The 57671-nt window shown below is 56.4% G+C and carries 53 protein-coding genes, 1 tRNA gene, 1 pseudogene and 2 riboswitches (2 of these 57 running past the window's edge); of the genes and pseudogenes, 26 read left to right on the top strand and 29 right to left on the bottom strand.

Annotated features, from left to right (window positions below; translation table 11 throughout):
• Positions 1–390 carry the 3' portion of a PilZ domain-containing protein gene (locus RAN89_RS10775; RefSeq protein WP_313866311.1) on the top strand. Its footprint begins 300 nt before the window's first position, so 390 of the gene's 690 nt are visible here — the last part of the coding sequence; its start codon lies off the left edge, out of view; it ends in the stop codon at positions 388–390.
• Positions 391–483: 93 nt separating this feature from the next.
• Here RAN89_RS10775 and RAN89_RS10770 read toward each other — a convergent pair.
• From RAN89_RS10770 to uvrB, 10 genes and pseudogenes are all read right to left on the bottom strand, one after another.
• Positions 484–558, bottom strand: a tRNA-Val gene (locus RAN89_RS10770).
• A 50-nt stretch (positions 559–608) separates the two neighbouring features.
• Positions 609–1319 (bottom strand): DNA polymerase III subunit epsilon, encoded by a 711-nt coding sequence (gene dnaQ / locus RAN89_RS10765; RefSeq protein WP_313866310.1) that lies wholly within the window; start codon positions 1317–1319, stop codon positions 609–611.
• 8 nt (positions 1320–1327) lie between these two features.
• Entirely contained in the window at positions 1328–1666 is a 339-nt protein-coding gene (fdx, locus tag RAN89_RS10760) for an ISC system 2Fe-2S type ferredoxin (RefSeq protein ID WP_087493596.1), read from the bottom strand.
• Between the two features lie 14 nt (positions 1667–1680).
• Positions 1681–3535, bottom strand: a pseudogene (gene hscA / locus RAN89_RS10755) (Fe-S protein assembly chaperone HscA).
• 11 nt (positions 3536–3546) lie between these two features.
• The gene (hscB, locus tag RAN89_RS10750; RefSeq protein ID WP_313866309.1) at positions 3547–4062 is read right to left on the bottom strand and encodes a Fe-S protein assembly co-chaperone HscB; all 516 of its coding nucleotides are present in this window, start codon (positions 4060–4062) and stop codon (positions 3547–3549) included.
• Complete coding sequence (iscA, locus tag RAN89_RS10745) at positions 4059–4382, bottom strand: iron-sulfur cluster assembly protein IscA (protein ID WP_138515903.1); 324 nt, start codon at positions 4380–4382, stop codon at positions 4059–4061. Before iscA ends, hscB begins: the two co-directional genes overlap by 4 nt.
• Before the next feature lies 1 nt (position 4383).
• The gene (gene iscU, locus RAN89_RS10740; RefSeq protein ID WP_087493592.1) at positions 4384–4770 is read right to left on the bottom strand and encodes a Fe-S cluster assembly scaffold IscU; all 387 of its coding nucleotides are present in this window, start codon (positions 4768–4770) and stop codon (positions 4384–4386) included.
• A 22-nt stretch (positions 4771–4792) separates the two neighbouring features.
• A complete protein-coding gene (locus tag RAN89_RS10735; RefSeq protein WP_313866308.1) occupies positions 4793–6013 on the bottom strand; it encodes an IscS subfamily cysteine desulfurase in 1221 nt (406 codons plus the stop codon).
• 30 nt (positions 6014–6043) lie between these two features.
• On the bottom strand, positions 6044–6580 hold the full coding sequence (gene iscR / locus RAN89_RS10730; RefSeq protein WP_087493590.1) for a Fe-S cluster assembly transcriptional regulator IscR: 537 nt from the start codon (positions 6578–6580) through the stop codon (positions 6044–6046).
• A 117-nt stretch (positions 6581–6697) separates the two neighbouring features.
• A complete protein-coding gene (uvrB, locus tag RAN89_RS10725) occupies positions 6698–8809 on the bottom strand; it encodes an excinuclease ABC subunit UvrB (protein WP_313866307.1) in 2112 nt (703 codons plus the stop codon).
• 66 nt (positions 8810–8875) lie between these two features.
• Here uvrB and RAN89_RS10720 point away from each other — a divergent pair, with 66 nt between their 5' ends.
• The 5 genes from RAN89_RS10720 to rsxB all read left to right on the top strand — a co-directional run bounded on the left by RAN89_RS10720 (position 8876) and on the right by rsxB (position 14816).
• Positions 8876–9919, top strand: coding sequence for an NAD(P)H-dependent flavin oxidoreductase (locus RAN89_RS10720; protein ID WP_313866306.1), 1044 nt, complete (start codon positions 8876–8878; stop codon positions 9917–9919).
• Between the two features lie 107 nt (positions 9920–10026).
• On the top strand, positions 10027–11235 hold the full coding sequence (locus RAN89_RS10715; protein WP_313866305.1) for an amino acid aminotransferase: 1209 nt from the start codon (positions 10027–10029) through the stop codon (positions 11233–11235).
• Positions 11236–11325: 90 nt separating this feature from the next.
• Positions 11326–12669: a hypothetical protein gene (locus RAN89_RS10710; protein WP_313866304.1), complete on the top strand. Its 1344-nt coding sequence runs from the start codon at positions 11326–11328 to the stop codon at positions 12667–12669.
• Between the two features lie 54 nt (positions 12670–12723).
• On the top strand, positions 12724–14130 hold the full coding sequence (locus RAN89_RS10705) for a polyhydroxyalkanoate depolymerase (RefSeq protein WP_313866303.1): 1407 nt from the start codon (positions 12724–12726) through the stop codon (positions 14128–14130).
• Positions 14127–14816 (top strand): electron transport complex subunit RsxB, encoded by a 690-nt coding sequence (gene rsxB / locus RAN89_RS10700; protein ID WP_313866302.1) that lies wholly within the window; start codon positions 14127–14129, stop codon positions 14814–14816. The genes RAN89_RS10705 and rsxB overlap by 4 nt, the downstream gene beginning before the upstream one ends.
• Before the next feature lie 29 nt (positions 14817–14845).
• On the opposite strand, the gene RAN89_RS10695 is transcribed toward rsxB, so the two are convergent.
• From RAN89_RS10695 to scpA, 6 genes are all read right to left on the bottom strand, one after another.
• Positions 14846–17158: a methyl-accepting chemotaxis protein gene (locus RAN89_RS10695; protein ID WP_313866301.1), complete on the bottom strand. Its 2313-nt coding sequence runs from the start codon at positions 17156–17158 to the stop codon at positions 14846–14848.
• Positions 17159–17282: 124 nt separating this feature from the next.
• The gene (locus RAN89_RS10690) at positions 17283–17759 is read right to left on the bottom strand and encodes a VOC family protein (protein ID WP_313866300.1); all 477 of its coding nucleotides are present in this window, start codon (positions 17757–17759) and stop codon (positions 17283–17285) included.
• Positions 17756–19804, bottom strand: a complete 2049-nt coding sequence (locus RAN89_RS10685) for an acetyl-CoA carboxylase biotin carboxylase subunit (RefSeq protein ID WP_313866299.1) — start codon at positions 19802–19804, stop codon at positions 17756–17758. Before RAN89_RS10685 ends, RAN89_RS10690 begins: the two co-directional genes overlap by 4 nt.
• Positions 19805–19834: 30 nt before the next feature.
• Positions 19835–21367 (bottom strand): acyl-CoA carboxylase subunit beta, encoded by a 1533-nt coding sequence (locus RAN89_RS10680; protein ID WP_087493582.1) that lies wholly within the window; start codon positions 21365–21367, stop codon positions 19835–19837.
• Between the two features lie 43 nt (positions 21368–21410).
• Positions 21411–22436, bottom strand: a complete 1026-nt coding sequence (gene meaB, locus RAN89_RS10675; protein WP_313866298.1) for a methylmalonyl Co-A mutase-associated GTPase MeaB — start codon at positions 22434–22436, stop codon at positions 21411–21413.
• Positions 22433–24604 (bottom strand): methylmalonyl-CoA mutase, encoded by a 2172-nt coding sequence (gene scpA / locus RAN89_RS10670; RefSeq protein ID WP_313866297.1) that lies wholly within the window; start codon positions 24602–24604, stop codon positions 22433–22435. Before scpA ends, meaB begins: the two co-directional genes overlap by 4 nt.
• A 153-nt stretch (positions 24605–24757) precedes the next feature.
• Here scpA and RAN89_RS10665 point away from each other — a divergent pair, with 153 nt between their 5' ends.
• Positions 24758–25438: a GntR family transcriptional regulator gene (locus tag RAN89_RS10665; protein ID WP_313866296.1), complete on the top strand. Its 681-nt coding sequence runs from the start codon at positions 24758–24760 to the stop codon at positions 25436–25438.
• 684 nt (positions 25439–26122) lie between these two features.
• Here RAN89_RS10665 and RAN89_RS10660 read toward each other — a convergent pair.
• The 5 genes from RAN89_RS10660 to RAN89_RS10640 are packed head-to-tail and all read right to left on the bottom strand — an operon-like array spanning position 26123 to position 31473.
• Positions 26123–26803 (bottom strand): hypothetical protein, encoded by a 681-nt coding sequence (locus tag RAN89_RS10660; protein ID WP_313866295.1) that lies wholly within the window; start codon positions 26801–26803, stop codon positions 26123–26125.
• A gap of 35 nt (positions 26804–26838) precedes the next feature.
• Positions 26839–28857 carry a hypothetical protein gene (locus tag RAN89_RS10655; protein ID WP_313866294.1) on the bottom strand — a complete coding sequence of 673 codons (2019 nt, stop codon included), beginning with the start codon at positions 28855–28857 and terminating at the stop codon, positions 26839–26841.
• 4 nt (positions 28858–28861) lie between these two features.
• Positions 28862–30451, bottom strand: a complete 1590-nt coding sequence (locus RAN89_RS10650) for a hypothetical protein (protein ID WP_313866293.1) — start codon at positions 30449–30451, stop codon at positions 28862–28864.
• Between the two features lie 15 nt (positions 30452–30466).
• Positions 30467–30970, bottom strand: a complete 504-nt coding sequence (locus tag RAN89_RS10645; protein WP_313866292.1) for a hypothetical protein — start codon at positions 30968–30970, stop codon at positions 30467–30469.
• An 8-nt stretch (positions 30971–30978) separates the two neighbouring features.
• Positions 30979–31473 (bottom strand): hypothetical protein, encoded by a 495-nt coding sequence (locus RAN89_RS10640; protein ID WP_313866291.1) that lies wholly within the window; start codon positions 31471–31473, stop codon positions 30979–30981.
• A 791-nt stretch (positions 31474–32264) separates the two neighbouring features.
• Here RAN89_RS10640 and RAN89_RS10635 point away from each other — a divergent pair.
• Together RAN89_RS10635 and RAN89_RS10630 are read left to right on the top strand one after the other, a co-directional pair.
• On the top strand, positions 32265–32618 hold the full coding sequence (locus RAN89_RS10635; protein WP_313866290.1) for a winged helix-turn-helix domain-containing protein: 354 nt from the start codon (positions 32265–32267) through the stop codon (positions 32616–32618).
• A gap of 1 nt (position 32619) precedes the next feature.
• The gene (locus RAN89_RS10630) at positions 32620–33189 is read left to right on the top strand and encodes a hypothetical protein (RefSeq protein ID WP_313866289.1); all 570 of its coding nucleotides are present in this window, start codon (positions 32620–32622) and stop codon (positions 33187–33189) included.
• 491 nt (positions 33190–33680) lie between these two features.
• On the opposite strand, the gene RAN89_RS10625 is transcribed toward RAN89_RS10630, so the two are convergent.
• The 4 genes from RAN89_RS10625 to RAN89_RS10610 form a co-directional block, all read right to left on the bottom strand.
• On the bottom strand, positions 33681–34223 hold the full coding sequence (locus RAN89_RS10625; protein ID WP_313866288.1) for a hypothetical protein: 543 nt from the start codon (positions 34221–34223) through the stop codon (positions 33681–33683).
• Between the two features lie 81 nt (positions 34224–34304).
• Positions 34305–35132 carry a thioesterase family protein gene (locus RAN89_RS10620; protein ID WP_313866287.1) on the bottom strand — a complete coding sequence of 276 codons (828 nt, stop codon included), beginning with the start codon at positions 35130–35132 and terminating at the stop codon, positions 34305–34307.
• Between the two features lie 37 nt (positions 35133–35169).
• Positions 35170–36207, bottom strand: coding sequence for a tRNA dihydrouridine(20/20a) synthase DusA (gene dusA, locus RAN89_RS10615; RefSeq protein ID WP_428984441.1), 1038 nt, complete (start codon positions 36205–36207; stop codon positions 35170–35172).
• 247 nt (positions 36208–36454) lie between these two features.
• The gene (locus RAN89_RS10610; RefSeq protein ID WP_313866285.1) at positions 36455–37351 is read right to left on the bottom strand and encodes a LysR family transcriptional regulator; all 897 of its coding nucleotides are present in this window, start codon (positions 37349–37351) and stop codon (positions 36455–36457) included.
• Positions 37352–37476: 125 nt separating this feature from the next.
• Between RAN89_RS10610 and RAN89_RS10605 the strand changes: the two genes are divergently transcribed.
• The 3 genes from RAN89_RS10605 to RAN89_RS10595 all read left to right on the top strand — a co-directional run bounded on the left by RAN89_RS10605 (position 37477) and on the right by RAN89_RS10595 (position 41209).
• Positions 37477–38475 carry a tripartite tricarboxylate transporter substrate binding protein gene (locus RAN89_RS10605; RefSeq protein WP_313866284.1) on the top strand — a complete coding sequence of 333 codons (999 nt, stop codon included), beginning with the start codon at positions 37477–37479 and terminating at the stop codon, positions 38473–38475.
• Positions 38476–38479: 4 nt separating this feature from the next.
• Positions 38480–39658, top strand: a complete 1179-nt coding sequence (locus RAN89_RS10600; protein ID WP_313869380.1) for a M20 aminoacylase family protein — start codon at positions 38480–38482, stop codon at positions 39656–39658.
• Between the two features lie 9 nt (positions 39659–39667).
• Positions 39668–39767: riboswitch (glycine riboswitch) on the top strand.
• A riboswitch (glycine riboswitch) is annotated at positions 39768–39875 on the top strand.
• 65 nt (positions 39876–39940) lie between these two features.
• Positions 39941–41209 (top strand): D-amino acid dehydrogenase, encoded by a 1269-nt coding sequence (locus tag RAN89_RS10595; protein ID WP_313866283.1) that lies wholly within the window; start codon positions 39941–39943, stop codon positions 41207–41209.
• A gap of 57 nt (positions 41210–41266) precedes the next feature.
• Here RAN89_RS10595 and pcaF read toward each other — a convergent pair whose 3' ends face one another.
• From pcaF to RAN89_RS10580, 3 genes are read right to left on the bottom strand one after another with little or no spacing between them, the layout of a single operon-like run.
• Complete coding sequence (gene pcaF, locus RAN89_RS10590; RefSeq protein ID WP_313866282.1) at positions 41267–42469, bottom strand: 3-oxoadipyl-CoA thiolase; 1203 nt, start codon at positions 42467–42469, stop codon at positions 41267–41269.
• A gap of 25 nt (positions 42470–42494) precedes the next feature.
• The gene (locus RAN89_RS10585) at positions 42495–43136 is read right to left on the bottom strand and encodes a 3-oxoacid CoA-transferase subunit B (protein ID WP_313866281.1); all 642 of its coding nucleotides are present in this window, start codon (positions 43134–43136) and stop codon (positions 42495–42497) included.
• A 2-nt stretch (positions 43137–43138) separates the two neighbouring features.
• The gene (locus RAN89_RS10580; RefSeq protein ID WP_313866280.1) at positions 43139–43855 is read right to left on the bottom strand and encodes a 3-oxoacid CoA-transferase subunit A; all 717 of its coding nucleotides are present in this window, start codon (positions 43853–43855) and stop codon (positions 43139–43141) included.
• Positions 43856–43975: 120 nt separating this feature from the next.
• On the opposite strand from RAN89_RS10580, the gene RAN89_RS10575 reads away from it, so the two are divergent.
• On the top strand, positions 43976–44782 hold the full coding sequence (locus RAN89_RS10575; protein WP_313866279.1) for an IclR family transcriptional regulator: 807 nt from the start codon (positions 43976–43978) through the stop codon (positions 44780–44782).
• Positions 44783–44837: 55 nt separating this feature from the next.
• On the opposite strand, the gene RAN89_RS10570 is transcribed toward RAN89_RS10575, so the two are convergent.
• Positions 44838–45842 carry a LysR family transcriptional regulator gene (locus tag RAN89_RS10570; RefSeq protein ID WP_313866278.1) on the bottom strand — a complete coding sequence of 335 codons (1005 nt, stop codon included), beginning with the start codon at positions 45840–45842 and terminating at the stop codon, positions 44838–44840.
• A 185-nt stretch (positions 45843–46027) separates the two neighbouring features.
• On the opposite strand from RAN89_RS10570, the gene RAN89_RS10565 reads away from it, so the two are divergent.
• The 13 genes from RAN89_RS10565 to catC all read left to right on the top strand — a co-directional run.
• Positions 46028–47188, top strand: coding sequence for a muconate/chloromuconate family cycloisomerase (locus RAN89_RS10565; protein ID WP_313869379.1), 1161 nt, complete (start codon positions 46028–46030; stop codon positions 47186–47188).
• A gap of 76 nt (positions 47189–47264) precedes the next feature.
• On the top strand, positions 47265–48200 hold the full coding sequence (catA, locus tag RAN89_RS10560; protein WP_313866277.1) for a catechol 1,2-dioxygenase: 936 nt from the start codon (positions 47265–47267) through the stop codon (positions 48198–48200).
• 115 nt (positions 48201–48315) lie between these two features.
• Complete coding sequence (locus tag RAN89_RS10555) at positions 48316–49680, top strand: Rieske 2Fe-2S domain-containing protein (protein WP_313866276.1); 1365 nt, start codon at positions 48316–48318, stop codon at positions 49678–49680.
• On the top strand, positions 49677–50168 hold the full coding sequence (gene benB, locus RAN89_RS10550; RefSeq protein WP_313866275.1) for a benzoate 1,2-dioxygenase small subunit: 492 nt from the start codon (positions 49677–49679) through the stop codon (positions 50166–50168). The genes RAN89_RS10555 and benB overlap by 4 nt, the downstream gene beginning before the upstream one ends.
• Before the next feature lie 15 nt (positions 50169–50183).
• Positions 50184–51218 (top strand): benzoate 1,2-dioxygenase electron transfer component BenC, encoded by a 1035-nt coding sequence (benC, locus tag RAN89_RS10545; protein WP_313866274.1) that lies wholly within the window; start codon positions 50184–50186, stop codon positions 51216–51218.
• Positions 51215–51991, top strand: a complete 777-nt coding sequence (benD, locus tag RAN89_RS10540; RefSeq protein WP_313866273.1) for a benzoate diol dehydrogenase BenD — start codon at positions 51215–51217, stop codon at positions 51989–51991. Before benC ends, benD begins: the two co-directional genes overlap by 4 nt.
• Before the next feature lie 69 nt (positions 51992–52060).
• A complete protein-coding gene (locus tag RAN89_RS10535) occupies positions 52061–53233 on the top strand; it encodes an ABC transporter substrate-binding protein (RefSeq protein WP_313866272.1) in 1173 nt (390 codons plus the stop codon).
• A 63-nt stretch (positions 53234–53296) separates the two neighbouring features.
• Positions 53297–54178, top strand: coding sequence for a branched-chain amino acid ABC transporter permease (locus RAN89_RS10530; RefSeq protein WP_313866271.1), 882 nt, complete (start codon positions 53297–53299; stop codon positions 54176–54178).
• A gap of 4 nt (positions 54179–54182) precedes the next feature.
• Positions 54183–55196, top strand: a complete 1014-nt coding sequence (locus RAN89_RS10525) for a branched-chain amino acid ABC transporter permease (protein ID WP_313878297.1) — start codon at positions 54183–54185, stop codon at positions 55194–55196.
• 3 nt (positions 55197–55199) lie between these two features.
• Entirely contained in the window at positions 55200–55955 is a 756-nt protein-coding gene (locus RAN89_RS10520) for an ABC transporter ATP-binding protein (protein ID WP_313866270.1), read from the top strand.
• A gap of 1 nt (position 55956) precedes the next feature.
• A complete protein-coding gene (locus tag RAN89_RS10515) occupies positions 55957–56673 on the top strand; it encodes an ABC transporter ATP-binding protein (protein WP_313866269.1) in 717 nt (238 codons plus the stop codon).
• 68 nt (positions 56674–56741) lie between these two features.
• Positions 56742–57548, top strand: a complete 807-nt coding sequence (gene pcaD / locus RAN89_RS10510) for a 3-oxoadipate enol-lactonase (RefSeq protein WP_313866268.1) — start codon at positions 56742–56744, stop codon at positions 57546–57548.
• A gap of 16 nt (positions 57549–57564) precedes the next feature.
• Positions 57565–57671 carry the start of a muconolactone Delta-isomerase gene (gene catC, locus RAN89_RS10505; protein WP_313866267.1) on the top strand. It continues 172 nt past the right edge of the window, so only the first 107 of its 279 coding nucleotides appear in the window; its start codon is at positions 57565–57567; its stop codon lies off the right edge, out of view.

Raw genomic sequence — 57671 nt, 5'->3', positions numbered from 1 at the left:
TTCGCGTATGCCCTGCTGGCCTACCCGGCACTGGTCGATGCCAAACAGGTCCGCCAATCCATGCGCACCAAAGTGTCCTGGCCAGCCCGCGTGCAGTTGGAAGGATCGGATGACAAACGTGACGTAATCCTCGTGGACCTCAGCCCGCAAGGCGCCATGGTTCGATGTGCGACACCACTGGGCGCCGTAGGAGCAGCCCTCAGCCTCGGTTTGGAAGGTCGTATCGATGGCGCGCCCTTGTCACTCGAGATCAGCGCGACGGTATGCCACCACAGCCGCCCACCAGGGCTTGAAAGCTACATCGCGGGTATGGCCTTCAAAAACCTCAGCCGGGAGGACAAACTGGCATTGCACTACTTGACCCAGCCATCACCCACTGCGCCCGGCTGAAGTAATGTTCTGCCGGCGACCCGGCACAGCGTCAGGCAGAAGTGAAAGAGCAAAGAAAAAAGCCTTCTAAGCAGAACTTAGAAGGCTTTTTATTGGTGGGCGATACATGGATCGAACATGTGACCCCTGCAGTGTGAATGCAGTGCTCTACCCCTGAGCTAATCGCCCTTGAAACTTTGTTTCCGTATCAAGGAAGTCTCAAATTATATACCAAATTTTCAGGCCATCAGCTTCCAGACGGTTTTTCCTCCGCTGGACTTGTCGAGCTGACTGAGGACATCCTCGTGCGCAGCCATTTCCTGCGCATTGGCTTCGAGCACCGGGAGTTGGATGCTGCGCAAGTCGAGCTGCTCGACCACAATGCCGGCTTCCTGAGGCGCACTGCTCTCCATGAGCAGGGCATCCTGCCCGCGCGTCATGTTGATGTAAACATCTGCCAGCAACTCGGCATCCAGCAAAGCGCCGTGCAATGTGCGGCCGGAGTTGTCAACTTCCAGGCGGTCGCACAAGGCATCCAGACTGTTGCGTTTGCCGGGAAACATTTCCTTGGCCATAACCAAGGTGTCCAGCACCCCTGCTACGCAGGTCTTGAAGGGTTTACGGCCGGTACGCCCCAGTTCCATGTCAAGAAATGACAAGTCAAAAGGCGCGTTGTGAATGATGATTTCAGCGCCGGCAACGTAGTCCACCAGTTGCTGTGCAATCTCTTCAAAACGCGGCTTGTCGCTCAGGAACTGTGTGGTCAAACCGTGGACGCGCAGCGCTCCCTCGTCACTATCCCGCCCCGGGTTCAAGTAGAAATGGAGGTTGTTGCCAGTCAGCTTGCGGTTGACCAATTCCACGCAGCCAATTTCCACCATGCGATCCGGGTTGTCCGGATGGTTGGCATAGAAGCCGGTGGTTTCGGTGTCCAGAACAATTTGGCGCATGGCTGGCCTCAGTGGTTCTCTTTGGCGTGATTGATCGAGTACTTGGGAATTTGCACCACCAGATCCTGCTGCGCCAGATAAGCCTGGCAGCTCAGGCGGGATTGGGGCTCCAGGCCCCATGCCCGGTCCAGCAGATCTTCTTCTGTCTCTTCGGCTTCATTCAAAGAGCCCAAGCCCTCGCGCACGATGACATGGCAGGTCGTGCAGGCACAGCTCATGTCGCAGGCATGCTCGATAGCGATACCGTTTTCCAGCAGCGCTTCACAAATGGAAGTGCCTGGTGCGGCTTTCACTTCCGCGCCGTCCGGGCAGTACTCTGGATGTGGAAGGATCTTGATGATGGGCATAGGGGTCAATTCGTTCAGATGGATTCGATGTTTTTACCAGCCAACGCTTTGGTAATCCCGCGATTCATGCGCATGGCGGCAAAGGGTTCAGTCACATCGGCGAGGGCCTTCACAGCTGCCTCGATGACAGCAGGTTCTGTCGCTGCAATGGCTTGCGTCAAATGCAGCATGGCTTGGTCCACCGATGCGCGCTCAGTCTCGTCCAACAAGTCACCGTCAATGTCCAACGCACTGCGTGTGGCCAGCAACAAACGGTCGGCATCTACCCTCGCCTCCACCAGTGCGCGGGCACGCATGTCAGCCTCGGCAGTGCTGAAGCTGTCTTTGAGCATGGCAGCGATCTGGTCATCCGTCAGACCGTAAGAAGGCTTCACGTCAATGCGTGCCTCCACGCCACTGACCTGCTCTTTGGCAGACACGTTCAGCAACCCATCCGCATCCACCGTGAAGGTCACCCGGATACGGGCTGCGCCAGCCGCCATGGGGGGAATACCACGCAATTCAAAGCGGGCCAGGCTGCGGCAATCCGCGACCAAATCCCGCTCGCCCTGGACCACATGCAAAGCCAGCGCTGTTTGGCCATCCTTGTAGGTCGTGAAATCCTGGGCCATGGCCGTAGGGATGGTCTGGTTGCGGGGAACAATGCGCTCCACCAGACCGCCCATGGTCTCTACACCCAGCGATAGAGGAATCACATCAAGCAAAAGCAGTTCACCGGACGGGTTATTGCCCGCCAGTTGATTCGCCTGGATGGCGGCACCCAAAGCGACCACCTCGTCCGGATTCAAATTGGTCAGGGGCTCCTGGCCGAAAAACGCGCCTACTGCGTGCTTGATCTGCGGCATGCGGGTCGAGCCACCAACCAGAACGACGCCTTTGACTTCTTCTTTACCCAAACCTGCATCACGCAGCGCCTTGCGCACCGCTTGCAAGGTACGGGCGGTGAGTGACTGCGTAGCTGCTTCAAACTCTTCGCGATTCAATGACAAGTCGATCTCGCCGCCGGACAGCTCCACTTCCACAGTGGCAATGTCCTCGTCAGACAAGGCTTCCTTGCATGCCCGCGCCGCGGCCATCAGCTCTGCCTGGTCTTCCGCTGTATCAGCACTCAAGCCGCTACGAACGAGAATGGCTTCAGCCAGCGCTCGGTCATAGTCGTCCCCCCCAAGGCGGAGTCGCCTCCCGTGGAGAGCACTTCAAATACACCTTGGGACAAACGAAGAATGGAGATATCGAATGTGCCCCCCCCAGGTCATAGATGGCGTAAACACCTTCTGCTGCGTTGTCCAAACCGTAGGCAATGGCAGCCGCCGTGGGCTCATTGATAAGCCTCAGGACATTGAGGCCCGCCAGCTGGGCCGCGTCTTTGGTCGCTTGGCGCTGCGCATCATCAAAATACGCAGGTACGGTGATTACAGCGCCGAAAATGTCGTCGTTGAAGCTGTCTTCCGCCCGGAATCGCAACGTGGCCAGAATCTCCGCGCTGATTTCTACCGGGCTTTTGATGCCGGCAATGGTACGGATGCGGGCCATTCCCGGCTCATCAACCAGCGCATAGGGCAGCTTTTCGATGTGCGCCACATCGGCCACGCCGCGGCCCATCAAGCGTTTCACGGACGCAATGGTGTTGCCGGGGTCAGCGGTCTGGCTGGCAAGCGCCTCAAATCCGATTTGCCTGCGGTCTGCATCCAGGTAGCGGACCACGCTGGGCAATACGACACGACCTTCCGCATCGGGCAGGCACTCAGCCACGCCGTTACGTACAGCGGCCACCAAGGAATGCGTGGTCCCCAGGTCAATACCGACGGCAATACGGCGCTCATGGGGATTGGGAGATTGCCCGGGTTCAGAGATTTGCAGAAGCGCCATGGAGACTCACACTATTCAAATTGATCCAAGCGCTGATTCAGGTCTTGGGCGAACTTATCAATAAACATCAATGCCCGGACACTCGCAACCGCAGACGCAGGATCACGGTCTTGATCCAGGCACTTTTCACACTGTGCCAGCAGGTCCTTGCGCGCGGCTTGCACATCAGTGAGCAGCGCTTCCACCGTATCCGCCTCGCTTGCATCATCCAGCGCCTCACGCCACTCCATTTGCCGCATCAGGAATGAAGGCGGCATGGCTGTGTTGCTATGAGCCTGAATGGGGAACCCGGCCAACTCACACAAGTAGGCTGCACGCTTCAAAGGATCCTTCAAGCGCTGGTACGCCTCGTTGATACGTACCGACCATTGCATGGCAACGCGCTGCGCAGCAACACCATGGGATGCGAACTTGTCGGGGTGGGCCTCGCGCTGAAGCTCTTTCCAACGCGCATCCATGGCTGCGCGATCCTGGGCAAATGATTGCTTCAGGCCGAACAGCGCAAAGTCATCATCGTGCAAATTCACACGCGGAAGGACTCACCGCAACCGCATTTGTCACGCTCGTTGGGGTTGTTGAAACGAAAACCTTCGTTCAGCCCTTCGCGCACAAAGTCCAGTTGCGTACCGTCGATATAAGCAAGGCTCTTGGGGTCCACCAACACTTTCACGCCGTGGCCTTCGAAGACGACGTCTTCGGGCGCCAGCTCGTCCACATATTCGAGCTGATACGCCAAGCCAGAGCAACCGGTCGTCTTCACGCCCAATCGCACGCCAACGCCTTTACCGCGCTTGGTCAGATACCGGGTGACGTGCCGCGCAGCAGCCTCAGTCAGAGTGACGGCCATATCAGTTCAGGTGCTTTTTCTTGTAGTCATCCACGGCTGCCTTAATAGCGTCTTCCGCCAGGATGGAGCAGTGAATCTTGACCGGTGGCAGTGCCAGCTCTTCCGCGATTTGGCTGTTCTTCAGGGCAGCAGCTTCGTCCAGCGTCTTGCCCTTTACCCACTCAGTGACCAGGGAGCTGGAAGCAATCGCAGAGCCGCAGCCATAGGTCTTGAAACGGGCGTCTTCAATCACGCCGGTTTGGGGATTGACCTTGATCTGCAACTTCATCACGTCACCGCAAGCGGGGGCACCCACCATGCCGGTGCCCACAGACTCGTCGCCCTTGTCAAAGGAGCCGACATTGCGGGGGTTTTCGTAGTGGTCAACGACCTTGTCTGAATATGCCATGTGGAATACCTCGTAATTTCAATCAGTGCGCCGCCCACTGGATCGTGGACAGGTCAATACCTTCTTTGTACATATCCCACAGGGGACTCAAATCACGCAGCTTGGCCACGTTTTGCTTGATCGTGTCTACCGCGTAATCAATGTCTGCTTCGGTCGTCCAACGACCGATGGTCATGCGCAAGCTGCTGTGGGCCAACTCATCGCTGCGGCCCAACGCGCGCAACACGTAACTAGGTTCCAGCGAGGCGGAAGTACACGCCGAACCACTGCTGACCGCAAGACCCTTGATACCCATGATCAGCGACTCGCCTTCCACATAATTGAAACTCATGTTCAAGTTGTGGGGAACGCGCTTTTCCTTGTGGCCGTTGATGAAGACCTGCTCTATCCCCTCCAGGCCGGCCAACATGCGGTCATGCAAAGCCTTGATGCGCTTGTTCTCTTCGTGCATCTCGGCCTTGGCGATAGCGTAAGCCTCTCCCATGCCCACGATCTGGTGGGTCGGCAATGTGCCACTGCGCATACCGCGCTCATGGCCGCCACCGTGCATTTGGGCCTCCAGGCGGATGCGTGGCTTACGGCGCACAAACAGAGCACCGATGCCTTTGGGGCCATAGGTCTTGTGAGAGGTGAGGCTCATCAGATCGATAGGCAACTGGGACATGTCAATATCCACACGACCGGTCGCTTGCGCTGCGTCGACGTGGAAAATGACTCCCTTTTCGCGGCAAGCATTACCCAGAGCGGTCACATCCTGGATCACGCCAATTTCGTTATTCACGAACATGACGCTGGCCAAAATGGTGTCAGGGCGGATCGCTGACTTGAAGGCATCCAGATTCACCAAGCCGTCTTCTTGCACATCAAGGTAGGTCACCTCAAAGCCTTGGCGCTCCAGCTCGCGGCAGGTATCCAATACTGCCTTGTGCTCGGTTTTCACCGTGATGATGTGCTTGCCTCTGCCTTTGTAAAACTGCGCTGCACCTTTGAGCGCCAGGTTATTGGACTCGGTGGCGCCCGATGTCCAGACAATTTCACGCGGGTCCGCGTTGATCAGGGAGGCGACTTGCTCGCGGGCTTTTTCCACTGCGGCTTCCGCTTCCCAACCCCAGGCGTGGCTGCGGGACGCCGGATTGCCAAAGTGGTTGCGAAGCCAGGGAACCATGGCATCCACCACCCGCTCATCGCAGGGGTTGGTGGCGCTGTAATCCATGTAAATCGGGAAATGAGGTGTGGTGTCCATAGCTGGCTCGATGCTGGCTGTCAGTAAAAATCAGGATTTGGAGAAGGCGTTGCCCAAGGCGAAGACCGAATTGGGCGCATTCACACGAATGGGCTTGACCACAGGCATGGCCGAAATGGCACGCTTGACGGTAGGCTTGTCTTCGATTTGCAGACCCTTGGCCAACTGGTCGTCCACCAGCTTTTGAAGAGTGACCGAATCCAGAAACTCCACCATACGGGTGTTCAGGGAAGCCCACAGGTCGTGGGTCATGCAGCGGGCACCTTCGCCCAGACAGTTTTCTTTGCCACTGCACTGGGTGGCATCAATCGGTTCATCCACCGACGTGATGATTTCCGCCACGGTGATGTCAGAGGCCTTGCGAGCCAAGGTGTAACCGCCGCCGGGGCCACGGGTCGACTCGACCAGATCATGGCGACGCAGCTTGCCGAAAAGCTGCTCAAGGTAAGAAAGGGAAATTTGCTGGCGCTGGCTGATGGCAGCCAGAGTCACAGGCCCGGAGCTTTGGCGCAGGCCCAGATCGATCATCGCGGTGACCGCAAAACGGCCTTTGGTGGTGAGACGCATCGCTTGCTCCTTCGTGGCAGGGTTGTTGACTAGCGGACTCAAGTATAGCACTAAACCCCGCAGATCACTCGGGTAAGCAGACTGATCAGTCTATTTACCCGATAGGAATAATCAACTTTACAAAATCACGACGTTGTCCGCTCCCGGCGCACCAAAAGCCTGCTCCTTCAGGATGGTCAATTGGTCCCGCACGCGCGCCGCCTTTTCGAACTCCAGGTTGCGGGCATGCTCCATCATCAGCTTCTCCAAGCGCTTGATTTCGCGGGAAATATCCTTCTCGCTCATGTCCTCCACCTGCGCCCGTTGCTGGGCATCGCGCTCCAGGCGTTCTGCCTCCTTGCCGGCCTTTTCGCTGTACACGCCGTCAATCAGATCCCGCACTTTCTTCACGATGGCCTTGGGCGTGATGCCACGCTCCAAGTTGTGGGCCATCTGCTTTTTGCGGCGGCGTTCAGTTTCACCAATGGCGCGCTCCATGGAGTCGGTGATCTTGTCGGCGTACAAAATCGCCTTTCCTTCCAGGTTCCGGGCCGCCCGGCCAATGGTCTGAATGAGTGATCGTTCGGAACGCAAAAAGCCTTCCTTGTCGGCATCCAGAATGGCCACGAGCGACACCTCGGGAATATCCAAACCTTCCCGCAGCAGGTTGATCCCCACAAGGACATCAAAGGTACCCAGACGAAGGTCGCGCAGAATTTCCACCCGCTCCACGGTGTCCACATCGCTGTGCAGGTAGCGCACCTTCACGCCGTTGTCCGTCAGGTAATCCGTCAACTGCTCCGCCATGCGCTTGGTAAGCGTTGTAATCAGCACACGCTCGTTTTTGTCCACGCGGATACGGATTTCCTGCAGCACATCGTCCACCTGGGTGCCCGCTGGCCGTACTTCCACTTCAGGGTCCACCAAGCCTGTTGGCCGCACCACTTGCTCCACCACCTGACCGGCATGCTCGTTTTCCCATTGCGCGGGTGTGGCAGACACAAAGATGACTTGGCGCATCTTGGTCTCGAACTCTTCAAACTTCAACGGCCGGTTATCCAGGGCGCTAGGCAATCGAAAACCATATTCCACCAGCGTCGTCTTGCGGGCCCGGTCCCCGTTGTACATGCCGCCAAACTGGCCGATCAGCACATGGCTTTCGTCCAGAAACATGAGTGCATCTTTGGGCAAATAGTCCGTCAGCGTCGAAGGTGGCTCGCCGGGGGCAGAGCCGCTCAGATGGCGGGAGTAGTTTTCAATGCCTTTGCAGTGCCCCACCTCACTCAGCATTTCCAGATCGAAGCGGGTGCGCTGTTCCAGCCGCTGTGCCTCCACCAGCTTGCCTGCCGAAACCAGCTCTTTGAGGCGGTCTGAGAGTTCCGTCTTGATCGTTTCCACTGCGGCGAGCACCTGATCGCGGGGCGTCACGTAGTGGCTGCTGGGGTAGACCGTGAAGCGCGGGATCTTCTGGCGAATCCGGCCGGTCAGCGGGTCAAACAGCTGCAGGCTCTCGATTTCGTCATCAAACAGCTCCACGCGGATGGCCATTTCGCTGTGCTCCGCCGGAAAAATGTCGATGGTGTCGCCCCGCACCCGGAAAGCGCCGCGGCTGAAGTCCATGTCATTGCGCTGGTACTGCATGCGCACCAGCTGGGCAATCATGTCCCGCTGACCCAGCTTGTCGCCCACGCGCAGCGTCATCACCATCTGGTGGTAGCTCTCGGGTTTGCCGATACCGTAGATCGCAGACACGGTGGCCACGATGACCACGTCCCGCCGCTCCAGCAGGCTCTTGGTGCACGAGAGGCGCATCTGCTCGATGTGCTCGTTGATCGCGCTGTCCTTTTCAATAAAGAGGTCACGCTGAGGCACATAGGCTTCGGGCTGGTAGTAGTCGTAATAGCTGACGAAATATTCCACCGCATTCTTGGGAAAGAACTCGCGAAACTCGCTGTACAGCTGGGCGGCCAGCGTTTTGTTGGGCGCAAACACGATGGCCGGGCGCCCCAAACGGGCAATCACATTGGCCATGGTGAAAGTCTTGCCCGAGCCGGTCACGCCGAGCAGGGTCTGGAACACTTCACCGTCTTCCACACCACTCACCAGCTGGCTGATGGCCTCCGGTTGGTCACCCGCCGGCGGATACGGCTGGTACAGCTCGAAAGGCGAATCGGGGTAGCTCACAAACGTGCCCGTGCGCACCTGTTCGGCATCATCGGTTACTGCAGGGGTGGGCTGAGGGAAAGACATGGCGGCAGGCTTCAAAGGGGCAAAGGTGGAACTGTAGACTAGACCGCTCACACGCAGGAAGACGCTATGCCAAACCCCTCATTCCTGGGCACCACCCTCCCCCTGGTTCAGGCCCCCATGGCAGGGGTACAAGGCCATGCACTGGCTGCCGCGGTCTGCAATGCAGGCGGCTTGGGCTCCATTCCAGCGGCGATGCTGAGCCAGGAAGCGCTTGACAAAGAGCTATCGCAGCTCACCGCCCTCACCGACAAACCCTACAACGTCAATTTCTTTTGCCATACCCCGCCCGAGCCTGACCCGGCCCGGGAAGCGCTGTGGCAACAGACACTTCAACCCTACTACAACGAGCTTGGGCTTTCACTTGCCGGAATCGCGCCCGGCCCCGGACGCGCCCCCTTTAGCGAACAAGCCGCTGATGTTGTCGAGGCCTTCAAGCCTGCGGTCATGAGTTTCCATTTCGGGTTGCCTCCCAAGACGCTGTTGGCACGCGTCAAAAGCTGGGGCAGCCGGGTGCTGGCCTCTGCCACCACGGTGGATGAAGCCCTGTGGCTTCAGGCGCATGGTGCCGATGCCATCATTGCCCAAGGCCTGGAGGCAGGCGGCCACCGCGGAATCTTTTTGAACGGAGACTTGAGCACCCAAATGGGCACCATGGCCTTGTTGCCGCAGATCGTGCAGGCTGTTCGGGTGCCGGTCATTGCCGCCGGGGGCATTGCCGACGCAGCAGGCGTAGCCGCAGCCATGGCGCTCGGCGCGTCTGCGGTGCAAATCGGAACCGCTTATATGTGCTGTCCGGAAGCCACGACATCGGCCTTGCACCGCGCAGCACTTCAAAGCCCCCAAGCCCGCCATACAGCGCTCACCACCCTCTTCACCGGGCGCCCTGCACGCGGCATCGTGAACCGGCTGATGCGCGAACTCGGCCCTTTGAACCCTGCCGCCCCCGCATTTCCGTTGGCCACCGCGGCCATTGCACCCTTGCGTGCAAAGGCAGAGAGCGTTGGCAACGCCGACTTTTCCCCATTGTGGAGCGGGCAAAACGCCTCGCAATGCGGCAATCTGCCGGCAGCCGAACTCACGCGTGCACTGGCAAAGGGCTTCGTGCGTTAGTTGCGCAGAAAAGGCACCAGCTCGGTGCCCAGTAAAATAGGGAGAACCCGCAGCGCTGACAGCGTTTACGGGCAACCCTCACGACATTCCAATCACAGGACTTATCCATGTCTCTCTTTACCGCCGTCGAAATGGCTCCCCGCGACCCTATCCTGGGTCTGAACGAACAATTCAACGCTGACACCAACCCCAACAAAGTCAACCTGGGTGTGGGCGTGTATTTCGACGACAACGGCAAACTCCCCCTGCTGCAATGCGTGCAAGCGGCTGAAAAGACCATGATGGACAAGCCCACTGCACGCGGCTACCTGCCTATCGACGGTATTGCCGCCTACGACGCTGCAGTCAAGGGCCTGGTCTTCGGCGCTGACTCCGACGTCGTCAAGAGCGGCCGCGTGGCCACCGTGCAAGCCATTGGCGGCACCGGCGGCCTGAAGATCGGCGCCGACTTCCTCAAGAAGATCAGCCCCAACGCCACGGTCTTGATCTCCGACCCCAGCTGGGAAAACCACCGCGCACTGTTCACCAACGCCGGCTTCCCGGTGGACACCTACCCCTACTTCGACCAGAGCGCCAACGGCGGCCTGGGCGGCATCAACTTTGACGGCATGCTGGCCAAGCTGAACGCCGCTGCCGCAGGCACCATCGTGCTGCTGCACGCCTGCTGCCACAACCCCACCGGCTACGACATCACCGCCGCCCAATGGGAGCAAGTGATTGCTGTGGTGAAGGAACGCAACCTCACCGCTTTCCTCGACATGGCCTACCAAGGCTTCGGCTACGGCATTGCTGAAGACGGCGCGGTGATCGCCAAGTTTGTGGCCGCTGGCTTGAATATCTTCGTATCCACCAGCTTCTCCAAGAGCTTCAGCCTCTACGGCGAGCGCGTGGGCGCCCTGAGCGTGGTCGGCAGCAGCAAGGAAGAAACCGACCGTGTCCTGAGCCAGCTCAAGATCGCGATCCGTACCAACTACTCCAACCCACCCACCCACGGTGGCGCCATCGTGGCTGCCGTGCTGAACAACCCCGAGCTGCGCGCCCAGTGGGAACAGGAACTTGGCGAAATGCGCGTGCGCATCAAGGCCATGCGCCAGAAGCTGGTGGACGGCCTCAAGGCCGCCGGTGTGGCCAAGGACATGTCCTTCATCACCACCCAGATCGGCATGTTCAGCTACTCCGGCCTCTCCAAAGACCAGATGGTGCGTCTGCGTTCTGAGTTCGGCGTGTATGGCACCGACACCGGCCGCATGTGCGTGGCTGCCCTGAACAGCAAGAACATCGACTACGTCTGCCAGGCGATCGCCAAGGTCGTCTAAGCAAGACCGCGGGGCGCAGGCCCCGTACGGGCAGCTATTGTTTTGATAGCTGCCCGCGCATATTCCACGGGCGCTGATGGAGAAAAATGCATGAAGAAACTGGCGTATGCCTTGGGTGCCCTGATGGGGCTGATGTCTTCCACTGCGGGAGCCTGGGGGAACCATACCCTGGCCGCCTACCGGGCCCTGGAGGCCATGCCCGAAGTCGTAAACGCGGCGCCGGTCACGGTAGAGCCGCTGGATGCTTTCCTCAAAGCGGAAGAAAAAACCATAGAGGCACTGCTGGCCAGCCAGGAAGCGTGGGCTGTTGCAAATTTGCAAAGTTATCCGCCCCGCCCGGCCAAATTGGCGTTCACCGCGAACCCGGACCGTAGCGATGACGCCCGCCGCCTCGCTTTTGCCCATGCACTGCGCATTGCACCGAACAGCCGCTTCGCACTCTTCATCCAGCCGGACCCCAAGACTGCCGTATCCCCCGCGCCCCGCCTGCCCTCTGAAGCGGTAACGACACTGCCCATGTTGGGCAATGCGAGCCAGAAGTTCCAACCCTTGAAGGCTGGTGACACCGTTGCACCCTTGGCCGTGGTTGCCAGCGCCGCCGATGAGCCTGACTACGGGCTGGATATCAACCTCTTTGAAGACAACCCCTCCGAATGGGGAAAGATGTACGGTTTCGGTACCCAGCCCTTTGGCAACCCCATTCTGGTGTATTCCAGCCAAGCCCCCTTCCACATGGGCTTCATGCACGAGAGCAAGGTGCTGTACACCGCAGCGCCGTTTATCAAGCGCACCTTCCCCCAGCTGCGGGTGTACCAGTACTCCACCCTCGCTTCGCTGGCCTTCCGCACCGGGCACCCCTACTGGGGCTGGCGCTTCACCGGCCTGGCACTTCATTACATCCAGGACCTGACCCAGCCTTACCATGCCACCTTGTCACCCGGCGACTCAACCCTCAAGCTCCTTGCTGTGAACGCCATTTCCATGGTGGGCTTGTCAGGCATGAAAAACGACATGGTGACCCTGCTCTCCAACCGCCACCTGGCATTGGAGAAGTACCAAGCGGAGGTACTTTTGAACTCAGCACTGGCCAAGCAGGACACAGCGCTTGACCAGGCGCTGCGTAACTCCGAGAAAGACAGCAGCTACCCCGAGTGGTACGACCACTATTTGCGCAACGTCGTCTCCGCACAGGCAGCCGGCTATGGCAACCGCATCGCCCAAACGCTGGTGGCCAGCATGCCGGAGGGCTTTGTGTCCGACCCCTCTTTTGATTTCGGTGCCAACGAAGAAAAAGTCACCATGGTCAAGGAATTGGCCAATGCCCAACCCGAGGCCAAATCCCGCCTGGATGCGCTGGTGGCGGAGTTGCTGTCCAACTTCGGGGCCCACAGCCGGAATACGGTTCGAGGGATTCTCAAAGCCAGTAATCGCTGAAACAAACAACACTGTTATATTGCACTGCAACATTTCCCCGAAAGCGAGTTCTCCATGCTGTACCAGCTCTACGAAACCCAACGTTCCCTGATGGAGCCGTTTTCCGATCTGGCACTGGCAGCGGCCAAGCTGTATAGCAATCCGCTGTCTCTGGCCGGACAAAGCCCGTTCGCCCAGCGCCTGTCAGCCAGCTACGACCTGATGCACCGCTTGGGCAAGGACTACGAAAAACCCGAGTTCGGCCTGCGCACCATTGACGTCGATGGCGTGGACATCGCCATCCATGAGCGCGTGGAGATCGCCAAGCCCTTCTGTGAATTGCGTCGTTTCAAGCGCTTTACCGATGACACCGCGACCCTGGAAAAAATCAAGGGTCAGCCGGTGGTGCTGATCGTTGCGCCATTGTCGGGCCACTACGCGACCTTGCTGCGCGACACCGTCAAAACCATGCTCAAGGACCACAAGGTCTACATCACCGACTGGAAAAATGCCCGTTTGGTGCCCCTGTCGGATGGCGAATTCCACCTGGATGACTACGTTAACTACGTGCAGGAGTTCATCCGCCACGTGCAAGGCAAGTACGGCAATTGCCACGTCATGAGCGTGTGCCAGCCGACCGTGCCCGTGCTGGCCGCGGTGTCGCTGATGGCCAGCCGCGGTGAGACCACGCCGCTGACCATGACCATGATGGGCGGACCCATCGACGCCCGCAAATCCCCCACAGCGGTGAACAACCTGGCCATGAACAAGAGCCACAGCTGGTTCGAGAACAATGTGATTTACCGCGTGCCCAGCAGCTTCCCGGGTGCGGGGCGCCGCGTCTACCCCGGCTTTTTGCAGCACACCGGCTTCGTGGCCATGAACCCCGACCACCACGCCAAGAGCCATTACGACTATTTCAAAGACCTGATCAAGGGCGACGACGCATCCGCCGAAGCCCACCGCAAGTTCTACGACGAGTACAACGCCGTGTTGGACATGGACGCCGACTACTACCTGGAGACCATCCGCGTCGTGTTCCAGGACTTTGCGCTGGTCAGCGGCACCTGGGATGTACGAAGCGAAAAGGGCAAGATCGAACGGGTCAAGCCCTCAGACATCACCACCACGGCTCTCTTGTCGGTTGAAGGTGAGTTGGACGACATCTCGGGCTCCGGTCAGACCCGTGCAGTGCACGACATCTGCAGCGGCGTCCCCAAGTCGCTACAAAAGCACTATGAGGCCATGGGCGCCGGTCACTACGGCATCTTTTCCGGTCGCCGTTGGCGCGATATGGTGTACCCGCAGGTCAAGGCCTTCATCAAGAGCCACGACAAGCCCACGAGCGCACCCAAAGCCGTGAAGGTCACTGCGGCAGCCCCGGCAGCGGCTTCTGAAGCAAAAGTGACTCCAGCGCCCGCCAAGACTGCGCGAGCAGCTACCAAAAAAGTAGCAAGCAAGCGGGTCAGCACCGCCAAGTGAGTACCGTCCCGGAGGCTGCGCCAGCGTTGGCGCAGCAGCTTCTGGACGCACTGCCGCAAACCCAGTGCACCCGCTGCGGTTACCCCGATTGCGCCGCTTATGCCGGCGCCATGGCACGTGGTGAAGCCCCCATCAACCAATGCCCGCCCGGCGGTGCAGAGGGCATTGCACGTCTGGCTGCCATCACCGGCCAACCCGTCATTCCGCTGAATCCGGAATTCGGGATGGAGGCGCCACGCACCGTGGTGTTCATCGATGAAGACTGGTGCATTGGCTGCACCCTGTGCATCAAGGCCTGCCCCACCGATGCCATCATCGGCAGCAACAAGCGCATGCACACGGTGATCGAGCCTCACTGCACCGGCTGTGAGCTATGCCTTCCCGTGTGCCCGGTGGATTGCATCATGGTAGAAACCGTTTCCGGCGAACGTACCGGTTGGGCGGCATGGAGCCCCGAAGAAGCCGCCAACGCTCGCCAACGTTATGAGAGCCGGCAGGTGCGGCAAGCGCGCGAAACGGAAGAACATGCCCAGGCGATGGAGGCCAAAGCCCGCATGAAGCTGGCTGACCTGCCCGCCCATTCCCAGCACACCGATCCGGCTATCCTGGACAAAAAACGGGCGGTGATCGAGGCGGCCCTCGCCAGGGCGCGCGCCCGCAAAGCCACACCCGGCACGGGCAGTTGAAGCGGGCAGGTGAACCCTGCCAGCTCCGATCAAAGACTGCTCATCAGGCTCTTGTAGACACCGCAGCCCACGTAGACATCGTCTACCTTCAGCACGTAAGACATCTTGGTTTGCACCTGGCCGGTGAGCGGGTTGGCGATCTCGTACTCCACCCAACCCGGATTTGCTTCCGCCTGGTGGATGATGGAGTCGATCAAGGCATTGCCATCAATGCCGGCGACATCCTGCACCCGGGTGCCGACCTTGGCCTGATTGCCTGCAAATGCGAGGTACTGCCCATTGCGGTCCAGCACGAACACGTACATGTCACGGTCAAACAAACCGGAGTGCTGGGCCGTCACTTCGCGGATAAAGCTGTCCCGGCTACCGCTGCTGCGACGCAAGTCCAATGCACGGTCCACCAAATGACGCGCCTCGTCCGCAGAACCCTGCTGAAGCTTGAACACCGACACCGCATCGGCCAACACGCTGGCGCGGGTCTGCAGCGCGGTCGCTTGGTTCACCGCCTGCTCCACCATGGAGGCGTTTTGCTGGGTAATCTCATCCAACTGGCGGATGGCGGTGGTGATTTCCGCCAGGCTGGCACTTTGTTCCGCGCTGGACGCGGAGATCAAGGACATATTGCCCGCAACGCCGCGCACTCCGTCAGCGATCGCAGTGATGTTCTTCGCAGCGGTGCGAATTTGCTGTACACCCGCTGCCACTTGAGCAGTAGAGGTGGTGATGAGCTGGCGAATTTCCTTGGCAGAAGCGGCAGAACGTTGGGCAAGCGAACGGACCTCCGTCGCCACCACAGCGAAGCCACGGCCAGACTCGCCTGCTCGTGCAGCTTCTACGGCTGCGTTGAGCGCCAGAATATTGGTCTGGAACGCCAGACCATCAATCACGCCCACGATTTCATCCATACGGCGGGTGCTGGCTTCAATGGCTTCAATGGAGGAAATAGCGTGAGACATTTCAGTCGCCCCACTCTCAGCCGTTTTGCTCACTTGCTGGGCAGCTGTGTCTGACTGGACTGCTGCATTTGCGTTGTCCCTTACCGTTGTGGACACCTCCTGAACGCTTGCAGAAGTTTCTTCCAAATTTGCAGCTTGCTGCTCTGTGCGGTCTGAGAGGCTGGCGCTGGAAGCGACCAATCCGTCGCCCGCAGCGGCAACCAATGCTGCATTACTTCTAACACTTGCCACCATGACCGAAATGTTGTTCACCATCACCGCCATGGAGTGACTCATGTCCGACAACTCATCATTGCCACGTATTCGGGCAATAAATCGCATGTTTCCGCTTGCGGTTTCCTCCATAAAGCGCAGAACCTGCCGCAAGTCAGCCAAGAAACTCACGTTAAAAGAGAAAATCGCGTAAAGCAAGCCAAAAACTGCGACTGTGCTGAGGGCCAATGTGATCTGGACTTCCCGCTGCAGTGCTGCAAGACGGTTTTCGAGGTTCAGTTGGAGGGCCGTGCTGATGTCTTTCTGGTACTGGCCTACGGCGTCTACCACTTTGCTGCCAAGATCGAAATATGCTTTGGCCCCACCGGAGTCAGACCCCTCCTTAAACCGCAGGCGCGTGGTCCGGACAAACGCGTCCAGTGCCTCTTGCGCCGGTTGATAGTTGCCATGGTCAGCGCCTTTGGCGGTAAGTAGCGAGACCGGCAATTCAACTTCGCGACGCTTTTCTAGCAAACTGTCGAGTAAGGTTTGAATTCGGCCCAAACCTTTTTCATCCAGCGTCTCTTCACTCAATAGTCCAGCCCCTGTTCCCCGCACAATCCCTACCGCCTCGCGCAAAGGAATAAGCCGATAAACAATCAACTCCATTTGCAAAAAAGCTGCCGGGTCCGGGTCGTATAGCAAACCCGAAGCGTCAGCTACTTGGTAACTCGTCTTTATCAGCTCGGCGACCAACGCAGAGTGCATCGAAAAGCTCTCCGACACGCTTTTGCCTGCCAAGTTGGCAAACAGGCCATCCAGTCGTCCCTTGGTTTGAGCCCAATCTGCAGGTAGTAATTCTGTGTGCCCGTTCACTCGCGCGGCTGCCTCAGTCAATGCACTGCGGGTTTTGTCGATGGGCACCACCACAGAGTCGCCCCCCAGCAGCTTCATGTTGGTCTGCCCCCTGTGGGCTTGGACCAGTCGCGCAAGCTCCGTGATGTCAGTCAGCACGGTCGTCCCTGCGATCTCAGACTTGGTAATCAAGATACTGGCGTAAACCGTTTTGACCTGTTGGTAAACGATAAACACCAACGGAATCAAAACAATCAGTGCCAACAGGGCGAGCTTGACGCCAAAGCGCATCTTGCGCATAGCCCACATACCGGGGCCTAGCAACTTCACAAAGCTCATAACGGGCGTTCCTTGTAAATTATTAAATTCGCTTTACTTTAGCGGTTTCGCACACTTCTGACACGCAAAAAAGGGGGCATTGCCCCCCGTGTTTCCCCTCAAGCATCAGTGCCATACCGGCGCTTCAGCCCAAAGCGGCGATCACATCCGGCGGGGCCTGCACCAATTCGATCAACACGCCCTCCCCGGCAATCGGGAATTCGTCATTGCTTTTGGGATGCAAAAAGGTGATGTCGTAGCCGGCTGCCCCTTTGCGGATACCGCCGGGTGCAAATCGCACGCCTTTGGCAGTGAGCCACTCCACCGCCACCGGCAGGTTGTCGATCCACAGACCCACATGGTTCAAAGGCGTGGTGTGCACTGCAGGCTTCTTGTCCGGGTCCATGGGCTGCATGAGATCGACTTCCACCTTGTAGGGGCCGGAGCCCATGGCGCAGATGTCCTCGTCAACGTTTTCCTTCTCGCTTTGGAAGGTACCCGTAACCTCCAGCCCCAGCATGTCCACCCACAGGGTTTGCAGGCGCTTTTTGTCGGGGCCTCCAATGGCGATCTGCTGGATGCCCAAGACCTTGAAGGGGCGTTTGACTTCGGCAGCGGTCATACGAACTCCACAATCGCCTGATCGACCGACAGGCTCTCGCCTTTAGCGGCCAGCACCTTGCCCACCACACCATCGGCGGCGGCAAACAGCACGTTTTCCATCTTCATGGCTTCGATCACGGCCACTCGCTCACCGGCCTGCACCTTCTGGCCGGGCACCACTGCTACATCGACCAACAAGCCGGGCATGGGCGAGAGCACGTAGCGACTCATGTCGGGCGGTGCCTTGTGCGGCATCAGCTTGTGCAGTTCGGCCATGCGGGGGGACATGACCAGCGCATCGATACGGGTGCCGTTGTGCTGCACGCGCAGGGCCAGCGGGTTCTTGGGGGTACCGCGCTCCACCTGGGCGGTGAAGGCTTTGCCGTTCATCGTGCCGGTGATGGCGATGTCGTTCAGACGCGACTTGCTACGAATAACATAGCTGCTTGCGCCCACGCGCACTTGGGCTGAGCCGGTTTCGCCTTCAAACTCATCCACATGCACAGCGGTGTAGCGGTTATTGCCGGCGGCATCCAGCGTGACCACCACATAGTCTTTGCCTGCGTCCACGGCGTAGCCCGGCAACTGACCGGACATGCCCGCTGCGCGCTCGCGCGACTTGCGGCGCACAAAGGCGGCCAGCGCAGTGAGGAAAGCTGCGTCGTCATGCGGCACGTCTTCGGCAAAGAAGCCCTTGCCGTAGTTCTCGGCAATAAAGCCGGTGTTGAAATCCCCACTCACGAACTTGGGGTGGGCCAACAACGCGGCCTGGAACGGAATGTTGCTGGACACACCGCGGATCACAAAGCCGTTAAGAGCCTCACGCATCTTGGCAATCGCGTCATTGCGGTCCTTGCCGTGCACGATGAGCTTGGCAATCATCGAGTCGTAGAACATGGGTATCTCGCCGCCGTCCTGCACACCGGTGTCCACGCGCACGCCTTGCAAGTGCTCGGTGTCGCCCTGCCACATGGTTTGCTCTGGCGGTGCAAATCGCACCAGGCGGCCGGTGGATGGCAGGAAGTTGCGAAACGGGTCTTCGGCGTTGATGCGGCACTCAATGGCCCATCCGTCGCGCTTCACGTCGGCTTGTGTGAGCGGCAACTTTTCGCCCGCGGCAACGCGGATCATCAGCTCCACCAAATCCAGGCCGGTGATGCACTCGGTCACCGGGTGCTCCACCTGCAGGCGGGTGTTCATTTCCAAGAAATAGAAATCCTGGTCCTTGCCGACCACAAACTCCACGGTTCCGGCGCTCTGGTACTTCACGGCCTTGGCCAGTTGCACGGCCTGCTCGCCCATGGCTTTGCGGGTGGCGTCGCTGATGAAGGGGCTTGGCGCCTCTTCAATCACCTTCTGGTGGCGGCGCTGGATGGAGCACTCGCGCTCATTCAAATAGATCACGTTGCCATGGCTGTCGCCCAGCACCTGGATCTCGATGTGGCGGGGCTCCTGCACAAACTTCTCGATGAAGATGCGGTCGTCGCCAAAGCTGTTGCGGGCTTCGTTCTGGCAGCTGGCAAAGCCTTCAAACGCCTCTTTGTCGTTGAAGGCCACGCGCAAGCCCTTGCCGCCGCCGCCGGCCGAGGCCTTGATCATCACGGGGTAGCCGATGCCCTTGGCGATTTCAACTGCCTGCTCAGGGCCGCTGATCGCGTCGTTGTAGCCCGGAATGGTGTTGACCTTGGCCTCGTTGGCCAGTTTCTTGGAGGCAATCTTGTCGCCCATGGCGGCAATGGAATGCGCTTTGGGGCCGATGAAGGCAATACCTTCGTCTTCGCAGCGCTTGGCAAAGGCTTCGTTCTCGCTCAAGAAGCCGTAGCCGGGGTGCACGGCTTGTGCGCCGGTTTGTTTGCAAGCGGCAATGATTTTCTCGGCTTGTAGATAGCTCTCGCGGCTGGGTGCGGGGCCGATGTTGACGGCCTCATCCGCCAGCGCTACGTGGCGGGCTTCCTTGTCGGCATCGGAGTAGACGGCAACCGTCTTGATGCCCATTTTCTTGGCGGTAGCAATGACGCGGCAGGCAATTTCGCCACGGTTGGCAATCAGGATTTTGGTGAACATGGTGCTTATCCTTTTCTTGTTATTCGGCGATCAGAGTGGAATGTTCCCGTGCTTGCGCCACGGGTTTTCCAGCTTCTTGTCCTTGAGCATGACCAGCGAGCGGCAGATGCGCTTGCGGGTTTCGTGCGGCAGGATCACGTCGTCGATAAAGCCGCGTGCGCCAGCCACAAAGGGGTTGGCAAAGCGGGCTTTGTACTCAGCTTCCTTGGCAGCCAGCTTGGCAGGATCGCCCTTGTCTTCGCGGAAGATGATTTCCACCGCGCCCTTGGCACCCATCACTGCAATTTCTGCGTTGGGCCAGGCCAGGTTCACGTCGCCACGCAGGTGCTTGGAGGCCATCACGTCATACGCGCCGCCATAGGCCTTGCGGGTGATCACGGTGATCTTGGGCACGGTGCACTCGGCGTACGCGTAGAGCAACTTGGCACCATGCTTGATAATGCCGCCGTACTCTTGGCTGGTGCCGGGCATGAAGCCGGGTACATCCACAAACGTGACTACGGGGATATTGAAGGCATCGCAAAAGCGCACAAAGCGCGCAGCCTTGATGGAGCTCTTGATGTCCAGGCAACCCGCTAACACGAGCGGCTGGTTAGCCACGATGCCGATGGTCTGGCCGTCCATGCGCGCGAAGCCGATGATGATGTTCTTGGCGTACTCGGGCTGGATCTCGAAGAAGTCGCCATCGTCCACGGTTTTGACGATCAGCTCCTTCATGTCGTAGGGCTTGTTGGGGTTGTCGGGCACCAGGGTGTCCAAGCTCAGGTCTTTGCGGTCGATGGGGTCGCCGCTCTTGCGCACGGGGGCCTTCTCGCGGTTGCTCAGGGGCAGGTAGTTGTAGAGGCGGCGCAGCATCAGCAGCGCCTCCACATCGTTCTCAAAGGCCAGGTCAGCCACGCCGCTCTTGGTGGTGTGGGTGAGTGCGCCGCCCAGCTCTTCCGCGGTCACTTCTTCGTGCGTGACGGTCTTCACCACTTCGGGGCCGGTGACGAACATGTAGGAGCTGTCTTTGACCATGAAGATGAAGTCGGTCATCGCAGGCGAATACACTGCGCCGCCGGCGCTGGGGCCCATGATCATGCTGATCTGCGGAATCACGCCGCTGGCCATCACGTTGCGCTGGAACACATCGGCATAACCGCCCAAAGAGGCCACGCCTTCCTGAATCCGCGCGCCGCCCGAGTCGTTGAGACCGATGACCGGGGCGCCCACCTTCATCGCCTGGTCCATCACCTTGCAGATCTTCTCGGCATGCGCCTCAGACAACGCGCCGCCGAACACCGTGAAGTCCTGACTGAACACAAACACCAGACGGCCGTTGATCATGCCGTAGCCGGTGACCACGCCGTCGCCGGGAATCTTCTGCTCGTCCATGCCGAAGTCCACGCAACGGTGCTCGACAAACATGTCCCACTCTTCAAACGTGCCTTCGTCCAGCAGCACTTCCAGGCGCTCGCGCGCTGTGAGCTTGCCTTTTTTGTGCTGTGCGTCGATGCGCTTTTGCCCACCGCCCATGCGGGCCAGCTCGCGCTTGGCTTCCAGTTGTACGAGGATGTCTTGCATGCTTGTCTTCCTTCAGGTCAGAAAATGGGGAGTTATTTGCTATCTATTTAGGAGCTGCTTGCGCAGTGAATTCGAGCGCTGAGAGCAGATTTCGTGCTGCAGTGCTAGCAGCCAAGCTGCCCGAAAGCACCGCTTGCGTGTGCTGCGGCAACAGTGCCTGCACAGGGCCGCTTTGCTTGAATGCCTGCTTCAGGCCTGCGTCAATCCGCTCCCACATCCATGCCAGCGACTGGTTTTGGCGGCGCTGGCTGAACAGGCCATTGGCGGTTTGCAGGGTCTGGAATTCACACACAGCGTTCCAGAAGGTGTCGACCCCCTGCCCCAGCAACGCACTGAGTGAAATCACTTTGGGCGCCCAGTGCTTGTCGCTGTGCGGGTCATTCGGGTTGCCATGCATGCCCAGCAAACGCAGGCTGGAGGTGATCTGGGCTTGCGCGCGGGTGGCGGCATCGGCGTCAATGTCGGCCTTGTTGATGACCACCAGATCGGCCAGCTCCATCACGCCTTTTTTGATGGCCTGCAGGTCGTCGCCCGCATTGGGCAACTGCATCAGCACAAACATGTCGGTCATGCCCTGCACGGCCGTCTCACTCTGGCCCACGCCCACGGTCTCGACGATCACGATGTCGTAACCCGCCGCCTCACAGACCAGTATGGCCTCGCGCGTTTTCTCAGCCACACCACCCAGTGTGCCGCTGGACGGGCTGGGGCGGATGAAGGCTTTCTCGTGCATGGACAAATGCTCCATGCGCGTTTTGTCACCCAAGATGGAACCGCCGGACACCGAGCTGGAAGGGTCAATCGTCAGCACCGCCACGCGGTGGCCTTGGCCGATCAGGTACAAGCCCAGCGCTTCAATAAAGGTGCTCTTTCCCACGCCCGGCACACCGCTGATGCCCAGCCGGAACGACTTGCCGGTATGCGGCAAGAGCGCGGTGAGCAGCGCATCGCCCTGCGCCCGGTGGTCCACGCGGGTGGACTCCAGCAGGGTGATGGCTTTGGCGATAGCGCGGCGCTGCTGGAGAGACTCGCCCCCCAGCAGACCGGCCTGCACGGCTTCAGGGCTCACCCGAGGGCCTTTTCGATCTGGCTCAGTACATCACGGGCGCTCACCGGGATCGGCGTGCCCGGGCCGTAGATGCCCTTGACGCCTGCGGCGTACAAAAAGTCGTAGTCCTGGCGCGGAATCACACCGCCCACGAACACGATGATGTCGTCGGCGCCTTGCTTTTTGAGCTCGGCGATGATGGCGGGCACCAGTGTCTTGTGACCTGCGGCCAGCGTGGAGACGCCGACAGCGTGCACATCGTTTTCAATCGCCTGGCGGGCGCACTCTTCGGGGGTCTGGAACAGCGGGCCCATGTCCACGTCGAAGCCCAGATCGGCAAACGCGGTGGCTACCACCTTGGCGCCGCGGTCGTGGCCGTCCTGGCCCAACTTGCTGATCATCACGCGGGGGCGGCGGCCTTGTTTGTCAGCAAAGCCGGCAATGTCGGCCTTCAGGGCGTTCCAGTACTCCATGGTGTCTCCTTGGGCGCTGTCGTAGGCGGCGGCGTACACGCCGCTGACCTTGTTGGTGTCGGCGCGGTGGCGGCCAAAGGCTTTCTCCAACGCATCGCTCACCTCGCCCACCGTCGCGCGCAGGCGGATCGCTTTGATGGACAAGTCCAGCAAGTTTCCGGTACCGGACTCTGCTGCAGAAGTGATAGCAGCCAGCGCAGATTCCACGAGCGCGGAGTCGCGTTTTGCTTTGATTTCTTTTAGGCGGGCGATCTGGCTTTCACGCACGGCCACGTTGTCGATATCGCGCGCTTCAATTGCGTCTTCGCTTTTGAGCTTGTACTTATTCACACCCACGATCACGTCCTGGCCGCTGTCGATGCGCGCCTGCTTCTCAGCAGCCGCAGCTTCGATCTTCAGCTTGGCCCAGCCGCTGTCCACGGCCTTGGTCATGCCGCCCATGGCTTCGACTTCTTCAATGATCTTCCAAGCGGCGTCGGCCATGTCCTGGGTCAGCTTTTCCATCATGTAGCTGCCGGCCCAGGGGTCGATCACGTTGGTGATGTGCGTCTCTTCCTGGATGATGAGCTGCGTGTTGCGGGCGATGCGCGCGCTGAACTCGGTCGGCAGCGCGATGGCTTCGTCAAAGCTGTTGGTGTGCAGGCTTTGCGTGCCGCCAAACACGGCGGCCATCGCCTCGATGGTGGTGCGCACCACGTTGTTGTACGGGTCCTGCTCCGTCAGGCTCCAGCCGCTGGTCTGGCAGTGGGTGCGCAACATCAGGCTCTTCGGGTTCTTGGCGTCAAAGCCCTTCATGATGCGGCACCACAGCAAGCGCGCCGCGCGCATCTTGGCCACTTCCAGATAGAAGTTCATGCCGATGGCCCAGAAGAAGCTCAGGCGGCCGGCAAAGTCGTCTACGTCCAGACCGGAAGCGATGGCAGTCTTCACATACTCCTTGCCGTCGGCCAGCGTGAAGGCCAGCTCCAGCGCCTGATTGGCACCCGCCTCTTGCATGTGATAACCCGAGATACTGATCGAGTTGAACTTGGGCATGTTCTTGGCGGTATAGCCAATGATGTCGCCAATGATGCGCATGCTGGGCGCGGGCGGGTAGATGTAGGTGTTGCGCACCATGAACTCTTTCAGAATGTCGTTCTGAATCGTTCCAGATAGCTTGTCCTGGCTCACGCCCTGCTCTTCCGCAGCCACCACATAACCGGCCAACACCGGCAGCACCGCGCCGTTCATGGTCATGGAGACCGACACCTTGTCCAGCGGAATCTGGTCGAACAGTATCTTCATGTCCTCAACTGAGTCAATCGCCACGCCGGCCTTGCCCACGTCGCCCGTCACGCGCGGATGGTCCGAGTCGTAGCCACGGTGGGTGGCCAAGTCAAAGGCGACTGACACGCCCTGCCCGCCGGCTGCCAAAGCCTTGCGGTAAAAGGCGTTGGACTCTTCGGCGGTAGAGAAGCCCGCGTACTGGCGGATGGTCCAGGGGCGCACCGCATACATGGTGGCCTGCGGGCCGCGCAGGTAGGGCTCAAAACCGGGCAACGTGTCGGCATGCTTCAGGCCCGCGGTGTCTGCTGCGGTGTAAAGGGGCTTGACCGCGATGCCATCGGGCGTGATCCAGTTCAGCGCGTCCACATTGCCGCCGGGGGCGGACTTGGCTGCAGCCTTGGCCCAGGCTTCCAGTGTGGCGGATTGAAATTCAGGCGTCTTGTCGGTCATGGCGGGGTCGCAATCTATGGGTTACCGCTGGCAGGATCAGCGCGGCAAGTTTACATTATTCATAATTATTGATTCAGAATATTGGTTGCAGCTTACAATCGACCAACTTTTTGAATTGACTCATTTTTTCGTTTTTTCACCCAAAGCCACCGCATGTCCGCCTTGATGTCTGATGCCCGCCCCGCTGTATCGCTGGCCCCTCGCCCTCTGTATGAGGAAGTGGCGGAGCTGCTGCGCCAGCGCATCTTCAAGCGCGAGTTGGAGCCCGGCAGCTGGATTGACGAACTGAAGATTGCCGAAGAGTTCGGCATCAGCCGCACCCCCCTGCGCGAGGCCCTGAAAGTGTTGGCCGCCGAAGGCCTGGTGACCATGAAGGTGCGCCGCGGTGCCTATGTGACCGAGGTGTCGCAACAAGACCTGGCCGATGTGTACCACCTGCTGAGTTTGCTGGAGAGCGACGCGGCCGGCGTTGTGGCCACCAAGGCCACCGACGCGGAAATCAAGGAACTGCAGGCTTTGCACAAAGCACTGGAGGCAGCGGCCAAACCCGGCAAAGACAAGGCTGCCACCACCGACCAATTTTTCGCGGTGAATGAGAAGTTCCACATGCGCCTGCTGGAGATTGCCAACAACCGCTGGCGCGACCAGATGGTGGCCGACCTGCGAAAGGTCATGAAGCTCAACCGCCACAACTCCCTGCTCAAGACCGGGCGCATTGAAGAATCCCTGGCTGAGCACCGCGCCATCATGGACGCCCTGGCTGCCCGCGACCCTGCGCTCACCGCGCAGCGCATGGCCGAACACTTTGCGAATGGGTTAGCGGCGGCGGAGTAGCCTGGAATGCAAGAAAGCCGCTATGCCAAGGACTACGAAGAGCTCGGCATTCGTTAAGTCCGCAGCCCGCTTAGGGCCAATATCAGATGCTCATTTATGTCTGCTTTCGAGTGCCGAGATAGAAGCAGCGAAATTCACTCCTCTGTCAGCTATAGCTTAGGGCCCGATATGACTCTTGGTGAACGTCGGAACTCCTACATCAGCAGGCGACATGGCTCCGCTATTCCTGCGCCACAGTACGCGCCAATCAATCCGAGGCACAACGTGTCAATTCCAGCGGGTCGTCTACTTCGATCTCATGCGGTTGAGTTTGTAAATTGCATAGACCGCATATGTCATATGTGGGTGCTTAACGCACTGTTGCCAGGATGAGCGATTAAAGGTGGGGCCTCGTTGGAGTCAATGGTGACCCACAGGTACAAGGTTGATTCACACAAAACTAGTACGCATAACTCCGGCTCGTTTCACCGAACTACATCGCCATTTCGTTGGCGATGTAGCTAATCACTCTTGAACTGAATATCGATTTGATTTACTTTGATGTTGACCCTGCAATCACATCGTTAGTTCATGCAGCCGGAGACGCATATTAAATGTCGACTCAATTCGATGACGTTTGAGAGAGGGGCATTACATCAAGACCCCACCGAATAAAGGCCTAATTCGGTGGGTCTGGGGAGACGCTTAGTCGCCAACAACTTGTTTCATTTCCTTGGGCTTGTCATCTTTAGTAATCGGGGCGGTAACGCCGACTGCAGCGAAGATTTTTGGCATCTTGTCGGCAAATACGCTGGCCTCAGCGATTTGTTGCTTCAAACTGGCCGCTGCATCCTTGATGCCGCCCAACTTGGACAGATTCATGGGGTTGCCCGACATACTGGAAATCAGACCTGTCGCTTGCTCAACAAGGGCTTTGTCCTGCAACAAGGCCAGCATGAAGTTGAAGGATGCAGCTGCTACTAGAGCTTTCTGGTCTGCGTTCAAATTTTTGACAGCTTCGCCAATGTTTGCATTGTTCATCGCCTCATTGAGAGCGGATGCTTCCTTCTTTGAAACATCCTGACTCAGCGCGTTCTTTTCAGCAGGATCGGTCGCGGCGTTAGCAGCTTTACGACCCGCTTCCAGTTCGGCTGCTTTCTCTTTAGAAGTCAGGCCCTGCGCCAGCAACGCTGCTGAGTTCTTCATCAGCTTCTCAGCAGCTTGTGCGGACTTCAGGAAAGCTTCAGGGTCAGCACTGGCAGCGCCGCCGCTTGGCTTGGAACCCATACCCAGCAAAGCGCCGAATTGCGCGTAAGCGGATGTGGTGACGAGGGAGCCGGATGTAATAGCCAATGCAGCGATCAGGTTGCGACGGGAAGCTTTCATGGAGTACCTTTGAAGAGTGAGAGAGTTGCGGAAAGTTATTGAAGTGGCAGAGTCAGCTTTTGGGCTGCTTTGTCGAGAAGCTGTTTTGCTTCATCCACCACATCGGCCTCGAAAACACCCTTGAGGTTTTCCGAGCTGGTACTTTTGTAAAAGCCCGTGCTCGTGAATTTGCCTTCAAAGGCGGTGCGAGAAAGGACGCTTTCGCCTTGTTTCAGGCGAAGCGTATAGGTTGCCGTGATCGGGCGCTCACACTGGTCTTTGCAGACCTCATCTGCGAGAAGTACGCGATCGACTGGCTGAATACAAAAGTCGGCTTGGGTTACAGGCCGTGTCATGAACGGGTCAAACCCGCTGGCCCGTGTAAGGGTCTTGTCTGTCAGGGTGCGGATGTTCGGCACATAGAACGCACCAGGCATGGCGGTGCTCATTGCCAAGCTGGAGAGAGCCATCAGATTCGGGGTGGCAACAGCCCCAAAGTGTTCGACGGGTCCACACATAGAAAAGCTCTTGTGCGACTTCGGTTGGGTGCCGATGCGCGAGACTTCGAAAACAGTGTCGCTGGTGGCCTTGAACGACCCTTCAGTGATCGGGAGGCCCAAGGCGAGGGGGGTGGCAGCCTTGCCGGCGAATTCGCTCACAGAGGCTTCAGCAATTGGGACGAGTACGGATGCCGCCGCACTACCCACCTTCAAGGTCATGGGTCGCAGGATGTAGCCCTGCTGACTGTTGGCAAAAACCTTGCCTTCGCTGTTGATCGCTAGTCCTGCATCCGTCGAGCCGCTGACGATCGTGCGCTCGCGCTTGAGTTCGCTGATCTTGGAGAACTGTTTGGCGAGATCGTGAATGGCGTTCTTGATATTCACATCACGGCGCTCAGCCGGTGCCACGCCCACACCGTTGACCACCTTGTCAACGATCTTGTCTTTCCCGCTTGCGCTGAAGACAACCCGTCCGGTGTTGTCAATGAGATCCGCGAACACAAGCGTTTCGTAGCCGCGCTGCTTCACATAGGGCAGGTTGGTATCGGCTTCCCATGCGATAGGCTCACGCACATTCAAGCGGACCACATAGCGAGGTGCAGGCCGATTGGCCGTTTCCAAGGAACTGATTTCCACTCCTTCTTGGCTACGGATGGTGGACATCATTTGGGTGTAATTGGTGTCACTCTGGATCAGAGTCACGGGCGCGGCGTCGCCTAGAACCTCAGCGAACACACGGGAAAGGTATTCCTCACTGACGCCAGAGGGAGCGCCGTCGAGCACAACCGCTACGCTGGGACGATCTTTGCCACTGGCGGGGTGCGCCATGAACTTCTGAAATGCAGTACCAACGCTGATGTTGGATGGGAAAAGTGACTTTGCGATGGCGTACTTTTCACCGGCATACACGATATCCACCAGTTGGTCGCCAGCACCTTCAAATCGGTCGTTGAGCTGCACACCTTGGGCATAGCCCCCATCCAGAACCAGATACTCGCTCACACGGTCAGATACCGTGGCCTCCACAACGACCGGATTGAACTGAGCAGGGCCATCGGTGGCTAGGGTCTTGACCAGGCTATCGACAGCAGCCGTGAAGAGCTTGCGCTTTTCCGCTGAAAGGTCAGAGCCGGTCGGGACCACAGCCTGACTGACTGCCGACCGCGAAACGGTCATCAAGATCTCGCCAGTACGGATGTTCGTAAAGTACAGCCCAGCAGTGACGGAAGCGATCAAATCGGAGTTGCCGTTGCCTTTGATAACCTCGTAACTCCGCGCACGGGTCACATGCATGGTGGCCGAGAAGGTATTGCCAGCCGTTTGGTTGTTAGCCCCGGAAACGGCCCTTGCACCAAAAGAAGCCTTCAAGCCTGAAGCAAACGAGGGACCGGTTTTCTGTGACAGCCCCGCCGTCACCAGCGCCTTGTATTCAGGGTCGAGGGTGCTGGTGTTGCGCAAGTCCTCAATGACTGCCGCCACCGGCAAAATACGAGCTGGCTCCGCTGAATACGCTTGCTGTGCATACGTCATCAGGGCAGCGGACGCGAGAAGGCTGAGTCGGTGGACGGTTTTCATGGGCTTACTTCTTCTTTGGAGCTGACTTAGCGGCTGGAGCTGCGCAGGTATCGAGACACAGGCTGATCAAGTCGCCTGAAGATGTCGCATCCAAGCTCTTTCCGGAAAAGGCCGGTTGTGCAGACACTGCGGTGTAGATTTCTTCCGTGGCGTCGCCTTTGCCTGTCAGAGTCAAAGTCGCTTTCACAAGGCCGTTCTCGTCCTCTTTTTTGTCCACCGACTTGACGCCGGGAATGTCACGCAGAGCCTTCATAAAGGCCAAACGCATGGGCAGGGGAGAGCTACCAGCGCGAAACTCAACGGTGTATTGACGGCCGCGCACCGACCGATCCGCCCAATAGCCGAGGGCTTGGCCAGCGAATTTCGGCGCTAGGAGTTGCGCTACCTTCTTGGAAGCAATGGCTGCGCAGGCTTCGGCGTTGGCACCCTCAGCCTCCGCGCCTTCAGTTGCACCCCCGATGATTTCGGAGGTAGAGGTCGAGAAAGCTCGCAGGGACGCTGTAACGATGCAGCCCATACGTCCGGTGGATGGGTTCACATCACCCGTTATCACCGTTGAGCTACCAACCACCAGAAAGTCTGAGTTGCTTTTACGGGCGAACTCATTGAACTTCGCCATCTCAGCGCCGTTTTCCAGCGTTGACATGGAGATCTTCTTGTCACCGAAGAACTTGCTGCGGGATGTCGCCGAGTCCAACACGTTCAGGTCATATGCTCGAACGAAGCTGTTGAACTCGTTGAGAAATAGGGAGACAGATGTAGGCTTGCTGTTGTCCTGGTACTCAATGAGCTTGCGATAAGACTCTTTGTCGTAGCTACGCTGATCCACATCCTTGCGGTCAACCGATGCCTTAGCTGACTGGCTGGAAGATGTTGCCGCTAGGCTCTCGTTGTTTTTGAAGTTGGAGGAACCGGAGGCCTGATTGGCGTACTTGGCAGATTCAGCGGCATCAACAGAACCACGCTGGCCCGTTGCGGACACTGCTCCGGCATAGCTTCCGCTGGAACTGGCGCTTCTGCTCGCAGCCGCACTGGTATTGGAAGTGGCAGCAAGGGAGGCTGACTTGGCTGCTGTTGCGGAGTCTGCTTTGAAAGATTTGTCGCGAAACTGACTGCCGGCGTCATGCATGTATTCGGTGATTTCACGCAATGGAATCTTCAGGTCGCGGGTAGTTGTTACATACTCGTCCACAAGCAGCAACATCTTAAAGTTGCGGTCATTGAGCTTGTCCAGCTCAGTGCCGCGGATGGCGTTCTTGATCTGGGCGCGATCCACATATGCCTCTACGCGAGTCACGAAGTCATTGCCTTCGCGCACTTCTTCACGCACCTTCACATCACGCAGCTGCTTGGCGATCTCATTGATGATCGGAGCGAACTGCGGATCAGCGGCGTTGAGGGCCGTAGCGTCTTTGATAGCCTTCACCACAGCATCGCGCATGGCCTCTTGCTTTGCGAGGTTACGGATGGAGCTGGGGTCACCGGCGCCTATAGGTGTGCGACCCTCACCGATGACGGTTGTCTGTGCCAGGGCAGATACCATCGCGCAAGCGCAGGCAATGGTTGTGAGTGCAGCTTTAAAAGTGGATTTCATGGGTACGCCTCGCTGTTATTTGTCGACACTGATCACGACGCCACCAGCGCGGACCACTTGTTTGCCGTTCTCTTCGGTGATGGACACACCGGACTGAGCTTCAGCGGGTGCAGCCGGTTCGAGCACGCTGCCCACGGTGGGCTCTGCGTTACGGTCTGGGAACTTGGTCTTCATTAGGGTGGTGTAGGCCGACATATCACGCAGAGGCGCGAGATTGGCGTTGGACGCGATTTCTTGGTCATCCTTCAGGCCTGCATCTATGGCTTTCTCAAGCGCGACCAAGCCTTCATTCTTCTTGCCCAGCTGTGCTGCTGCTTGGGACAACAGGAAGTAGCCCCGATAATCTTTTTCCGCCTTTTGCGTCGCTGTTTGAGCGAGGGAGTACGCTTCGGAAAAGTTCTTTGCGCCAAGGGCTTTACCCGCGCCTTCAATGGGGTCTGAGGCGATGGAGCAGGCCATGAGAATGCTGCTGCAGGCCAAACCGGCGGCAATGGATTTCAGACTGAGGGAACGTGTCATAGCGAAACTCACTTGCTTTGCAGGTTGACGGTCAGGCTGCGGCCGTATTGGGTACGGCAGACACCGGAAAGCGCTTGTTGGGCGTATCCCAGGGTGGTGTCGTTTCGCACAGGGATGAGGCAATTGAGGATCCCAAGCACTGTCTTGATACGGCCATTGATCACGAAGCTGCGTTCACAGCTCGGGCTTGGATCACCATGGCAGGTATCGGGTTGGACATTGAGGACGCCAAGTTCGGCGTTCGATGTATCGGTCAACTCAAAGTAACCACCGCTTGGGAAGAACTTCAAATTGCCGCGCACCTCGGTAACGCCGGTGGCATCGGATGACTGCGAGAAGGCCTCAAAGCGCGTATACGGCGAAAGGTCAGGCGTATTGCTCAGGGTTGATGCTAGAGGGGGGGCTGGAGGCGATGCAGACGGCAAGGGCAGTTGATTCTGCGCACAACTCGACAGAGCCGAGATCGTAAGAAAAGCCGCTATTCGGGTGGATGTTTTGATCATGTGTCGTGTTATCCAGTAGGGTCAGCGGGCGAAGTCAATGGGAAGCTTGTTTGTTAAAAACAAGAACTCAATGCAAAGAACGCTGATTTAGTCTTGACCTTTGCCAACGAACGCCTACAAGTTGGCGGGATCGGAAAGTAGTTGTTCGAGCGCTCCTCTACTCAGCTTCAATAGACGGCAGCTGATTTTCGAAGTGCCATTTCAACGCTTCTAACAAAAAAATTAATTCAACGAATATAATTATTCGCAAATTGCAAACAATTGTCAATGGGATTATTGATCTTTCGATGAGTGTTGGCGCTTCGATGTGGCCGCGGGTTCAAGCTCTTGTTGCTAATCCAACCAGACTTCTCTTGACCTGCTCCAGCCTAGCCTTACCAGGCTGAAGGAAGTGAAGTTCGTCAACTAACCGGACAATGGCGGATACAAAGTTGAGCATCCCTAGGGAAGAGTTGGTACCAGTGCTAGCGAAGTCCCCCCCCCCCCTCTCCACCCCGCTAGTTTGGCGATGCCTATTACACGTAGTTGTTTGCGCGTGAGCGTGTTGATACTTAAAAGGTTCTGCGTCTGAACTTGCTGCGTCCTGAGACAAAAGTTGGAACGCTGCAAAGTCGCAAGCGTCCGCGCAAAATATTTGAAGGCGAGATGGAACGTGGTATGTGTTGCGCTCTGCCAGTCTTAAAAAATAGTTGGAAATATTAAATATGTTAAAAACAACTTAAGTGATATATTCGAGTATTAGCCGCTTTTGGATAAGGTTGGGTAAGCTGGCATAAACTGGATAAATGACTATGTCGCCAGTTAAAAACAGTGTCTACCTGAAGTTCCTCAATCTTGTGCAAGCGTTGCGTGAAATGCCAACGTTTCCAGTGATTGACGCTACTGAAGAGCGCCTTTTGCATCAACTTGATACAGCTTGGGTGGCAGGCAAACAAGTGACCGTATTGGAGGCGATGAAGTTGGATGCTGAAACATCACCAGCAACTGTTCATCGCCGCCTAAAGACGTTGCGCAAGAAAGGCCTCATTACGTTGACCGTTGATGAAAGTGATAACCGCGTCAAGTACGTGTCTGCCACTGCGTTGGCAACGGAGTACTTTGCGCAGCTAAATAACGCTTTGATAGCAGCAACAAAAGGAACCTAACGTGGGCGAAAAAACGGACAAGTACGATGGACTTTTTATTACTTACGTAGCAGTAGCCACTCTTGTCTACTACGGCACGTATTTGTTCAACGGTTGGTTTTTTTCATCAGTCAGCATTGCGCCCCACCTTAGTCTCATCTATCTTCCCGCAGCAGTGCGAATGTTGTTCGCGCTAGTGTTGGGGTTACCTGCGGCTATAGGCATGGCCTTGGGTACGCTGCTCATCATCTACACAACGCAAGGTAGTTGGACTGTAGTTTGGTACGAGGCAATACCTGTGTCGCTGATCTCTGGTTTTGCGCCTTTGTTTGCTGTGATGATTGGTGTGAGATGGCTGAAACTGCCAGTGGACCTACGCGGTCTCAAGCCAATGCATCTCATTAAGTTCACTCTGCTGGGAGCGCTTTGTAATTCAATCCCAACCAACGCCTTTTACTGGGCGGCAGGGCATATGGACACACCTCTGCCCGCAATGGCGCAGATGTTTTTGGGTGATGTACTTGGCACTCTTCTCGTGCTGTGGATAGCTGCAACTGTAGCCAAGTTGTTTCGCCCCAAGTTCGCGGGCTAGGGCTCTCACTACAAGCTTCGCATGCTTGCCTTGCAAGCTTAGCCTGATCAAATCGCCCGCAATCTGCGGGCGCAAATCTTCTTTACTGCGCGTTCGCCTGAGTGTTTTGCAAGCTAGCTTGCACGCGCTCATTTCAGCCTAAAAGTTTTTTTCTTATGACCTGCCCCCTACAGACGTACCAATCAAAAGTGGACGTCCTGGTTCTAGGTTAATCGATTTGCTTTTGAATTGAAGGTTTTTGAGTTGAATCGCCAGCGTGTTGGTGAGCTGCAGTTCATCAAAGTGAAAGTGAGTGCTGTAGTCTAGACTTGAACATTGCTGTCTGTCACAAAACTATAAAAAGTTACACAGGCGATCTAGGCAGGTGCGCCACGTTCGTAACAAATCGGATGTCTGCTTTTGCGAAGGTATTACAGGTGTGCAGAGGACCGCTTTGGGTCGATTGTGAATCTCAACGTGTGCCAGCCCCCCCGACAACTGCGGACAATGAGTCACCGCGGATCAACGACATCAAACTCAAACTGCAGCGGCGCGGAGTTGTCGATGAAAACCGTGATGTGATAGCGCCCGGCGGGGTCCCCGTGCACTACATCCCAGGACTTGGAGACGGTGCCGTTGTAGACGTTCAGCATCAGGTCCATGGACATGGTCTTGCGGTCTGCCGAGGTGCCGAATGCGTGGCCGCTGGTGCCCCAGGTCTTGGGGGCTTGGGGCAGGGTCATGCGTTCGAGTACGCGGACCTTGCCCGACTGCTGGTTGATCCGCGCGACCCAGCCGTAGTTTTGGTTGACCACCAGAGGCACGGTGTTGGTTACCTTGAAGTCCAACACATTGTCGTTGGGGGCCAACTTGAAGATCCCGAAGACCGCGTCGAGCGGGCACACGCCCTGCCCCGTGGGTGCTGTGGCACAGGCCTTGAACACGGCCGCATTGGCTACAGAAATGGATTCTCTGGGTGGGCTGGTCGTCTGTGCTTCGGCGTGCAAGCACACAGCGGCTGCGAAAAAGGCAAGAAGCGGGTGAAGGTGTTTCATGATGAATGGGGTTCGGCAAAAGCAGGCCATGCCCGCCGTGGATGCAGCACAGTCTAGCTTCTGACTGTGGCCCCTCGCCGCCTACGGCCGCTTGCGGACAAACAAACTCTGCGTTGCCCGCCCGATCAAACCCTGCTCGTCATACAGCGACGACTCGGCGAGCCCCCCGCCGTGGCTGGACAAATGGGTGCGGGCATCCAGGCACACCCACTCGCCGACCGGCTTGCGCAGCAGGTTGATGGTGAGGTCGGAGTTCACAAACACGTGTGTGGACAAATCCAGAATCGCGCTGATGCCGTTGCCCGAGTCGGCCGCCACCGCCACGCGTTGGTACGGGCTGGGCAGCTGCCCTTGCACCAGCGGGTGGCTCATGCGGAACCACACCGCACTGGGGCCGGCAAACATGCGCCCTTGGGCGATGCGCGTCTCCACCAGATCGGGGTAGCCCAACTCGTGGTGTGCAAAGGGAAAGCGCTGCACGGGTGAGGCATCCGGCGTCTTAGGTGCCTGGGGCAAGGGGTGCCCGGGCAGGCCATCGGGCAAGCCCACGTCATCTTCACGCTGAAACAGAGCGGTGGCGCGAATCAGCTCCTTGCCATCGGCCAGTGCCACCGCCGAAAAATGACCTGCGTTGCGGCCCACATAGTCTTCTTGCACGCGCACTTCCATGTCTGCAATAGGCACTGGGCGCAGCAGGTTGGCCGTGAGTCGGGCCAAGTGTTGCAACCCATGGGCTTGTGCTGCAGCCTCCAGCGCATGGCTGACCAGCGCGATCGGCGGGCCGGCGTGTTGCTGCTGCGGGTGCCAGGGGCCACGGGTGAGTTCAGAGGCGCGGAAAAAGTTGCCGCCCAAGGCCGTGAAGGCGGCGGTAGCACCGGCAGGGGCGGTGTGGTGCTGTGTGTCTGACATGCAATATTGCTCCTCTTTTAATAGCTGCTCGCACATATCAGACGGGCGCCAGAGCCCGATTTGACTCGGAATCGTGGGCCATGGCCATCACCTCGCGGGCACTCAGGTGCTTGAGGCGGTGATCGGTCCAGACCTGCCGCCAGCGCCGGGCACCGGGCAAACCGTGGCGCAAACCCAGCATGTGGCGCGCAATGCTGTACCAGTGGGTACCGTGTTGCGCAGCCTCACGCTCCATGTAGTCCACCATCTGCGCTTCCACCATTTCGCGGGTGATTTCCCGCTCGGGGGCGCCGTAAAACGCGCTGTCCCATTCGGCCAACCACCAGGGATTGTGATAGGCCTCGCGCCCCAGCATCACGCCGTCCACGTGCTCCAAGTGGCCCGCCACTTCAGCTGTTTGGGTAATGCCACCGTTGATGGCAATCGTGAGGTGCGGAAAGTCTTTTTTGAGCTGGTACACCAGCTCGTAGCGCAGGGGCGGGATTTCGCGGTTCTCTTTGGGGCTCAGGCCCTTGAGCCACGCGTTGCGCGCGTGGGCAATGAACACGTTGCAACCGGCATCGGCCACGGTGCCCACAAAGTCGCGGACGAAGCCGTAGCTTTCTTCCTTGTCAATCCCTATGCGGTGCTTCACGGTGACTGGCACATCTACCGCGTCCACCATGGCCTTCACGCAGTCCGCCACCAGCGGCGCTTCGTTCATGAGGCAGGCGCCAAATGCGCCGCGCTGCACCCGCTCGGACGGGCAGCCGCAGTTGATGTTGATCTCGTCATAACCCCACTCTTGGCCCAACTTGGCGGCACGCGCCAGATCGGCAGGCTCGCTCCCGCCCAGTTGCAAGGCTACGGGGTGTTCTTCGGCGTTGAAGCGCAAATGGCGCGGCACATCCCCATGGACGAGCGCACCGGTGGTCACCATCTCGGTGTACAGCAGCACATGGCGGCTCAACAGGCGGTGGAAATAGCGGCAGTGGCGGTCCGTCCAATCCATCATCGGCGCTACTGACAATCGCCACACACTCTGATTCGGGTTTTCTCGAGTGGAGCCTACTGTTTTAGGGGCTGCTTGATTCACGCTGATTCGCTCACTTTTCCACACATTTTTTGTTAGCAGTGCTACATTGAGTGCTACAAAAACTTCATGTAGCACTGCCATGGGAACGATTGTCTCACGCGCTCGAAAAGACGGTACTTTTGGACATACCGCTCAGATTCGCATAAAAAGCAAAGGGAAAACCTCCCTTGACCTGAGACCTTGATCGACACAAAGCAAGTTTCGCAAGCAACATTGCTTTCAGCTGAAATGCTAACGGGAGCGTCTGTTAGCTTTTCAAATGCTCTTGTACGAATGTTCTGAAGTAAGTCATTGCAGGAGCCTCAGTTCTACCTGCGAGCGTCACGCAAGCGAAACGTGCTCTTGCAGCCAGTGGCTTCTTCAATCGAAGTTCAATCAAGCGGCCTTCATCTATTCCATTCTGGGCAGCGGCAATCACACCCAGAAAAACAGCATCTGTTTGTTCTACCGTTCGAACCAAGCTCTTGATGTCGTCACTCCTGATGGACACCATCTCTGCGGGGTTTGCAAAGTGACCATACTGACTGATCAGCTGTCGAGCGACTTCATCGGACAATGGGGTGGACGCAATTGGATACTCCAAAAGGGTCGAAAGCTCCAAGTTCTTCAAGCCCGCCAAAGGATGCCCCCGTCGAACCACGAATCCTGCTTTCATTTCAGGTAGGGCTTCGATGTTGAGGTCCGACGCCGGTACCACTCGCCGCATGTCCACCACCATCGCATCAATGTCCCGCGAGCGCAAACCCAGGATCTGCAACTCCACGGACCCATGCGTCACCGTCAGGCGCATTCCGGGTTGTTTGGCCGTATCCAGAAGCAGTGGCTCCAGCAGCAAAGCGGCGGGACCAGAACCCAGGCCGATGCGGAGTGTTCTTTTGCCTACGCCCTGAAGCAGTTTTGCACTGTCACGGAGTTCCGCTGCATCACGAACAATATGCCTGGCCCTGGAAACCACGTCCAAACCCAAAGGAGTGAGTTCGTTTCGTTTTCCAACACGGTCGAGCAACTTGCCCCCCAAGTCGTCCTCGAGCGTCTGAATGCTTCGACTCAAGGCCGATTGGGTGATGAATAGCTTCTCAGCCGCGCGACTGAACGATCCCGAATCTGCCAAGGCTAAGAGGTGTTCCAGATGCTTGATATTCATGGGGTGTGGGGCTCAATCACCATGAGAAAAATGAATGATAAGTACAAAAATAATACATTGGACACATTTTTTCCCCGGACCTACGATGACTCCATTGCCGATCGATTAACCCCTTGGAGTCCAATATGTCTCTATCCATCTCAAAAGCACTGCGCCGGTGCGCAACCCTGATCACCGGTTTTGTCCTTGCTGCTTCCGCAAGTGCTCAGACTTTCCCATCGAAGCCGGTCACCCTGCTGGTACCGTACCCAGCGGGTGGTCTGTCTGACGTGATCGCTCGCACGGTGAACAATTCGCTGAGCAAGCACTTGGGCCAACCGGTGATCGTGGACAACCTTGGCGGCGCCAGCGGCTCCATCGCAGCACAAAAGGTCTTGAATTCCCCCAGCGATGGACACTTGATCTTTCAAGGTTCACCGAATGAGCTGATTCTTGCGCCATTGGCGATTTCAGCCATCAAGTTCAAAAGTGAGGATTTCCGCCTTGTACAAATGATTGCCACGGCGCAGATTGGCTTTTTGGCCCGATCCGACTTGCCAGTCAATAACGTGGATGAGTTTGTTGAATATGCGCGCAAGGCGGCCGCGCAGGGTAAGCCTGTGACCTATGCCAGCGCAGGACCCGGCTCCTTCTACCACCTGCTGGGGGAGCACCTTTCCAAGGTTACCGGCATTCCCATGATCCACGTGCCCTACAAGGGAGCAGCGCCTGCAGAGCAAGACCTGATGGCCAAGCAGGTAGACATCTTCCTCGCTCCCTACGGAAAGAAATACCTCGAGCTGCACAAAACCGGCAAGGTCAAAGTGCTGGCCATGCTCAACCCCACACGCTTGGATGGCGTCAAGGACTTCCCGGCCATTTCTGAAAGCAAATCGCTCAAGAACTTCACCTTCAACATTTGGACTGGTTACTTCGTGAAGAAGGACACCCCAGAACCTGTGGTGGTTGCGATTCACAAGGCCATTACAGAGACGCTGAAGGAACCAACTATTGACGCTGCCCTCGACACCAACAGCCTATTGACACCACCACCTTTGGAGTTAAACGCAGTGGCAAAGGCCTACGCTGATGGCACTGCACAGTTCCGTGCGATTGCCAAGTCCATCAATCTCGAGCCGCAGTAAACCCATGTCGTCGGTCTTGGACGCGCTGCAGTCCAGCGCGGAAACATTCACCGCGCTGCGCAGAGACTTGCACCAGCATCCTGAAATCGGCTTCCAGGAGTTCCGCACCAGCGACATCGTCGCGCAACGGTTGCGAGATTGGGGTTACGAAGTCACTCTGGGCTTGGGTGGTACGGGCGTGGTGGGACAGCTGCGCAAGGGGAACGGTACACGTCGACTCGGGCTTCGGGCAGATATGGATGCACTGCCCATCCAGGAAGCCACGGGATTGCCCCATGCCAGTTGCCATGAAGGTCTGATGCACGCCTGTGGCCATGATGGTCATACGGCAATGTTGCTGGCAGCGGCGGAGTACCTGGCCTCCAAAGGCAATTTCCAAGGAACGTTGAACCTGATTTTTCAACCCGCCGAGGAAAGCTTGGGTGGGGCTCGCAAGATGATGGAAGACGGCTTGTTTGAGCGTTTCCCCTGCGATGCCGTATTTGCCATGCACAACATGCCTGGATTTCCGCGAGGACAGCTATTGCTTCGGGACGGGGCGACCATGGCTTCGAGCGAGAACATCCTCGTGCATATCGAAGGCAAGGGAAGCCACGGGGCTATGCCGCATTTGGGTGCTGATCCAGTAGTCGCAGGGGCATCTATCGTCATGGCCTTGCAAACTATCGTCTCCCGCAATGTGCCCCCCCTTCAGACGGCAGTCGTAACGGTTGGCGCATTTCAATCTGGTGTCGCAAACAATGTCATTCCCCAAACGGCTACGCTCAAACTAAGCGTTCGTGCCCTGGATCGCGGTGTACGACTGCTGCTACGAGAACGCATCGTTGACTTGGTGGAGGCTCAGGCCAAAAGTTTTGGTGTGACGGCTCGCGTCGAGTTCTTGCCAGGCTATCCGGTACTCGTGAACACTGCTTCAGAAACTGCTTTGGCACGTGAAGTTGCTATTGATCTCGTGGGGCCTGAAAACGTTGTTCAGCAAACCGAGCCATTAACAGGCAGTGAAGATTTCGCGTACATGCTGGAGAAAGTTCCAGGCAGCTATTTGTTCATTGGCAATGGAGACGCCTCTACCGGTGGACATGGTGCTTGCATGGTGCACAACCCCAATTACGATTTCGAAGACCGAAACATTCCTATCGGCGCAGCCTATTGGGTGCATTTGGCGGAACGTTTCCTAGCGTAGGTTTCTAATATCTTTGAACCGGAAGAGACAGGGCGCTTCGCGAGAAGTACCCTGCGCCGAAGGAGCAACCGCCCCGGAAACTCTCAGGCAAAAGGACCGGTTTGAAGCGTTGAACTCTGAAGAGCTGCTGGCTTTGTCATCCGGCACACCGAAGGAGCAAACGACTCTGCCAAACGGCCGGGCGTGAATCTCTCAGGTATCCAACAGAGGGGGTGTTCGTCGTGCATGGTGCACGTACGTCCAGTCTGCCCTAGGGCAACCCTGACATTCTGGAGTTCAATGATGAAAACGATAGCAGTTATCGGCGGTGGCATCACCGGTGTCACGACCGCCTATGCCTTGGTAAAACGGGGCTTCTCCGTCACGCTTTTTGAGAAGAATCGGTACTCCGCGATGGAGACGTCCTTCGCGAACGGTGGACAACTCTCGGCGTCGAACGCCGAAGTCTGGACCCACTGGTCCACGATTTTGAAGGGCTTGAAATGGATGCTCCGAAGTGATGCGCCGCTCCTGGTCAATCCGGCGCCGAGCTGGCACAAGATGTCGTGGTTTGCCGAATTCATTAGCAATATCCCCCACTACAAAACAAACACGATTGAGACAACCAAGTTAGCAATCGCTGCCAGGGAGCATCTTTTCGCTTGGGCTCAAGAAGAGGGAGTGGATTTCGACTTGAAGCAAGAGGGAATCCTTCATATCTATCGCGATAAGAAAGGTTTCGAACACGCCGGAAAAGTTTCTGAATTACTTGCTCGCGGTGGCCTCTCTCGGCGTGCAGTTACCCCCAGTGAAATGCGGGCCATCGAGCCCACTTTGGCAGGTAGTTACTACGGGGGCTATTTCACTGAAAGTGACTCAACTGGCGACATCCACAAATTCACCCAAGGTCTCGCTGCAGCTTGTGTCCGTCTGGGTGTCAAGACTCTTTATGGTCAAGAGGTGAAACAGCTGATCAGTGACGGGAATATGGCCACGGTCATCACTGAAGAAGCGGAGGGAACTTGCTCCCACTATTTCGATGCATTGGTGGTGTGTAGTGGAGTGGGAAGTCGTCAATTTGCTTCTCAGCTGGGTGACCGCGTCAATATCTACCCTGTCAAGGGTTACTCCATTACGGTCAATCTCTTGGATGCTGAAAGTCGTGCCGCGGCACCAGTAGTCAGTCTTTTGGACGACGAGACCAAACTGGTCACAAGTCGCCTTGGTGAAGAACGCTTCCGAGTCGCCGGTACCGCTGAGTTCAACGGTTACAACAAAGATATTCGTGCAGACAGAATCCGTCCCCTCGTAGAGTGGGTCAACCAATGCTTCCCCGGGGTAAACACCCGGCAGGTCGTTCCGTGGGCAGGTCTCCGACCCATGATGCCGAACATGATGCCGCGCGTCGGCGCTGGTTCGAAGCCCAACGTTTTTTACAACACAGGGCACGGCCACTTGGGGTGGACCTTGTCTGCAATCACCGCTGACTTGGTAGGCACAGCGGTGCAGAGCTCTATTCGGCAAGCTGTTCGCTATGGGATTGCTGGTTCAAAGGCCTCTGTTCCAGCCTAAACTCCAGTAGGCTTGCGTTGACCGACAGACAGCTTCGCTGACTGTCGGTCAACTGCGTTACACACGCTCCAATACGACAGCAATCCCCTGCCCCACACCAATACACATGGTGCAGAGTGCATAGCGACCACCAGAGGCGTGAAGCTGATTCACTGCGGTAGTGGCGAGCCGTGCACCACTCGCACCGAGAGGGTGACCCAGAGCAATGGCGCCACCCCAAGCATTCACTCGGGGATCATCATCTTGCAACCCTAGCATCCTCAGAACTGCGAGACCTTGGGCTGCAAAGGCCTCGTTAAGCTCAATGACATCCATTTGCGCAAGGGTAAGTCCAGTCAGTGCAAGCACTTTGTGTGCTGCGGGTGCAGGGCCAATGCCCATGATGCGTGGAGCTACGCCCGCCGTCGCCATACCCACAACACGAGCTCGCGGAGTCAGGCCATTGCGTTTGGCGCCATCTTCACTTGCCAGAAGCAAAGCGCAAGCTCCATCATTCACACCGCTCGCGTTTCCGGCAGTGACCGTCCCACTCGGATGGACAACGGGCTTTAACCGGGCGAGTGCTTCCAAGGTGGTTTCTCGCGGATGCTCGTCCGTATCCACCACAACGGAGTCCCCCTTCTTTTGGGCGACTGTGACCGGTGTGATTTCAGGTGTCAGATAGCCCGCGCGCTGTGCAGCGATCGCCTTACTCTGACTCGAGAAGGCCATGGCATCTTGATCTGCGCGACTGATGTTGTAGTCGGTAGCTACGTTCTCTGCCGTCTCTGGCATTGCATCCACCCCGTAATGCGCTTTCATCAATTTGTTGACGAAGCGCCACCCAATGGTGGTGTCGTAGATCGCGTTGGCCCTGCTGAATGCAGCTTCTGCTTTCGGCATTACAAATGGCGCCCGACTCATGCTTTCCACACCTCCTGCAATCATGAGCTGTGCCTCACCGGACTTAATGGCCCGGGCAGCTGTGCCAAGTGCATCAAGGCCAGAACCGCACAGTCGGTTCACCGTTGAACCAGGTACTTCCATGGGCAAACCGGCGAGCAAACTGGACATGCGAGCCACATTGCGGTTGTCTTCACCGGCTTGATTGGCACAACCATAAATCACATCAGTGATGGAATGCCAGTCCACGTTGGGATTTCTAGCCATCAGCGCGCTCAAGGGAATGGCGCCCAGGTCATCAGCGCGAACGCTACTGAGTGCGCCGCCGTAGCGACCGAAGGGAGTGCGAATTGCATCGCAAATGAATGCATGTTGCATAGTTGTTTTCCTCTGGATCAGATGTTCAAACGCCGACAGGCATTCCTAAGAGTTGTTCGAGTTCTGCATGGGATAGACCATCCACCTTATCCACCAACTTGAGGCCTTGGGGAGTGCAGTCCAGGGTCGCGAGATCCGCGTAGATTCGCTTGACACAGGCAATGCCCGTGAGTGGATAGGTACAGGTCGGTACAACTTTGCTCTGTCCAGATTTCGTCAGCAAATCCATCATGACCCAGGTTTGTTTGGCGCCAATTGCAAGGTCCATGGCACCTCCCACCGCAGGAATTGCACCCTCTTCGCCGGTGCTCCAGTTTGCAAGGTCTCCCGTTGAGGACACCTGAAATGCACCAAGTACACAGATGTCCAAATGACCTCCACGCATCATGGCAAAGCTGTCTGCATGGTGGAAATAGGCACCGCCCTTGAGCAAAGTTACGGGTTGCTTTCCCGCATTGATCAGGTCGTAATCCTCATCTCCCGATTGGGGCGCAGGTCCCATTCCCAAAATTCCATTCTCGCTATGGAGAATGACTTCCATGTTCTGTGGAATATGGTTTGCAACCAGGGTGGGCATCCCAATTCCTAGATTAACCGTAGCCCCATCAAAAATGTCCTGTGCCACACGTGCGGCCAGCTCGTCTTTGCTGCGTTTTTTGTAATTCATGGTCATGCTGCCTTTTTGAAGCCGCCGGCCTGAGTTGCCACACGGTCTATTTTTACGATGCTCTGTACAAAGATTCCAGGCGTAATGATGGACTCGGGGTCTAGGCTGCCCAACTCCACGATTTCGTGGACGGTTGCAATGGTTTTACGGGCGGCCATGGCCATTACGGGTCCGAAATTACGCGCTGCTTTTCGGTAGGTCAGGTTGCCCCAACGGTCACCAGCCTCCGCCTTGATCAATGCGATATCCGCATGAATTGGCATTTCCAAGACAAAGTGCTTGCCGTCGATTTCCCGGGTTTCGCGTGCTGTTCCATCAGAGTTTTTCGCCAGATCTGTACCGTACCCAGTTGGAGAAAAGAAAGCGCCTATTCCTGCACCAGCAGCGCGAATTCGCTCAGCCAAGTTACCCTGGGGCACCAACTCCAGCTCTAGTTTTTTGCTCCGGTACAGGGCATCAAACACGTGGCTGTCCGCCTGACGGGGAAAGCTGCAGATGATTTTGCGAACCCTGCCAGCGCTGAGCAAAGCAGCCAGACCGGTATCGCCATTGCCGGCATTGTTGTTGACCAATGTCAGGTTCTTTGCGCCCTGCTCTATCAGACCATCAATCAACTCTATGGGAATACCGGCTGTGCCGAAGCCGCCAATCATCACTGTTGAGCCGTCTTTCACATCGACCAATGCGTCCGCAACTGACAACGCAATCTTGTTAATCATGGAAATACCTTTGCAAGGATATGGAAGCGAAATTAAATTGTTCGCATATTGAACTCTTGTTCGTTATTAGAATTCTAGAAGGGTTTTTACAATGTGGCAACACCTACTCGCAAATCGCTAATGACCAAATCACCCACTGATGAAGCCTCTCTCCCGCAAGAACCCGGGGACAACTACGTGCAATCTTTTGCCCGTGGGCTTGAGGTGATCCGTTCATTCAGCGCTGAATCTCAGAGGCAGACCCTTACAGAAGTTGCCGAGCGAACAGGCCTGACGCGCGCCGGTGCCAGGCGCATCTTGTTGACCTTGCATACATTGGGTTATGTGAGACACGATGGACGCTTGTTTCAGCTTTCACCGCGGATCCTTGATCTCGGCTTTGCCTATCTCTCTTCGCTGCCTTTTTGGAACCTCGCTGAACCTGTCATGGAAAAGCTGGTGGCAGATGTGAAAGAGTCCTGCTCCGCCGCGGTTCTCGATGGCACGGACATCGTGTATGTACTCCGAGTGCCAACACAGAAAATCATGAGCATCAACTTAGGTGTTGGATCGAGGCTTCCTGCTTATTGCACATCCATGGGTCGGATGCTGCTTGCCGGACTACCAGAAGATGAGTTACGGACGAGATTGATCCAGTCAAAACCTATGGCGCGCACCCCGAAAACCAAGGTGAGTGTTGAGGATCTGATGGACTGCATTGCGCAGATTCGGCAGCAGGGCTGGTCGCAAGTCGACCAAGAGCTGGAAGAAGGCTTGATTTCAATGGCCGCTCCCATCCGCGATCGCAACGGGACCATATTGGCCGCCTTGAACATCAGCGGGCAAGCCAACCGAACTAGTGCCTCCGTAATGCAGGAGAGGATGCTCGAACCGCTCTTGGCGGCAGCGTCCAGTATTTCGAAAATGCTAGGCCGACAGCACTTCTAATTGTCCCGGACATCAATGCGAGACAAGGCAACAAATCATCCGTGGGGTCTGCACTTTAATCAGTCTGTTTCTTTTTTGAGCTCGATCTCGGTCGAGATTTCTCATCAACACGAGCAGCCAAAGCCTCTTTGCTGAGTGATGAGGGGAAGGCATTAGTCTCCATGTCAAGCCATGGAGGATTCTGGGCATACATTTCAACAATCAGCTCTTTGATCGCGGTGATATACCAAGAATCGTCGTTCAATCGATGACTCAAGATGATGGGGGAAGTAGCCCGTTCATCCTCAATGACTCTGTAGACCAAATCTGTCCTTGCTCGAGCCGCAGCGGGGATGATGCAGACTCCCATTTCTGATGCGACCAAGCCAAGTGCTGCTTGCAACTCTCGAACCTCGTGTACTTCACTGAGTTGAATATCCTGGTCATGGATGAGACTCAACACATGGTCCGCATAGCTGGGACGCGGCTCTTTCGGAAACACGATGAGACGTTGACCCGCCAACTCCTTGAGCAAGATCCGCTCGTTGGTGCTTGCCAGCGGTGAACTTGGAGGTAATGCAACTACCAGTCGCTCCTCTCGCAACACCACTCTGGAGACAGAGGCGTCTCGGGTCCGGATACGTCCGAAGCCAATATCAATTCGTCCGGATTTCAGTTCGGATATTTGATGGACTGAACTAAGGTCTACAAGGTTCACGTCAGTGTCGGGATATCGCTTGCGAAACATACGGATCAACATGGGAAGCCCGCCGTACAGTGTCGAAGCAACGTACGCAATAGAGACGGATTGCCGCTGATTCCGCCCTACTTGTCGGGCCCCGGTTTTCATTTGCTCAACCCTGTGCAGCACCTGTAACGACTGCTCATAGAACGCCCGCCCCGCCTCGGTCAATCGCAAAGGCCGACTGTCGCGCTGTATCAAGACCACACCAAGCTCTTCCTCCAATAGCTGTATCTGGCGGCTAAGGGGCGGCTGAGCAATGTGCATTTGCTCAGCTGCACGAGTGAAGTTTTTAGTCGTAGCTACAGCCACGAAATAGCGCAATTGACGTAAGTCCATTAGGGTAAACCATACCAATCAAGGATGGGTGCTCTGTAAGTCATTGATATTTAACACAAAACATCATAACTATATGAAATAGGTATGGAGCAAGACTAATTCGGTGTTGGATTGAAAACGCCTGGCGCATTTCAATACCACCCATGCAACACACACCTCTACCTCTTTCACACGCACCCTTGGGAATGACAGGCGGAACCATCGCGATTGAATCGGTGGAGACCCTGTTGGTTGACCTGCCAACCATTCGCCCCCACAAATTGTCGATGGCCACCATGAATGGCCAAACCCTCATGCTTGTCCGCGTTCGATGCAGCGATGGAACTACAGGCATTGGAGAGGGAACAACAATCGGCGGACTGGCCTACGGCGGTGAATCCCCCGAGGGTATGAAGTTGGCAATAGATACCTACTTCGCTCCACAGATGGTGGGCAAGGATGCCAACCGTGTGTCGGCATTGATGGCACAACTCAACAGCTCTATCCGTGAAAACCGCTTTGCCAAATGTGCCGTTGAAACCGCGCTGTTTGACGCTTTGGGCCACCGGGTCGGATTGCCAGTTTCAGAACTTTTGGGTGGACGACAGCACGACCGTTTACCGGTTGCATGGACCTTGGCATCAGGTGATACCGAGCGCGACATCAATGAAGCCCAACAAATGTTGGAACTGCGAAGGCATTGCATATTCAAGCTGAAGATCGGTCGCAAGTCAGTCCGTGAGGACGTCGCGCATGTTGCAGCCATTAAGAGGGCTTTGGGTGACTCAGCCTCAGTCCGGGTGGATGTGAACATGGCGTGGACTGAGCTGCAAGCGCATTACGGATTAGCAGGGCTGGTGGATGCCGGCTGCGAATTGGTAGAGCAACCGGTCGCCCACATCGAAGCGATGGCGCGACTCACAGGTAAGTACCCCATCGCCATCATGGCGGACGAATCACTAGTTGGACCCGCCTCAGCTTTCAGCATTGCAAAGCTCGCAGGCGCAGATGTTTTCGCAATCAAAACTGAGCAATCCGGCGGACTTCAAGCGGCACAGCAAGTTGCAGGTATCGCAGAGGCCGCAAACATCGCTCTTTATGGCGGAACGATGTTGGAAGGCGCTGTCGGTTCGATTGCCTCAGCCCATGTCTTTTCGACATTCCGCGAACTGCGCTGGGGCACTGAATTGTTCGGCCCCCTGCTCCTCACAGAAGAAATTCTGACCAAGCCCCTGGAGTACCGGGACTTCCACCTTGAGGTTCCATCCAGCCCAGGTCTAGGTATCAGCTTGGACGAAGAGCGATTGGAGTTCTTCCGTCGTGACAAGGTCCGAAAGCTCAACACCCCAAAGGTGTCCACCCACTGATTTTTCCAAGGGGTAACAGGTAAATCCAAGGCCCCAATTTTCCCAAGTAGTAACCCATCCATACAAGGAGACAACCATGACCGTAGCAATCTTTAATACATCTGAAGTTCAAGACTTCCTGAAACTGGCAAGTGGAATGACGCAAAAAGGCGGCAATCCTCGAACCAAGACGATCGTTCACCGGATCCTTTCGGACTTGTTCAAGGCGATCGAAGATCTGGACATCACTTCGGATGAATACTGGGCAGGCATCGCATATTTGAACCAACTTGGCGCGCGCAGCGAGGCTGGCTTGTTGTCCCCCGGATTGGGCTTGGACCGTTATTTCGATATGCGCATGGATGCAGAAGATGCTGCTATTGGCATCGTGAACGGAACACCTCGGACTATTGAAGGACCACTGTACGTGGCAGGCGCACCAGTAGCCCAAGGATTTGCCCGGCTGGACGATGGCAGTGATACGGCTGGCAAAACGCTGATCATGCATGGCACTGTGTTCGATGCGAGCGGCAAGCCGGCCGCTGGGGCAACAGTGGAGGTGTGGCACGCAAACACCAAAGGCTTCTACTCCCATTTTGATCCTACAGGCGAGCAAAAACCCTTCAATATGCGCCGCACGATCGTGACGGACGCTCAGGGTCGTTACAAGTTTCAAAGCATTGTTCCAGTCGGCTATGGCTGCCCACCGGATGGTCCGACCCAAGCTTTGCTCAACCAAATCGGTCGCCATGGCAATCGTCCCGCTCACATTCATTTCTTTGTCTCTGCAGATGGCCATCGCAAGCTGACTACCCAAATCAATATCGATGGCGATCCATTGGTGAATGATGACTTTGCTTATGCAACCCGGGAAGGACTGGTTCCCCCATTGGTGGAACGCAAAGATGCCGCAAGCATCAAGGCAAATGGCCTGAGCGCACCTTTCGCAGAGATCGAGTTCGACATCACTCTCAGCGCTTTGGTTGACGGCGTGGACAACCAGCTTGTCGACCGCCCTCGCATGGCAGCCTGATATTTGACCAGGGCCAGACCGGCATCACTTAAACCGGCCCCGCCCTGTTTTTCCGATTGAAAGAAACCGCGACGTTTGTCGCGGCGGATGACCTCACCCCTAAGGATGCACTCCCATGACCACAACCGTATCCGTCGATAAATATGCCGACGTTGAAAAGCTGTTGAACACGGCCTTGCAGGACGACAAGGAAAACGGCGTTTTCCGCTGCCGACGCGACATCTTCACTGATCCAGATCTCTTTGAACTGGAGATGAAGCACATCTTTGAAGGCAACTGGGTGTACTTGGCGCACGAAAGCCAGATACCTGAGATCAACGACTACTTCACCACTTACATCGGCCGCCAACCTATCGTCATCACGCGCGGCAAAGATGGAAATCTGAATGCAGTTATCAATGCTTGTGCTCATAGGGGTGCCATGTTGTGCCGGCGCAAACACGGCAACAAAGGTAGTTTCACTTGCCCGTTCCATGGATGGACATTTGCCAACACGGGGAAGCTACTGAAGGTCAAAGATGAAAAGACCACGGAGTACCCCATTCAGTTCAATACCGGGGGCTCACACGACCTGAAGAAGGTCGCTCGTTTTGAAAGCTACAAAGGCTTTTTGTTTGGGAGCTTGAACGCTGACGTCCAACCACTGCAGGACTTCCTGGGTGAAACAAAGGTTGTGATCGATCAAATCGTCGAGCAGGCTCCTCACGGCTTGGAAGTGCTTCGCGGTAACTCTACTTACACCTACGACGGCAACTGGAAACTCCAGATGGAGAACGGAAGCGATGGTTATCACGTCAGCTCCGTGCACTGGAACTACGCTGCCACGATGGGACGCCGCAAAGACGGAGGCACCAAAGCCGTGGATGCCAACGGTTGGAGCAAAAGCGTTGGCGGGGTCTATGGGTTTGAGAACGGCCACATTTTGTTGTGGACCAAAACCATGAATCCAGAAGTGCGTCCGATCTTTGGTCACAAAGAAGAATTGAAAGAACGTCTCGGTGAAGCCAAGGCGGATCTGATTGTGAATCAGACCCGAAACCTGTGCCTCTATCCCAACGTCTACTTGATGGATCAGTTCTCCACGCAGATCCGCGTGACACGCCCCATCAGTGTTGATCAGACAGAAATCACCATTTATTGCTTTGCCCCCAAAGGTGAAAGTGCTGACGACCGAGCAACACGTATCCGCCAATACGAAGACTTCTTCAATGTTTCGGGAATGGGTACCGCCGACGACCTGGAGGAATTCCGCTCGTGCCAGACAGGCTACGCCGGGAAAGCTGCACCCTGGAATGACTTAAGCCGAGGTGCCCCCTTGTGGGTGCATGGACCTGACGATAACGCCCGAACCATGGGGATGAAGCCCCTTATCAGCGGTGGTCGCAGCGAGGACGAAGGGCTGTTTGTCTGTCAACACGACTATTGGGCGCAAACCATGCGCAAGGCATTGGAAGAAGAACGTGAAGGAGCAAAGGCATGAACCAGCACTACAACGCCGTATGTGCATTTCTGTACCGGGAAGCTCGCTTTCTTGACGATCGTGAATGGGAATCCTGGCTGGCACTTTACGCACCCGACGCCGAATACTGGATGCCTGCATGGGATGACGACGATCAACTCACGAACGATCCACATGGCCAGATCTCATTGATCTATTACCCAAACCGGAACGGCTTGGAGGATCGTGTGTTCCGCATCAAGACGGAACGCTCGAGTGCCTCCATGCCCGAACCGCGCACGAACCACATGATCACCAACGTGGAGGTTTTGGCCGATAACGGTGACTCACTTGAGGTTCGTTACAACCTGCATACGCTCAGTCACCGGTACAAGGCTACGGATCACTTCTTCGGTTCGATTTTCGTGACGCTCAAGCTGGTCGAGGGCGGTGATTTTCAGATCATTCGCAAGAAGATCATTTTGAAAAATGACTACATCCGTCAAGTCATTGACGTGTATCACATCTAAGAAGAAAGGCCCACGATGACCACCTATCGCATCGCCTTGAATTTCGAAGATGGCGTGACTCGCTTCGTGGATTGCAGCGCCCAGGAAAAGGTACTCGACTGTGCATTCCGGCATCGCATCAATCTGCCCATGGACTGTTCAGATGGCGTATGCGGAACCTGCAAATGCCGTGCGGAGAGCGGCACCTATGACCTCGGTGATGAATACATTGAGGAGGCGCTGACCCAAGATGAGGCAGAGAAAGGTCTGGTCCTCACCTGTCAAATGGTTCCTCGCTCTGACTGCGTCATATCTGTGCCGGTTCCATCCACTGCGTGCAAAACTGGTACCGGGAGCTTCCCAGCGACGCTTGCTGACATATCCCGACTAGGAGAAGCCGCTTACGAATTGGCACTAGACGTGCCAAGTGAATCGACTGGCTTTCTTCCTGGTCAATACGTCAATATTGACGTACCTGGAAGCGGACAGCACCGTTCGTATTCGTTCAGTTCTTCCCCGGGTAACTCACGAATGACCTTCTTGATCAAGCAGGTCAACGGAGGCTTGATGAGTTCTTGGCTGTCCAGTGCCACTGAAAAGGAGGCCCTGACACTAACTGGACCCATGGGCAGTTTCTATCTTAGAAGCGTGACACGCCCACTACTTTTCTTGGCAGGTGGCACTGGGCTCGCTCCATTTCTGTCGATGCTGTCAGTCCTTCAGGAACAACCGGCAAATCACAAGATCCATTTGATATACGGCGTCACGCGTGACCAAGACCTTGTCTTAGTTGAACGCTTGGCTGAGTTTGCTCAATCGATGCCTCATTTCACCTTCACCACGTGTGTCGCAGACAGCCAAACCCGTCATGAGCGACAGGGCTTTGTTACCCAGTACATGCGGCCCGAGTACCTGCACGACGGTGCAGTGGACGTCTATCTATGTGGCCCGCCCCCCATGGTGGAGGCAGTTCAGAAGCACTTCAAGACCATCGCATTGGAGCCTTCGAATTTCTATTACGAGAAGTTCACCCCTAACGCCACAACAGCCCCTTTGGAGAAAGCAGCATGAATACAGAATTTGAAGGCAAAGTGATGTTGATCACAGGCGCCGCACAAGGCATAGGTGAGCGCGTTGCCGAACTTGCCGCAGCTCGTGGTGCACGGCTAGCTCTAGTAGACAGATCACCCATCATACAAAGTCTGCGTGAACGGCTCTCGGCATTTGCAGAGGTCATTGCCATAGAAGCCGATCTGGAGCAATTCGAAGGTGCAGAACAAGCCGCGGAACGCACCCATAAAGCGTTTGGGAGGATTGACATCCTTGTGAACAACGTGGGCGGGACGATTTGGACGAAACCATTTGAGCACTATGAGCCCAAAGAAGTTGAGGCTGAAATACGTCGCTCTCTGTTTCCCACACTGTGGTGTTGTCGAGCGGTTCTGCCGTACATGCTGAAGAAGAAAAAAGGCGCAATTGTCAATGTGTCTTCTATCGCCACACGAAGCGTCAATCGCGTTCCCTATGGGGCAGCGAAAGGCGGGGTCAATGCATTGACAGCCTGCTTGGCTTTCGAAAACGGCGAACGGGGAATCCGCATCAATGCGGTTGCACCTGGCGGTACTGAAGCACCACCCCGCCGGATACCTCGCAACACATCCCGTCTCGGTCGGAAAGACAAGGCGTGGTACCAAGAGATCGTTGATCAAACTGTTTCAAGCACTTTGATGAAGCGCTATGGAACGCTTGATGAGCAGGCTGAAGCCATCCTGTTTCTCGCATCGGACCGTTCGTCTTACATCACGGGGACGGTACTTCCCGTCGGTGGTGGCGACCAAGGCTGATCGACAAAAAACCCAAACCAAGACAACGCAATAGCCGACACCAGTCGGAACATTCAGGAGACAAGCATCATGTTCACTTTCAACACCTATCGTTTCACCCTCATCGCTGCAGCCGCCGCACTGGCTATTCCAGCTTCATACGCTCAGGCACCTGCAAAGCTAAAGGTGGGTTTCATGTTGCCAGCAACCGGAACCTTTGCGGCTCTGGGTACTGCCATTGAAAATGGCTTCCGGCTCTACCTCAATGAGCAAGGCGGAAAGCTCGGTGGTCGCGAAGTCGAGTTTTTCAAAGTAGACGACGAGTCTGATCCGTCCAAAGCCATCGACAACGTCAACAAACTCATCAAGCGTGACAACGTCGATGTACTCATTGGAAGCGTTCACTCTGGCGTGGCAATGGCCATGGCACGTGTGGCGAAAAGCTCTGGAACCTTGATGATTAATCCTAACGGTGGAGCGGACGCCATCACCGGTTCGATGTGTGCCGTCAACATCTTCCGCAGCAGCTTCAGCAACTGGCAGCCCGGTTTTGCCATCGGACAGGCCATGGCTGCCAAGGGTCACAAAACTGCAGCAACCATCACTTGGAAATATGCTGCCGGCGATGAAATGGCCAAAGGCTTTAAAGAGGGCTTTGAAAAAGCAGGCGGAAAGGTCACGAAAGAGTTAAACCTTCCCTTTCCGAACGTTGAGTTTCAAGCACTGCTGACTGAAATCGCGTCGGCAAAACCAGATGCAGTGTTTTCATTCTTCGCGGGGGGAGGTGCCGTGAAGTTTGTTAAAGATTACGACAGTGCTGGACTGAAAAAAGGCATCCCACTCTTTGGCACAGGGTTCCTGACAGATGGCACTCTAGACGCACAAGGCAGCTCTGCCCAAGGGGTGCTCACGTCATTGCACTATGCGGACGGGCTGAACACACCACGCGACAACGCCTTCCGCCTGGCTTACGCAAAAACATTCAAGATGCAGCCAGATGTTTACGCCGTGCAGGGTTACGACGCTGCCCAAATGCTGGGGGTTGGGTTAGCAGCTGTTAAAGGTGACGCAAAGAACACAGAAGGATTTGCAGCAGCGCTTGTCAAAGCCACCATCGACAGCCCCCGCGGTAAGTTCACGATTTCCAAAGCGCACAACCCGATCCAAAACATGTATTTGCGCGAAGTGTCCGGCAAAGAAAACAAAGTCGTGGGTATTGCAAGCAAATCTTTGGAAGACCCCGCTACCGGCTGCAATCTGTAATTTCAAGATTTGCATCCCTAACTGCTCTTCCCCAATGGGGAAGGGCTTACGGCGGAAATCACGATGGACATAACCACCTTTTTAATTCAATGCCTGAACGCGGTGCAGTACGGCTTATTGCTGTTTCTGGTTGCCTCTGGCTTGACCCTCATATTCGGCATCATGGGCGTGATCAATCTCGCGCATGGCAGCTTCTACATGATTGGCGCCTACATGGCGTTTGCCCTTACGCCTATTGTGAGCTCTGTTTTCGGGGGAGGCTTCTTTGCGGTCCTACTCGTGGGCGTCGTCCTCTCAGTGTTGCTTGGCTATGTGCTGGAGTGGGCCTTTTACAGCTACCTCTACAACCGGGAGCACCTCCAGCAAGTGCTGATGACTTACGGTTTGATTCTGGTCTTCGAGGAATTGCGCAGTCTGTTGGTGGGTGATGATGTCCACGGTGTTCAGGTACCCGACATCTTGGCCGGAACTCTGCAACTGGGGGACATGATGACTTACCCGGTGTACCGGCTGTTTGTCTCCGCCGTCTGTTTGGCACTCGCTGTGGGGATGTACCTTGTCTTCACCCGAACCCGACTGGGCATGATGATTCGAGCAGGTGCCAGCAACCGCGAGATGGTTCAGTCTCTTGGCATCGACATCCAGTTTCTCTACCGAGTGGTGTTTGCGGCGGGTGTTGCGATCGCCGCGTTGGCAGGAATGGTCGCCGCTCCAGTGTCATCTGTGTATCCCGGGATGGGTAGCCAGGTTTTGATCATCTGTTTTGTTGTGGTCGTGATTGGTGGCATTGGCTCCATCAAGGGCGCTTTTGTCGCCGCACTGATGATCGGTGTGGTCGATACCTTCGGCAAGGTTTTCCTGCCTCAAGCTTCCGGTGTGTTGGTGTACCTGCTAATGGCGGGCATCCTCCTCTGGAAGCCTGATGGTCTATTCAAAGCGGGCTGATGCCATGAATCAAATAGAGAAATCCAAATGGGCCTTTATGGCTGCGTTCTTTGCCATCCTGACCGCCATCCCCCACTTCAGCGGCAACTTTGGCATTGATCTGGTCAACAAGATCATGATTTACGCCATCTTCGCTCTCAGTCTCGAATTGTTGGTGGGAGGTACTGGACTGGTCTGCTTTGGGCAAGCCGCATTTTTCGGTATAGGGGCGTACATCGCTGTACTTCTTTCGCCGGAATCGGCGTCTGCATCACTGCTCTGGCTCTTGCCTGCTGCGGTTTTTGCCGCCGGTCTGTACGCGCTGGTTGTTGGCTCGTTGTCACTGCGGACAAAGGGCGTGTACTTCATCATGGTCACGCTGGCATTTGCCCAGATGGCTTACTTTGTCGTGCACGACACACCCTTAGGTGGTGGTTCTGATGGGATATATCTGAACGTGAAACCGCAGCTGGCAAATCTGATTCGACTGGACTCTCCTCTGGCCATGTACTACTTTACGCTGGCCTGCCTAGTGCTCGTTTTTATCTTCCTGGCGGTGTTGTTACGTTCCCGCTTTGGAAGGGCATTGGCAGGTATACGCGTGAATGAACAACGGATGCGTGCAACAGGATTCTCAACCTACCCCTACAAACTAGCTGCTTTCACCTTGTCGGGCGCCATTGCAGGATTGGCAGGTTTTCTGTTCGCAGTGAAGGACGGATTTGTTAATCCTGAAATGATGAGCTGGCACCTGTCGGGAGCAGTGCTGGTCATGATCATCCTTGGTGGACTCGGCCATTTGCGCGGCGCACTGATTGGTGCATTCGCCTTTGCCCTGCTCCAAGAATTCTTCAAGGCAGAGGCAATTTTTGGTGATTTTGCAAAACACTGGCATCTGGGCTTGGGGTTGAGCATCATTGCTGCGGTAGCCCTTTTGCCGCATGGGTTGGTGGACTTGCCAGCGCAATTGCGAAGCCGCTTGACCGGTGTCCTGTCAGGCAATGCAGGATCAGACGGTTCAGCCATGCCGAAGGGATAAGACATGAAGCAAAAAGAAATCCTCCTACGCGGCTTGAATATGACCCGACGCTGGGGTGGTCTGGTCGCTGTCAACGATGTCTCCATAGACCTGGAACGCGGCACCATACATTCAGTAATTGGAACAAACGGCGCTGGGAAGTCGACACTGATCAACATGTTGTCAGGTGAATTTGGCCCCTCCAGTGGGTCGGTCGAACTGCTGGGCCAAGATGTGACGACATGGCCACAAGCCCGTCGAGCGCGCGCTGGCCTTGGACGCAGCTACCAGAGGAACACCATTTACCCAACCTTCACGGTGTTCGAAAACTGCCGCTTAGCTGCGCAAGCGAATGTCCAGAAACCCTGGCAATGGTGGAAAGCTGCTGATACCTGCTCGGCAAGCACCAATGCGGCAAAAGATGCCATCGAACGAGCGGGTCTGGAACACATGCAAGAAAGACTAGCTGGCATGTTGTCACATGGTCAGAAGCGTCAACTTGAGATTGCCATGTGCTTGGCTACAAAACCTCAGGTTCTATTGCTAGATGAGCCACTCGCTGGCATGGGTGCAGATGAGACCGAGCGAATGTTGAAGTTGCTGGACACACTGCGAAAAGACCATGCGATTTTGTTGGTGGAGCATGACATGGACGCTGTGTTCCGCGTCGCTGACCTGATCACGGTGATGGTCAACGGCACAAAGATCGCTTCAGGCAGCGTTGAATTTATTCGCAACAGCCCAGAAGTTCGAGCAGCCTACCTTGGAGAGGGGCACTGAGATGACAGTAAACGACTTTCTTGTTGACGCGAAAGGTCTACACGCTTGGTACTCATCTAGCCATGTACTGCATGGGATCGACATCCAAATTGCGCGTGGACAGACTGTGGGGCTGCTTGGCCGTAACGGAATGGGAAAAAGCACACTCATTCGCACACTACTGGGCCATGTCACGCAACGCGAGGGCAACATCACCTTGTTTGGCCAAGACGCGTCCAAATTCCAGCCACACCAAGTGGCGCGACTGGGTGTCGCCTATGTACCTGAGGGCCGCGGTGTATTTCCGAATCTGACGGTGCGTGAGAATTTGTTGATGTCCGCTCGCCCTGGACAGGATGGTCGCAATGATTGGACGTATGAACGAGTCTTGGAAACTTTTCCTCGTCTTGCAGAGCGACTCGGGAATATGGGCAATCAACTCTCAGGCGGAGAACAGCAAATGGTGTCCATAGGCCGCGCCTTGATGACCCACCCGGAGCTCATTATTTTGGACGAAGCAACGGAAGGCTTGGCACCACTGATCGTGAATGAGATCTGGAATGTGATCTCCAACATTCGTGACAGTGGTATCGCTACGCTAATCGTGGACCGAGACTACCGACGCGTGCTGGCACACAGTGACTCCGCAATTGTTTTGCAAAAAGGTTTAGTAGAGCTCTCTGGCTCTGCAGAACATGTTGCCTCGGACTCAGCGTTGACCAAATTACTTGGTGTCTGAATGATTTCAACCCGTAGTGAGGAGCAGCGCGTTCCTCACTATCAACCAGCTCATGCAAAAGCAAGTAAATGGAACAACAACTCAATACAGCCAGAGGCGACTTTCGAATTGCGTTAAGTGGTGAAGCTTCATTGCCTGCTCTCCTCCTCAGCAATTCATTGGGTACAACTCTTGAGATGTGGAAGCCCCAGGTGGACGAACTTTCAAAGAACTTCCACGTCATTCGCTATGACACACGCGGCCATGGGGGCAGCCCCATCACAGCCGGCCCTTATGAATTCAAAGACTTGGGAGAGGACGTGCTTGCCATCATGGACGCACTTGAAGTCGACCGCGGGATGTTCTGCGGACTATCAATGGGGGGCCACACCGGTTTGTGGCTTGCAATCCACGCTGCTGAGAGATTTCAAGCAATTGCAGTTTGCAACAGCGCTGCGCGAATTGGTACGGTCGATGGATGGAGAGAACGCGCTGCGTACCTCCGGCAGGGTGGCGTTTCGGGTATGCATGATTTGGCAAAGTCCGCGCCCAGCCGGTGGTTTACCGATCAATTTATTGCCGGAAGTCCTGACATCGTGAAGCAAATGCAACAAGGCTTGGAGAATGTTTCTCCAGAGGGCTACGCAGCTTGTTGCGACGCCCTTGCGACCTCGGACTTGCGGGGTGACCTCCCCGCCATCAATACCCCCATGTTGTTCTTAGCAGGACTCTCAGATCCTGTGACTACCCTGTTGGACGCCCAACAAATGCAGTGTCTGGTTAGCACTTCACAACTGAAGACTATCGCAGCGTCACATCTCTCCAATATCGAAGCACCTCACGAATTTACAAACATCGTGTCGAGCTTTTTGAGTCAACAGAAATTTTCTAACTAGAAATAAAGAGGAACACATGCTTTACCTTGTCCACATGACTGTGAGCATCCCCGACAACTTGCCAACGGCTGAAGCTGATCGCATTAAGGCTGAAGAAAAGGCCTACTCTCAGAACTTACAAAA

It is taken from the genome of Rhodoferax mekongensis (assembly GCF_032191775.1).
GTDB lineage: Bacteria > Pseudomonadota > Gammaproteobacteria > Burkholderiales > Burkholderiaceae_C > Allorhodoferax > Allorhodoferax mekongensis.
This window is presented reverse-complemented; position numbering and strand designations above follow the sequence as displayed.

Excerpts from the sequence above, each read along its gene's own strand:
- RAN89_RS10625 (WP_313866288.1), bottom strand. The coding sequence starts at position 34,223 with ATGAAACACCTTCACCCGCTTCTTGCCTTTTTCGCAGCCGCTGTGTGC.
- RAN89_RS10605 (WP_313866284.1), top strand. The coding sequence starts at position 37,477 with ATGTCTCTATCCATCTCAAAAGCACTGCGCCGGTGCGCAACCCTGATC.
- RAN89_RS10655 (WP_313866294.1), bottom strand. The coding sequence starts at position 28,857 with ATGAAAACCGTCCACCGACTCAGCCTTCTCGCGTCCGCTGCCCTGATG.
- RAN89_RS10595 (WP_313866283.1), top strand. The coding sequence starts at position 39,941 with ATGAAAACGATAGCAGTTATCGGCGGTGGCATCACCGGTGTCACGACC.
- fdx (WP_087493596.1), bottom strand. The coding sequence starts at position 1,666 with ATGCCCATCATCAAGATCCTTCCACATCCAGAGTACTGCCCGGACGGC.
- RAN89_RS10680 (WP_087493582.1), bottom strand. The coding sequence starts at position 21,367 with ATGCAAGACATCCTCGTACAACTGGAAGCCAAGCGCGAGCTGGCCCGC.
- catA (WP_313866277.1), top strand. The coding sequence starts at position 47,265 with ATGACCGTAGCAATCTTTAATACATCTGAAGTTCAAGACTTCCTGAAA.
- pcaD (WP_313866268.1), top strand. The coding sequence starts at position 56,742 with ATGGAACAACAACTCAATACAGCCAGAGGCGACTTTCGAATTGCGTTA.
- RAN89_RS10640 (WP_313866291.1), bottom strand. The coding sequence starts at position 31,473 with ATGATCAAAACATCCACCCGAATAGCGGCTTTTCTTACGATCTCGGCT.
- RAN89_RS10565 (WP_313869379.1), top strand. The coding sequence starts at position 46,028 with ATGACAGGCGGAACCATCGCGATTGAATCGGTGGAGACCCTGTTGGTT.
- RAN89_RS10570 (WP_313866278.1), bottom strand. The coding sequence starts at position 45,842 with ATGGACTTACGTCAATTGCGCTATTTCGTGGCTGTAGCTACGACTAAA.
- RAN89_RS10520 (WP_313866270.1), top strand. The coding sequence starts at position 55,200 with ATGAAGCAAAAAGAAATCCTCCTACGCGGCTTGAATATGACCCGACGC.
- RAN89_RS10555 (WP_313866276.1), top strand. The coding sequence starts at position 48,316 with ATGACCACAACCGTATCCGTCGATAAATATGCCGACGTTGAAAAGCTG.
- RAN89_RS10515 (WP_313866269.1), top strand. The coding sequence starts at position 55,957 with ATGACAGTAAACGACTTTCTTGTTGACGCGAAAGGTCTACACGCTTGG.
- RAN89_RS10665 (WP_313866296.1), top strand. The coding sequence starts at position 24,758 with ATGTCCGCCTTGATGTCTGATGCCCGCCCCGCTGTATCGCTGGCCCCT.
- RAN89_RS10705 (WP_313866303.1), top strand. The coding sequence starts at position 12,724 with ATGCTGTACCAGCTCTACGAAACCCAACGTTCCCTGATGGAGCCGTTT.
- RAN89_RS10660 (WP_313866295.1), bottom strand. The coding sequence starts at position 26,803 with ATGAAAGCTTCCCGTCGCAACCTGATCGCTGCATTGGCTATTACATCC.
- dnaQ (WP_313866310.1), bottom strand. The coding sequence starts at position 1,319 with ATGCGCCAAATTGTTCTGGACACCGAAACCACCGGCTTCTATGCCAAC.
- RAN89_RS10735 (WP_313866308.1), bottom strand. The coding sequence starts at position 6,013 with ATGGACACCACACCTCATTTCCCGATTTACATGGATTACAGCGCCACC.
- benD (WP_313866273.1), top strand. The coding sequence starts at position 51,215 with ATGAATACAGAATTTGAAGGCAAAGTGATGTTGATCACAGGCGCCGCA.
- RAN89_RS10685 (WP_313866299.1), bottom strand. The coding sequence starts at position 19,804 with ATGTTCACCAAAATCCTGATTGCCAACCGTGGCGAAATTGCCTGCCGC.
- RAN89_RS10710 (WP_313866304.1), top strand. The coding sequence starts at position 11,326 with ATGAAGAAACTGGCGTATGCCTTGGGTGCCCTGATGGGGCTGATGTCT.
- iscU (WP_087493592.1), bottom strand. The coding sequence starts at position 4,770 with ATGGCATATTCAGACAAGGTCGTTGACCACTACGAAAACCCCCGCAAT.
- RAN89_RS10600 (WP_313869380.1), top strand. The coding sequence starts at position 38,480 with ATGTCGTCGGTCTTGGACGCGCTGCAGTCCAGCGCGGAAACATTCACC.
- RAN89_RS10610 (WP_313866285.1), bottom strand. The coding sequence starts at position 37,351 with ATGAATATCAAGCATCTGGAACACCTCTTAGCCTTGGCAGATTCGGGA.
- RAN89_RS10645 (WP_313866292.1), bottom strand. The coding sequence starts at position 30,970 with ATGACACGTTCCCTCAGTCTGAAATCCATTGCCGCCGGTTTGGCCTGC.
- pcaF (WP_313866282.1), bottom strand. The coding sequence starts at position 42,469 with ATGCAACATGCATTCATTTGCGATGCAATTCGCACTCCCTTCGGTCGC.
- RAN89_RS10530 (WP_313866271.1), top strand. The coding sequence starts at position 53,297 with ATGGACATAACCACCTTTTTAATTCAATGCCTGAACGCGGTGCAGTAC.
- RAN89_RS10575 (WP_313866279.1), top strand. The coding sequence starts at position 43,976 with ATGACCAAATCACCCACTGATGAAGCCTCTCTCCCGCAAGAACCCGGG.
- RAN89_RS10620 (WP_313866287.1), bottom strand. The coding sequence starts at position 35,132 with ATGTCAGACACACAGCACCACACCGCCCCTGCCGGTGCTACCGCCGCC.
- RAN89_RS10635 (WP_313866290.1), top strand. The coding sequence starts at position 32,265 with ATGTCGCCAGTTAAAAACAGTGTCTACCTGAAGTTCCTCAATCTTGTG.
- RAN89_RS10525 (WP_313878297.1), top strand. The coding sequence starts at position 54,183 with ATGAATCAAATAGAGAAATCCAAATGGGCCTTTATGGCTGCGTTCTTT.
- benC (WP_313866274.1), top strand. The coding sequence starts at position 50,184 with ATGACCACCTATCGCATCGCCTTGAATTTCGAAGATGGCGTGACTCGC.
- benB (WP_313866275.1), top strand. The coding sequence starts at position 49,677 with ATGAACCAGCACTACAACGCCGTATGTGCATTTCTGTACCGGGAAGCT.
- RAN89_RS10535 (WP_313866272.1), top strand. The coding sequence starts at position 52,061 with ATGTTCACTTTCAACACCTATCGTTTCACCCTCATCGCTGCAGCCGCC.
- RAN89_RS10585 (WP_313866281.1), bottom strand. The coding sequence starts at position 43,136 with ATGAATTACAAAAAACGCAGCAAAGACGAGCTGGCCGCACGTGTGGCA.
- iscR (WP_087493590.1), bottom strand. The coding sequence starts at position 6,580 with ATGCGTCTCACCACCAAAGGCCGTTTTGCGGTCACCGCGATGATCGAT.
- RAN89_RS10695 (WP_313866301.1), bottom strand. The coding sequence starts at position 17,158 with ATGAGCTTTGTGAAGTTGCTAGGCCCCGGTATGTGGGCTATGCGCAAG.
- RAN89_RS10715 (WP_313866305.1), top strand. The coding sequence starts at position 10,027 with ATGTCTCTCTTTACCGCCGTCGAAATGGCTCCCCGCGACCCTATCCTG.
- RAN89_RS10580 (WP_313866280.1), bottom strand. The coding sequence starts at position 43,855 with ATGATTAACAAGATTGCGTTGTCAGTTGCGGACGCATTGGTCGATGTG.
- RAN89_RS10690 (WP_313866300.1), bottom strand. The coding sequence starts at position 17,759 with ATGACCGCTGCCGAAGTCAAACGCCCCTTCAAGGTCTTGGGCATCCAG.
- RAN89_RS10650 (WP_313866293.1), bottom strand. The coding sequence starts at position 30,451 with ATGAAATCCACTTTTAAAGCTGCACTCACAACCATTGCCTGCGCTTGC.
- scpA (WP_313866297.1), bottom strand. The coding sequence starts at position 24,604 with ATGACCGACAAGACGCCTGAATTTCAATCCGCCACACTGGAAGCCTGG.
- uvrB (WP_313866307.1), bottom strand. The coding sequence starts at position 8,809 with ATGTCTTTCCCTCAGCCCACCCCTGCAGTAACCGATGATGCCGAACAG.
- iscA (WP_138515903.1), bottom strand. The coding sequence starts at position 4,382 with ATGGCCGTCACTCTGACTGAGGCTGCTGCGCGGCACGTCACCCGGTAT.
- RAN89_RS10720 (WP_313866306.1), top strand. The coding sequence starts at position 8,876 with ATGCCAAACCCCTCATTCCTGGGCACCACCCTCCCCCTGGTTCAGGCC.